60 protein-coding genes (2 of these 60 cut by a window edge) are annotated in these 57,671 nt (G+C 39.7%); 20 read left to right on the top strand and 40 right to left on the bottom strand.

Annotated features, from left to right (window positions below; genetic code table 11):
- Positions 1-160 carry the 3' portion of a hypothetical protein gene (locus ACWICE_RS14980; RefSeq protein ID WP_185213356.1) on the top strand. The gene continues 89 nt to the left of window position 1, outside the view, so the window shows 160 of its 249 coding nt (coding positions 90-249); its start codon lies off the left edge, out of view; its stop codon occupies positions 158-160.
- A gap of 73 nt (positions 161-233) precedes the next feature.
- Here the strand turns inward: ACWICE_RS14980 and ACWICE_RS14975 are convergent, their stop codons facing one another.
- Positions 234-2,390 (bottom strand): S9 family peptidase, encoded by a 2,157-nt coding sequence (locus ACWICE_RS14975; protein ID WP_454298678.1) that lies wholly within the window; start codon positions 2,388-2,390, stop codon positions 234-236.
- Between the two features lie 124 nt (positions 2,391-2,514).
- Here ACWICE_RS14975 and ACWICE_RS14970 point away from each other — a divergent pair, with 124 nt between their 5' ends.
- The 5 genes from ACWICE_RS14970 to ACWICE_RS14950 all read left to right on the top strand — a co-directional run bounded on the left by ACWICE_RS14970 (position 2,515) and on the right by ACWICE_RS14950 (position 7,706).
- Positions 2,515-4,140 (top strand): S8 family peptidase, encoded by a 1,626-nt coding sequence (locus ACWICE_RS14970; RefSeq protein WP_185213354.1) that lies wholly within the window; start codon positions 2,515-2,517, stop codon positions 4,138-4,140.
- A 64-nt stretch (positions 4,141-4,204) separates the two neighbouring features.
- A complete protein-coding gene (locus ACWICE_RS14965) occupies positions 4,205-4,396 on the top strand; it encodes a hypothetical protein (RefSeq protein WP_185213353.1) in 192 nt (63 codons plus the stop codon).
- 96 nt (positions 4,397-4,492) lie between these two features.
- Positions 4,493-5,155 carry an endonuclease III gene (nth, locus tag ACWICE_RS14960; RefSeq protein WP_185213352.1) on the top strand — a complete coding sequence of 221 codons (663 nt, stop codon included), beginning with the start codon at positions 4,493-4,495 and terminating at the stop codon, positions 5,153-5,155.
- A gap of 138 nt (positions 5,156-5,293) precedes the next feature.
- Positions 5,294-6,319, top strand: a complete 1,026-nt coding sequence (gene recA / locus ACWICE_RS14955) for a recombinase RecA (RefSeq protein WP_185213351.1) — start codon at positions 5,294-5,296, stop codon at positions 6,317-6,319.
- Between the two features lie 199 nt (positions 6,320-6,518).
- Positions 6,519-7,706 (top strand): metallophosphoesterase family protein, encoded by a 1,188-nt coding sequence (locus ACWICE_RS14950; RefSeq protein WP_454298677.1) that lies wholly within the window; start codon positions 6,519-6,521, stop codon positions 7,704-7,706.
- Between the two features lie 123 nt (positions 7,707-7,829).
- On the opposite strand, the gene ACWICE_RS14945 is transcribed toward ACWICE_RS14950, so the two are convergent.
- From ACWICE_RS14945 to pruA, 3 genes are all read right to left on the bottom strand, one after another.
- Positions 7,830-8,528 (bottom strand): ABC transporter ATP-binding protein, encoded by a 699-nt coding sequence (locus ACWICE_RS14945; protein ID WP_313261676.1) that lies wholly within the window; start codon positions 8,526-8,528, stop codon positions 7,830-7,832.
- Positions 8,529-8,552: 24 nt separating this feature from the next.
- Positions 8,553-10,031: a DUF5687 family protein gene (locus ACWICE_RS14940; protein ID WP_454298676.1), complete on the bottom strand. Its 1,479-nt coding sequence runs from the start codon at positions 10,029-10,031 to the stop codon at positions 8,553-8,555.
- 1,008 nt (positions 10,032-11,039) lie between these two features.
- Positions 11,040-12,677, bottom strand: coding sequence for an L-glutamate gamma-semialdehyde dehydrogenase (gene pruA / locus ACWICE_RS14935; RefSeq protein WP_185213346.1), 1,638 nt, complete (start codon positions 12,675-12,677; stop codon positions 11,040-11,042).
- Positions 12,678-13,812: 1,135 nt separating this feature from the next.
- Here pruA and ACWICE_RS14930 point away from each other — a divergent pair.
- On the top strand, positions 13,813-14,049 hold the full coding sequence (locus tag ACWICE_RS14930; RefSeq protein ID WP_454298675.1) for a hypothetical protein: 237 nt from the start codon (positions 13,813-13,815) through the stop codon (positions 14,047-14,049).
- A 281-nt stretch (positions 14,050-14,330) separates the two neighbouring features.
- Here the strand turns inward: ACWICE_RS14930 and ACWICE_RS14925 are convergent, their stop codons facing one another.
- From ACWICE_RS14925 to ACWICE_RS14910, 4 genes are all read right to left on the bottom strand, one after another.
- Complete coding sequence (locus ACWICE_RS14925; RefSeq protein WP_454298674.1) at positions 14,331-14,945, bottom strand: superoxide dismutase; 615 nt, start codon at positions 14,943-14,945, stop codon at positions 14,331-14,333.
- A 91-nt stretch (positions 14,946-15,036) separates the two neighbouring features.
- Positions 15,037-15,513 (bottom strand): nucleoside deaminase, encoded by a 477-nt coding sequence (locus tag ACWICE_RS14920; protein ID WP_185213344.1) that lies wholly within the window; start codon positions 15,511-15,513, stop codon positions 15,037-15,039.
- Positions 15,513-15,854: a tRNA-binding protein gene (locus tag ACWICE_RS14915; protein ID WP_454298673.1), complete on the bottom strand. Its 342-nt coding sequence runs from the start codon at positions 15,852-15,854 to the stop codon at positions 15,513-15,515. Before ACWICE_RS14915 ends, ACWICE_RS14920 begins: the two co-directional genes overlap by 1 nt.
- A gap of 8 nt (positions 15,855-15,862) precedes the next feature.
- Positions 15,863-16,078: a hypothetical protein gene (locus ACWICE_RS14910; RefSeq protein ID WP_185213342.1), complete on the bottom strand. Its 216-nt coding sequence runs from the start codon at positions 16,076-16,078 to the stop codon at positions 15,863-15,865.
- Between the two features lie 71 nt (positions 16,079-16,149).
- Between ACWICE_RS14910 and ACWICE_RS14905 the strand changes: the two genes are divergently transcribed.
- The 5 genes from ACWICE_RS14905 to ACWICE_RS14885 all read left to right on the top strand — a co-directional run bounded on the left by ACWICE_RS14905 (position 16,150) and on the right by ACWICE_RS14885 (position 24,315).
- Positions 16,150-16,728 carry a porin family protein gene (locus ACWICE_RS14905; RefSeq protein WP_185213341.1) on the top strand — a complete coding sequence of 193 codons (579 nt, stop codon included), beginning with the start codon at positions 16,150-16,152 and terminating at the stop codon, positions 16,726-16,728.
- Between the two features lie 163 nt (positions 16,729-16,891).
- Entirely contained in the window at positions 16,892-17,671 is a 780-nt protein-coding gene (locus ACWICE_RS14900) for a succinate dehydrogenase cytochrome b subunit (protein WP_185213340.1), read from the top strand.
- A 49-nt stretch (positions 17,672-17,720) separates the two neighbouring features.
- Positions 17,721-19,655 (top strand): fumarate reductase/succinate dehydrogenase flavoprotein subunit, encoded by a 1,935-nt coding sequence (locus ACWICE_RS14895; RefSeq protein ID WP_313261666.1) that lies wholly within the window; start codon positions 17,721-17,723, stop codon positions 19,653-19,655.
- A 46-nt stretch (positions 19,656-19,701) separates the two neighbouring features.
- Positions 19,702-20,478, top strand: coding sequence for a succinate dehydrogenase/fumarate reductase iron-sulfur subunit (locus ACWICE_RS14890; RefSeq protein ID WP_175486344.1), 777 nt, complete (start codon positions 19,702-19,704; stop codon positions 20,476-20,478).
- Positions 20,479-20,562: 84 nt separating this feature from the next.
- Positions 20,563-24,315, top strand: coding sequence for an ATP-binding protein (locus ACWICE_RS14885; protein ID WP_313261665.1), 3,753 nt, complete (start codon positions 20,563-20,565; stop codon positions 24,313-24,315).
- A 1,111-nt stretch (positions 24,316-25,426) separates the two neighbouring features.
- Here the strand turns inward: ACWICE_RS14885 and ACWICE_RS14880 are convergent.
- The 3 genes from ACWICE_RS14880 to ACWICE_RS14870 form a co-directional block, all read right to left on the bottom strand.
- Entirely contained in the window at positions 25,427-26,368 is a 942-nt protein-coding gene (locus ACWICE_RS14880; protein ID WP_254529608.1) for a hypothetical protein, read from the bottom strand.
- Positions 26,369-26,476: 108 nt separating this feature from the next.
- A complete protein-coding gene (gene gmd / locus ACWICE_RS14875) occupies positions 26,477-27,628 on the bottom strand; it encodes a GDP-mannose 4,6-dehydratase (RefSeq protein WP_185213335.1) in 1,152 nt (383 codons plus the stop codon).
- Positions 27,629-27,769: 141 nt separating this feature from the next.
- The gene (locus tag ACWICE_RS14870; protein WP_454298672.1) at positions 27,770-28,333 is read right to left on the bottom strand and encodes a lipocalin family protein; all 564 of its coding nucleotides are present in this window, start codon (positions 28,331-28,333) and stop codon (positions 27,770-27,772) included.
- A 27-nt stretch (positions 28,334-28,360) separates the two neighbouring features.
- Between ACWICE_RS14870 and ACWICE_RS14865 the strand changes: the two genes are divergently transcribed.
- From ACWICE_RS14865 to ACWICE_RS14845, 5 genes are all read left to right on the top strand, one after another.
- Positions 28,361-28,720, top strand: coding sequence for a hypothetical protein (locus ACWICE_RS14865; RefSeq protein WP_237219520.1), 360 nt, complete (start codon positions 28,361-28,363; stop codon positions 28,718-28,720).
- Positions 28,721-28,736: 16 nt separating this feature from the next.
- On the top strand, positions 28,737-29,654 hold the full coding sequence (locus tag ACWICE_RS14860) for a lysylphosphatidylglycerol synthase transmembrane domain-containing protein (RefSeq protein ID WP_185213333.1): 918 nt from the start codon (positions 28,737-28,739) through the stop codon (positions 29,652-29,654).
- 2 nt (positions 29,655-29,656) lie between these two features.
- The gene (locus tag ACWICE_RS14855; RefSeq protein WP_254529612.1) at positions 29,657-30,367 is read left to right on the top strand and encodes an SDR family NAD(P)-dependent oxidoreductase; all 711 of its coding nucleotides are present in this window, start codon (positions 29,657-29,659) and stop codon (positions 30,365-30,367) included.
- 234 nt (positions 30,368-30,601) lie between these two features.
- Positions 30,602-33,610 (top strand): SusC/RagA family TonB-linked outer membrane protein, encoded by a 3,009-nt coding sequence (locus ACWICE_RS14850; protein WP_454298671.1) that lies wholly within the window; start codon positions 30,602-30,604, stop codon positions 33,608-33,610.
- A gap of 18 nt (positions 33,611-33,628) precedes the next feature.
- Complete coding sequence (locus ACWICE_RS14845) at positions 33,629-35,008, top strand: RagB/SusD family nutrient uptake outer membrane protein (RefSeq protein ID WP_185213330.1); 1,380 nt, start codon at positions 33,629-33,631, stop codon at positions 35,006-35,008.
- A 59-nt stretch (positions 35,009-35,067) separates the two neighbouring features.
- Here ACWICE_RS14845 and ACWICE_RS14840 read toward each other — a convergent pair whose 3' ends face one another.
- From ACWICE_RS14840 to ACWICE_RS14825, 4 genes are read right to left on the bottom strand one after another with little or no spacing between them, the layout of a single operon-like run.
- Positions 35,068-36,432: an alpha/beta hydrolase family protein gene (locus ACWICE_RS14840; protein WP_454298670.1), complete on the bottom strand. Its 1,365-nt coding sequence runs from the start codon at positions 36,430-36,432 to the stop codon at positions 35,068-35,070.
- Between the two features lie 4 nt (positions 36,433-36,436).
- Positions 36,437-37,036 carry a hypothetical protein gene (locus ACWICE_RS14835; RefSeq protein ID WP_454298669.1) on the bottom strand — a complete coding sequence of 200 codons (600 nt, stop codon included), beginning with the start codon at positions 37,034-37,036 and terminating at the stop codon, positions 36,437-36,439.
- Positions 37,026-37,487 (bottom strand): hypothetical protein, encoded by a 462-nt coding sequence (locus ACWICE_RS14830; protein ID WP_185213327.1) that lies wholly within the window; start codon positions 37,485-37,487, stop codon positions 37,026-37,028. Before ACWICE_RS14830 ends, ACWICE_RS14835 begins: the two co-directional genes overlap by 11 nt.
- Before the next feature lie 4 nt (positions 37,488-37,491).
- Positions 37,492-37,755, bottom strand: a complete 264-nt coding sequence (locus ACWICE_RS14825) for a DUF2089 family protein (protein ID WP_185213326.1) — start codon at positions 37,753-37,755, stop codon at positions 37,492-37,494.
- Positions 37,756-37,890: 135 nt separating this feature from the next.
- Between ACWICE_RS14825 and ACWICE_RS14820 the strand changes: the two genes are divergently transcribed.
- Positions 37,891-38,637, top strand: a complete 747-nt coding sequence (locus ACWICE_RS14820) for a lysophospholipid acyltransferase family protein (RefSeq protein WP_185213325.1) — start codon at positions 37,891-37,893, stop codon at positions 38,635-38,637.
- A 2-nt stretch (positions 38,638-38,639) separates the two neighbouring features.
- Here the strand turns inward: ACWICE_RS14820 and ACWICE_RS14815 are convergent, their stop codons facing one another.
- Both ACWICE_RS14815 and ACWICE_RS14810 read right to left on the bottom strand, forming a co-directional pair.
- Positions 38,640-39,740, bottom strand: a complete 1,101-nt coding sequence (locus ACWICE_RS14815) for a glycosyltransferase family 2 protein (protein WP_185213324.1) — start codon at positions 39,738-39,740, stop codon at positions 38,640-38,642.
- A 16-nt stretch (positions 39,741-39,756) separates the two neighbouring features.
- Positions 39,757-40,731 (bottom strand): lysylphosphatidylglycerol synthase domain-containing protein, encoded by a 975-nt coding sequence (locus tag ACWICE_RS14810; RefSeq protein WP_185217657.1) that lies wholly within the window; start codon positions 40,729-40,731, stop codon positions 39,757-39,759.
- Between the two features lie 86 nt (positions 40,732-40,817).
- Between ACWICE_RS14810 and ruvC the strand changes: the two genes are divergently transcribed.
- A complete protein-coding gene (gene ruvC / locus ACWICE_RS14805) occupies positions 40,818-41,381 on the top strand; it encodes a crossover junction endodeoxyribonuclease RuvC (RefSeq protein ID WP_185213322.1) in 564 nt (187 codons plus the stop codon).
- Here ruvC and ACWICE_RS14800 read toward each other — a convergent pair.
- The gene (locus ACWICE_RS14800) at positions 41,378-42,421 is read right to left on the bottom strand and encodes a hypothetical protein (RefSeq protein WP_185217656.1); all 1,044 of its coding nucleotides are present in this window, start codon (positions 42,419-42,421) and stop codon (positions 41,378-41,380) included. The genes ruvC and ACWICE_RS14800 overlap by 4 nt on opposite strands.
- Before the next feature lie 378 nt (positions 42,422-42,799).
- On the opposite strand from ACWICE_RS14800, the gene ACWICE_RS14795 reads away from it, so the two are divergent.
- Positions 42,800-43,270 (top strand): Lrp/AsnC ligand binding domain-containing protein, encoded by a 471-nt coding sequence (locus ACWICE_RS14795; protein WP_185213320.1) that lies wholly within the window; start codon positions 42,800-42,802, stop codon positions 43,268-43,270.
- A gap of 88 nt (positions 43,271-43,358) precedes the next feature.
- On the opposite strand, the gene ACWICE_RS14790 is transcribed toward ACWICE_RS14795, so the two are convergent.
- The 22 genes from ACWICE_RS14790 to rplE form a co-directional block, all read right to left on the bottom strand.
- The gene (locus tag ACWICE_RS14790) at positions 43,359-44,423 is read right to left on the bottom strand and encodes a M20 family metallo-hydrolase (RefSeq protein ID WP_454298668.1); all 1,065 of its coding nucleotides are present in this window, start codon (positions 44,421-44,423) and stop codon (positions 43,359-43,361) included.
- The gene (gene proC / locus ACWICE_RS14785) at positions 44,416-45,216 is read right to left on the bottom strand and encodes a pyrroline-5-carboxylate reductase (RefSeq protein WP_454298667.1); all 801 of its coding nucleotides are present in this window, start codon (positions 45,214-45,216) and stop codon (positions 44,416-44,418) included. The genes ACWICE_RS14790 and proC overlap by 8 nt, the downstream gene beginning before the upstream one ends.
- Positions 45,217-45,227: 11 nt before the next feature.
- Positions 45,228-46,016: an acetylglutamate kinase gene (gene argB / locus ACWICE_RS14780; protein ID WP_185213317.1), complete on the bottom strand. Its 789-nt coding sequence runs from the start codon at positions 46,014-46,016 to the stop codon at positions 45,228-45,230.
- An 8-nt stretch (positions 46,017-46,024) separates the two neighbouring features.
- Positions 46,025-46,990, bottom strand: a complete 966-nt coding sequence (locus ACWICE_RS14775; protein ID WP_454298666.1) for an acetylornithine carbamoyltransferase — start codon at positions 46,988-46,990, stop codon at positions 46,025-46,027.
- Positions 46,991-47,008: 18 nt separating this feature from the next.
- On the bottom strand, positions 47,009-48,142 hold the full coding sequence (locus ACWICE_RS14770; protein ID WP_454298665.1) for an aspartate aminotransferase family protein: 1,134 nt from the start codon (positions 48,140-48,142) through the stop codon (positions 47,009-47,011).
- Positions 48,143-48,274: 132 nt separating this feature from the next.
- Positions 48,275-49,006 (bottom strand): 50S ribosomal protein L17, encoded by a 732-nt coding sequence (rplQ, locus tag ACWICE_RS14765; RefSeq protein WP_185213314.1) that lies wholly within the window; start codon positions 49,004-49,006, stop codon positions 48,275-48,277.
- A gap of 97 nt (positions 49,007-49,103) precedes the next feature.
- A complete protein-coding gene (locus tag ACWICE_RS14760; RefSeq protein ID WP_185213313.1) occupies positions 49,104-50,096 on the bottom strand; it encodes a DNA-directed RNA polymerase subunit alpha in 993 nt (330 codons plus the stop codon).
- Between the two features lie 77 nt (positions 50,097-50,173).
- Positions 50,174-50,782, bottom strand: coding sequence for a 30S ribosomal protein S4 (rpsD, locus tag ACWICE_RS14755; RefSeq protein WP_093100379.1), 609 nt, complete (start codon positions 50,780-50,782; stop codon positions 50,174-50,176).
- Positions 50,783-50,848: 66 nt separating this feature from the next.
- Entirely contained in the window at positions 50,849-51,238 is a 390-nt protein-coding gene (gene rpsK, locus ACWICE_RS14750; RefSeq protein ID WP_093100381.1) for a 30S ribosomal protein S11, read from the bottom strand.
- A gap of 10 nt (positions 51,239-51,248) precedes the next feature.
- Positions 51,249-51,626 carry a 30S ribosomal protein S13 gene (gene rpsM, locus ACWICE_RS14745; RefSeq protein ID WP_094257893.1) on the bottom strand — a complete coding sequence of 126 codons (378 nt, stop codon included), beginning with the start codon at positions 51,624-51,626 and terminating at the stop codon, positions 51,249-51,251.
- Positions 51,627-51,653: 27 nt separating this feature from the next.
- Entirely contained in the window at positions 51,654-51,770 is a 117-nt protein-coding gene (gene ykgO, locus ACWICE_RS14740; RefSeq protein ID WP_013665024.1) for a type B 50S ribosomal protein L36, read from the bottom strand.
- A 43-nt stretch (positions 51,771-51,813) separates the two neighbouring features.
- Positions 51,814-52,032 carry a translation initiation factor IF-1 gene (infA, locus tag ACWICE_RS14735; protein WP_021071231.1) on the bottom strand — a complete coding sequence of 73 codons (219 nt, stop codon included), beginning with the start codon at positions 52,030-52,032 and terminating at the stop codon, positions 51,814-51,816.
- A 73-nt stretch (positions 52,033-52,105) separates the two neighbouring features.
- Positions 52,106-52,888, bottom strand: coding sequence for a type I methionyl aminopeptidase (gene map / locus ACWICE_RS14730; RefSeq protein WP_185213312.1), 783 nt, complete (start codon positions 52,886-52,888; stop codon positions 52,106-52,108).
- Between the two features lie 6 nt (positions 52,889-52,894).
- The gene (gene secY, locus ACWICE_RS14725) at positions 52,895-54,241 is read right to left on the bottom strand and encodes a preprotein translocase subunit SecY (protein ID WP_093100387.1); all 1,347 of its coding nucleotides are present in this window, start codon (positions 54,239-54,241) and stop codon (positions 52,895-52,897) included.
- 6 nt (positions 54,242-54,247) lie between these two features.
- Positions 54,248-54,694: a 50S ribosomal protein L15 gene (rplO, locus tag ACWICE_RS14720; RefSeq protein WP_185213311.1), complete on the bottom strand. Its 447-nt coding sequence runs from the start codon at positions 54,692-54,694 to the stop codon at positions 54,248-54,250.
- Between the two features lie 110 nt (positions 54,695-54,804).
- The gene (gene rpmD / locus ACWICE_RS14715) at positions 54,805-54,984 is read right to left on the bottom strand and encodes a 50S ribosomal protein L30 (protein WP_093100390.1); all 180 of its coding nucleotides are present in this window, start codon (positions 54,982-54,984) and stop codon (positions 54,805-54,807) included.
- Between the two features lie 4 nt (positions 54,985-54,988).
- Positions 54,989-55,507 carry a 30S ribosomal protein S5 gene (rpsE, locus tag ACWICE_RS14710; protein WP_093100392.1) on the bottom strand — a complete coding sequence of 173 codons (519 nt, stop codon included), beginning with the start codon at positions 55,505-55,507 and terminating at the stop codon, positions 54,989-54,991.
- 12 nt (positions 55,508-55,519) lie between these two features.
- Positions 55,520-55,873 (bottom strand): 50S ribosomal protein L18, encoded by a 354-nt coding sequence (rplR, locus tag ACWICE_RS14705; protein WP_093100394.1) that lies wholly within the window; start codon positions 55,871-55,873, stop codon positions 55,520-55,522.
- A 5-nt stretch (positions 55,874-55,878) separates the two neighbouring features.
- Positions 55,879-56,433, bottom strand: a complete 555-nt coding sequence (rplF, locus tag ACWICE_RS14700; RefSeq protein ID WP_185213310.1) for a 50S ribosomal protein L6 — start codon at positions 56,431-56,433, stop codon at positions 55,879-55,881.
- 18 nt (positions 56,434-56,451) lie between these two features.
- On the bottom strand, positions 56,452-56,850 hold the full coding sequence (gene rpsH / locus ACWICE_RS14695) for a 30S ribosomal protein S8 (RefSeq protein ID WP_093100397.1): 399 nt from the start codon (positions 56,848-56,850) through the stop codon (positions 56,452-56,454).
- A 140-nt stretch (positions 56,851-56,990) separates the two neighbouring features.
- On the bottom strand, positions 56,991-57,260 hold the full coding sequence (gene rpsN, locus ACWICE_RS14690) for a 30S ribosomal protein S14 (protein ID WP_093100399.1): 270 nt from the start codon (positions 57,258-57,260) through the stop codon (positions 56,991-56,993).
- Positions 57,253-57,671, bottom strand: partial view of a 50S ribosomal protein L5 gene (gene rplE, locus ACWICE_RS14685; protein WP_185213309.1) — the 3' portion only. 151 nt of this gene lie beyond the right edge of the window; only the last 419 of its 570 coding nucleotides appear in the window; its start codon lies off the right edge, out of view — the gene reads right to left on this strand; it ends in the stop codon at positions 57,253-57,255. Before rplE ends, rpsN begins: the two co-directional genes overlap by 8 nt.

Genomic DNA, 57,671 nt, shown 5'->3' with positions numbered 1-57,671 from the left:
ATATATGTGGGGAGTAATAGTCGTAACTGTAGTTGCCATTTTTGGCCTGGTCGTTTCTCAACGTGCAAGCAAGATCGCAATGGAAAACTACAAGCAGCATCAAATCGATGCCCGCGAAATTGAAGCAGAAAACAAAGCCGATAGCTTAAATCACAAATAAGAAATTTTTTAAATCATACAATAAAGGGCAATAGAATCATCTATTGCCCTTTATTGTATCTGTATTTTCTCTTTTATTTGGTAATTCCCTCCAACTTAAATAGGAATGCATAACTCAATGCCACATCTTTTAAGTAATCAAACCTTCCCGATGCGCCACCATGTCCATAATCCATATCCGTTTTCAATAGGATGACATTGTTACCTTTCTTGGTTGCACGCAATTTCGCTACCCATTTTGCAGGCTCAAAATACTGCACCTGACTATCATGGAGCCCAGTGGTAACCAATAGGTTTGGATATTCTTTCGCTTCAATGTTTTCATATGGAGAATATGATTTCATATAATCGTATGCTTCTTTATTGTTGGGATTTCCCCATTCATCATATTCATTCGTCGTCAATGGAATGCTTTCATCCAACATGGTATTCACTACATCGACAAATGGAACCTGCGCAATCACTCCATTCCAGATTTCTGGCGACATATTGATCACGGCACCCATCAATAATCCGCCCGCACTTCCGCCTTGGGCATAAAGATGCTCCTTGGCAGTAAACTTCTGATCGATCAAATACTTGCCACAGTCAATAAAATCAGTGAACGTATTTTTCTTTTTCATCATTTTCCCATCCTCATACCACTGTCTTCCCATTTCCTCACCACCACGAATATGCGCTAATGCATAGATAAAACCTCGGTCCAAAAGAGACAATCTCGAAGAACTGAAGCTTGGATCCATGGAATTACCATAGGAACCGTATGCATACAACAACAATGGAGCAGTTCCATCTTTCTTGGTGCCCTTCTTATAGACGATAGAAATTGGAACTTCTGTACCATCTGTAGACTTGGCCATTACACGCTCCGTCACATAATTCTTCATTTCATAACCGCCAAGTACCTCTTGTTGCTTCATCAAGGTCTTTTCTTTGGTCTTCATATTATAGTCAAATGTAGACGATGGAGTGACCATGGAAGTATATCCATATCGTAATACTTCGGTATTGTATTCTGCGTTTGTGCTCGGATAAACCGTATAGGCAGCTTCACCATAATCAAGGTAATGCTGAGAATTATCCTTAAGGTTCCTGATGGCCAATTGCGTCAAGCCATTTTTCCTTTCAGATATGGCTACATAATCCGCAAACTCATCGATCCCCTGTACCAAGACATCCTTTCTGTGTGGGATATATTCCTTCCAGTTTTCTTTAGCCGTCTTATCCAATGGTGTTTCCATCACCTTAAAGTTCTGGGCATTATCATTGGTAACAATCAAAAATTTATCTGCCAATGGCGTCACATCATAGAGCACATCCTTCATTCTGGCTTGGAATACCTTGAACTCCGCATTGGGCTCATCAGCTTTAATGTACCTGGTCTCCGAACTTAATGTACCTCCTGAATAGATAAAGATGTATTGATCGTTCTTGGACTTACTTACCCCTATATAGTTGGTATTATCCTTTTCCTCATATACCACTGCATCCGATGCCGCATCAGTACCCAAGGCATGACGCTTTATTTTTTCACTCAATAAGGTCACAGGATTTTTGGAAGTATAGAAAATCGTTTTATTATCAGATGCCCAAACAGCAGCACCAGAAGTCCTGACAATTTTATCGGCTAAAAGTTCGCCTGTTTCCAGGTTCTTAAACTGAATGACGTACTCTCTCCTGGAAACCGTGTCTACCGAAAAGGCGAGCAATTTATTGTCCGGACTCACCGTAGCACCACCAATGGCATAATAGGCAAAGCCTTCAGCCATCTTATCCACATCCAACAATACTTCTTCTTTGGCATCTAGGCTGCCTTTCTTACGGCACAGCTTAAAGTATTGTTTCCCCTCTTCCGTTCTTTGATAGTAGTAATACCCGTTTCTCAAATATGGGACACTTTCATCGGTTTCTTTGATCCGACCCTTCATTTCTTTGAAAAGGATATCCTGAAAAGATTCCGTATCCTTCATCATGGCCTCTGTATATTTATTCTCCGCTTCCAGATAAGCCACAACCTTCGAAGAATCTGGTCCTTTTTTGAAATAATCAATCATCCAATAATAGGGGTCAGCGACCGTATCTCCATGGATTATTCTTTCATGGGCTATTTCTTCGGCAATAGGCGCCATTGCATCGGGCCAACTCACTGGCTCTTTCTGTATTTTGTTATCTGATGAACAGGATGATATCATGATTGACAATATTAAACCAATTACATATTTATCTTTCATACTATATAGTTAATAATGGTTAATGAATGCTTAAAAATAAGATAAAATTTTTGTGATTTTAGATTAATTAACAAAAGCATCTAGTTGAAAATATTAAATTTGTCGAATTATAATCTATAAAAATATGATAGGAACAAATAAATTTCTGTGCTATTTAGCTTTAGGAATTCTTCCAACCCTTGGATTTAGCCAAGATAAGACTGCCACTCCCCCAGCAAACTGGTATAATCTTGATTTTCAAAAAGACGGTGTCATGGGTATCAGTACTGAAAAAGCCCAAGAACTTTTAAAAGGCAAAAAAGCAACGCCTGTTGTTGTGGCTGTACTAGATGGTGGTGTGGATATTCAACACGAAGATTTAAAGGATGTATTATGGACCAATCCAAAGGAAATCCCTGGAAACGGTAAAGATGATGATGGCAATGGCTATATCGATGATGTACATGGATGGAACTTTATTGGCGGTAAAGATGGATTGAATGTTAATCAAGACAATTTAGAGGTAACCCGTCTGATCCGTATCTACGAACCTAAATACATTTCCGTATTACCAAGTACACCTCTTTCTGAAAAGGAAAGAAGAGAGTTCGTGGCCTACCAAAAAATGATCACAGACTATACTTCTAAAATGGAAGAAGCTTCATTCGGCAAGTTGAACTATGGCCGTCTTAAAAATGAAGTAGATGCTGTAGTGAAAAAAATCGGCAAAGCCCCTAAAGATATTACCAAAGCAGATTTGGACGCTTTCCAAGCAGAAGGTGATCAGCAAAAGATGGCCATTAGGATTGCAAAGAAAGAACTTGACAATGGTTCATTCGAGAAATTCTACACGGACATAGAGGATGCTGTAAAATACTTTACCGATCAGGTAGATTCCCATTTAAACAAAGAGTTTGATCCTAGACACGTGGTAGGCGACGACTACGAAGATGCTTCCCAACGCAATTATGGAAACCCAGATGTAAAAGGTCCAGATGCTGAACACGGAACTCACGTTGCCGGTATCATTGGTGCTAAACGCAATAACAATAAAGGCGTCAACGGTGTTGCGGATCATGTACAGATCATGGCTGTTCGCCTGGTTCCTAATGGTGATGAACGCGACAAAGATGTGGCCAATGGTATCCGCTATGCTGTAGATAATGGCGCAAAAGTAATTAACATGAGTTTCGGTAAAGGTTATGCATACAATAAAAAGGCAGTGGACGAAGCCATTAAATATGCTGAATCTAAAGATGTATTACTTGTTCATGCCGCTGGTAATGATGCTCAGGATAATGATATAGAGAAAAACTACCCAACCAAATATTTTACCGATAGTGTAGATGCCGTTGTTGGTGAAGCCAAGAACTGGATCACTGTTGGTGCAACAGGACTGAAACAGGACGCTGATCTATTAGCAAACTTCTCAAACTATGGTTACCGCAGCGTGGATGTTTTTGCACCTGGTGTTAAGATCAACTCGACTATCCCAGAGTCTAAATACAAAGAAAACCAAGGTACCAGTATGGCTGCCCCTGTTGTTGCAGGCTTAGCAGCAATGATCCGTGCATATTACCCTTCATTGACTGCCGAGCAAGTTAAAGAGGTCATCATGAAGAGCGTAACTAAGGTTGACCAAAAGGTTAAGATCAAAAAAGATGGCAATTCAAAACGCGTGTATTTGGATGAAATCAGTGTAAGCGGAGGTATTGTGAATGCTTATAACGCTATTGTAGAGGCTAATAAATTAGTTTCAGAAAAAAAGTAAAAAAATGTTAAATTTTTCACAATATTGCTAAGTATCTTGCGTTTAGATAGAAAACAAGATGCTTATGGTCGAAAACTCTACTAAAACAAAAGAAGTAAATTACGAAGGTCAACTTTCAGGTATCATTCAAGACGCTAATCTTGAATTATCATTCGAGGAAAAAATCAAAAGTTGCATACAACAGTTGTCTAAAGATCCAGAAGACAGAACTATAGAAAATATCCTCAACTATTCTAAGACCTTACGTAACTTATAATAACGAAGCCATTCTAAGAAAGAGTGGCTTCGTCATTTATACCCTATTCCCTCAACAAAGCTTAAATCTTCCCTAGAAATATTATTATCTTTGTTTATGCTGATAAAAGAACGTTACAAGGCTTTTGTTGAATATTTTTCTACCCACAATCCTGACGCACAGACAGAACTGAATTATGGCAATCCATTTGAATTGCTCATTGCGGTTATTCTTTCTGCTCAATGTACAGACAAAAGGATAAATCAGGTGACTCCTGCCCTATTTGAGCGATATCCCGATCCTGAATCCTTAGCGGCTAGCTCCCCTGATGAAGTGTTCACTTATATCAGATCGGTAAGCTATCCCAACAACAAAGCGAAACACTTGGTTGGTATGGCTCAAAAACTCCTCAGTGAATTCCACGGAGAAATTCCGGAGAAGGTCGAAGACTTGGTCAAACTTCCAGGTGTAGGCCGCAAAACTGCCAATGTCATTTCTTCTGTGGTATTCCATAACCCAGCCATGGCTGTAGATACACACGTGTTCCGGGTGGCTGATCGAATAGGATTGACCAATAAGGCAACAACGCCACTGGCTGCAGAAAAACAATTGGTCAAACATTTACCTAAAGATACCATAGCCATGGCACATCATTGGCTAATCTTACATGGTCGATATATATGCCTGGCAAGATCCCCTAAATGCGATATTTGCCCCATCTCCTATTTTTGCAGATATTTTGAACGGAATAAAAAAGCAAAATTAGTCCACAAAGATTAAAACATTCTTCAAAATCTAGCTTAAAACAACAGAAAACTAACATCTTGAACATATCAAAACAAAATAACTAACTTTTTTAGCATTTTATTTGTAGAATTCAATATTATAAATTATTTTTGACAACGTTATACTAAAAATATGAGCAACTCAGACAAACTAAAAGCCTTACAGCTTACATTAGATAAATTAGAAAAGAACTACGGAAAAGGTACCATCATGAAATTAGGTGATACAGCTGTTGAACCTATCGAGGCTATCTCTACAGGTTCCTTAGGCTTAGATATCGCTTTAGGTATTGGTGGTGTACCAAAAGGACGTATCATCGAGATCTATGGTCCTGAATCTTCTGGTAAGACTACTTTAGCCACTCATATTGTAGCAGAAGCACAGAAAAAAGGTGGTATCGCAGCAATCATTGATGCGGAACACGCTTTTGATAAATATTATGCCCAAAAGCTTGGGGTTGATATCGAGAACCTTTTAATCTCTCAACCAGACAATGGTGAGCAAGCATTAGAGATTGCAGATAACTTGATCCGTTCGGGAGCTATCGACGTTATCGTGATTGACTCCGTTGCAGCTTTGGTTCCTAAAGGCGAGATTGAAGGTGAAATGGGTGAATCCAAAATGGGTCTACAGGCACGTTTAATGTCTCAAGCTTTACGTAAGTTGACCGGTACCATTTCTAAAACCAACTGTTGTTGTATCTTCATCAACCAATTGCGCGAGAAAATCGGTGTAATGTTTGGTAACCCTGAAACGACTACTGGTGGTAATGCCCTGAAATTCTATGCTTCCGTACGTTTGGATATCCGTCGTACTTCACAGATCAAAGATTCTGATGAGGTATCTGGTAACCGCGTAAAAGTGAAGATCGTGAAAAATAAAGTTGCCCCTCCTTTCCGTATCGCTGAATTTGACATTATGTTTGGTGAAGGTATATCCAAAGTTGGTGAGATCATTGACTTAGGGGTGGAATACGGAATCGTCAAAAAATCTGGTTCATGGTTCAGCTATGGTGACACGAAATTGGGACAAGGTCGTGATGCAGTGAAAACCTTACTGTTAGACAATCCAGATTTAATGGATGAACTAGAACACAAAATCAGAGCTGAAGTAAGTGGTCAAGATCTTGATCAAGCCGCTATCAGGGAAGAAGATTAATTAGAATCATTTTTTACAAAACTCCTCTAGGTTTCAAATTAATAGGAGGACATATTGAAACAGCAACTCAAATGAGCTGCTGTTTTTTTATGGAGAAAAAATCCGCTATTGTAAAATTAGTCCTACATCATCATTTACCTATCCAATGCTAGGATGTTTTTTATAAATTTATAGAGACAAAATCTAACCTCAATCTAGCATGAACTTTAATAGAAGAAATTTCCTGAAAGGATTAGGATTAATTGGTTTAGGAGCCAGTACCCCTGCCTATGCAGAAAAACTGATCCCTAATCAGAACGAAGCCTTTTCGCTCGCCTGTCCACCCTACTTACAGAACCTGAATGCCGAGACTGTAACCATCTGTGCGATATTCAACAAACCATGCCTCGCTTGGGTTGAAGTCCTGGATGCCAATAACAAAACCGTCAAATCCATTTATCAGGTAGAGGACGGAATGCGAAACGCAAATACCGACCTTTTTAAATTCAAGGTAAACCATAAGAACGGTCAGTTGAAATACAAGGTGGTAGGAAAGGAAATCAGTAAATTCGAACCCTATAAAATTGAATATGCTGAAACCATTCAATCGGAACCTTTTGAGATTACTGTTCCTCTACCCAAACAGGATAGCATACAATGTTTGATCCTGAATGATATACATGAGGATAAAGAAAGCTATGCCTTCCTTTTTGATAAGAGTAAATTGGCAAAAAAGGATTTGGTATTCCTAAATGGCGACTCCTTCCATTATGTAAGCAACCAAACTGACCTGACCGAAAAACTATTGAAGCCTATTGGAAACAAATTTGCAAGTACCACCCCTTTCCTCATGATACGAGGTAACCATGAAACTAGAGGAAGCTTCGCCAGAGACTACAAAAAGTATTTTGATTACCCAGAAAACAAGTTTTACCAAGCATTTCGCATGGGGCCAATCTATTGGATTATTCTGGACAGTGGTGAGGATAAACCTGACGACCATGAAGTATATGCCGGCACCGTGGATTACGACAATTACCGACTGGAGCAAAAGGCATGGTTATCCAAGGTGCTGCAATCTAAGGAACGTAAGGAAGCGAAACATACCCTTGTCGTAACCCACATCCCCTTCCATCATTCGGATGATTGGCATGGAACCAAGCATAACTTTGAATGTTTCCACAGCATATTGAATGATAATAAGGTTGATGCCGTAATTTCAGGACATACACATAAATACAGTTTCCATCCACCCGATAATTCCCATAATTATTATGTGATAATTGGCGGTGGTCCAAAAGCAGGAAATAGAACCTATGTGGACATCACAGCCCAAGGTAAAGCCCTTCAGGTCTCCTTGAACCTTGATGATGGAAGCACCATCAATAGATTTTCAAAAAATGGATGAGCTCTTTTGAGCTAGCTATCAAATAAAAAATCCCAGATTGGAGAACAGCTAAAGGCCATCTCCAATCTGGGATTCTTACTTATTTTCAGTTAAGCCATAAAATGGGCTTAGCCATGAAGCTTTTTATTCAACAGCAAAGAATGAATTCAACTCTGCCAATGTTTCTTCCGTTTTGACACCATCCTTAACGATCAACCCCATACTCAAAGCAATGATCCGATCTGCGGTTTCAACAGTATGGGAAAGGTCATGACTGGAAATCAAAAGAGTTACATCCTTATTTTCCCTTATTTTAGCAATCAGCTTTTTCAACCTAAACTGTGTAGTTGGATCTAGGTTTGCAAAGGGTTCATCCAAAATAATCAATTCAGGATTTCCAATGAGTGTCCCGACGATACCAACCTTTTTTTGGTTTCCCTTAGAAAGGTCACGCACATAGACCTTCTTATTCAAAACTTCACCATTAAAAAACTCTGCATATTCAGCTAAAAGCTTATCTACATCACTTTTGTTCATTCCTCGTAACTCACCTAGAAAATAGAAATATTCCTCGGGTGTTAGGTATCCAATCAGGAAGCTATCATCAATAAAAGCCGTGGTAAATTTCTTCCAACCGTCTTGTCCATGGACTGGTATATCATTCAACAATATCTCGCCTGAATCAGGTTGGATCAGATCCAAAATCAAACTAAACAAAGTTGTTTTCCCAGCTCCATTGTTTCCAACCAACCCTATGCTCTCCCCTTTTCCAATATGTAAACTCGGGATATTCAAAACCCGAATTCCATTATAGCTTTTTATTATATCCTTTATCTCAATCATTTATTTTCAATTCAAAATCTACAATTAATTATTAACCTCCTTAAACCCAATCAATATCTTGTATTTATTCTCTTGATATTTCTTAGCGATCCTATTTAATATTTCATTCCGCAAAGCAACTCCAATTAAGCCAATGACAATGAGCGTAATATTAGCTATGTTGATTCCTCCCGCATAATAGGCAATTGCCCAAATGATAATTGGGGCAATCAATAATGGAATACCAACTAACCATTGAGCTGCACCTGTACCTTGATAGTTAAAGATATTTCCATTGTCCAGATCGATCCTTTTCTTGTTCATACTTCCGAAATAAAGGATAACAGGAACATTGACCCCTAAATTATAGACAGCACAAGCTATATTTACCCAAACAACCACCCATCCAAAGTAAAAGTATCCTGTACTCAACACGGTCATGATCGCAATGGAAATATACATCAGCATCGCTTTGGATTCCAAATATAATTTGATAGGCATATTTTGAGTCATAAGCATCGCATAGTAGGTACTATCCCAAGCTGGAACAAATTGGCCAAAATTGATCACAAATATTCCGGTAATAAAAACCCCAACAAAAACTAATGCGGTTGGGTTTCCCTCTCGCTGTGGGTAAAAGAACAAGCCATAAAACAAAAACACCAAACAACCAAAAATAACGGCCCTTGCTCTTTTTGACCTCCAGATCAACTTCATGTCCAGCTGAAGGAATGGAGCCAATTCTCCAAAACGATTCGTCCAGGAGAGATCATAATTTTTGACAACTGTCCTTTCTGTCTGTAGATAAGCATCCAAAAACATGTTCTCTTTCACATTAAAATACAACAGAAAATAACTCAAAATAGCCAAGACAACAGGAACCAAACATAATAGTGGATAAGTCAGGACAAGATCAAAAAATTGACCAAACAACCCTGAAACAGAAAATATACTGTAGTGATCCAAACAAAATATGACCACTAGAAGCGCCATTATGGGCAGCGTTTTCAAAAGACCATTTTTGAAATTTTGTTGAATGTAAAGATTCAGGTAGTTCACAACAAATTCAAAACCCACGACCGCAATGCACCATGAAAACAGTTGAAAATTCGTTAAATCAGTTACTCTTGCGGTAATGACCAGATAGGGAACAACAACAGCCAACAGCATCCAATTCCAAAACGAATTGGAGGATTTTAACAGGGTATAATTGACGATGTTACTCCGCGGTATATTCAGGATCAATAAAGGCTTGACATTTTGAATGGGCAACTTTTGCATCATCATCCGCATCAAAAAACTCAAAAAGACCCAATACAACAGAAATTTCCCCACAAAATGTATAGGTTCCTGATTTGGAAACAATTCAATGATCAAGAAATGCAAACTAACCCCAAAGGTCACTGCAGATCCCAAAAAATAAAGGCCAAGTAAGCCCAAAATTATTCTAACGGACAAACTTCTCCCCAGATCAGCCGACCTGAAAAAAGATCTCCATTCCAATAAAAACAATCTTTTAAACATATTCGCAGCTCTATTTGATGATCAGTTTAATAATGGTAACACCACCGTTAGTATTGCAGTGATTTTCTGTATCAAAATAAGAAAATTTAGGGAATGATAGAAAATTAATTGAAGTAGATTGGAGGGGTTCTGGAGATGGTTTGAACCAGGATGCCCTTCGAAGCTGCTCAGGGTACGGGATAAAGGATGGACCAAGATCAGGATATGAACCAAGATGCCAAGGATGAGAGGATCGACCAAGATTATGGCATGAACCCAGGATGCCAAGGATGAGAGGATCGACCAAGATTATGGCATGAACCAGGATTCATGGGATTGGAGGATGGACCAAGATCGTAACTCATGTCCACTTGAAGGGTTTCCAATTTTCGTAGGCGTACAGCTCGTCAGTCTTCGATTGACGATGACAGAACTTTTTGTTGGAGAACCGTACAGATTCTTCACTGATCATTCAAAATCGGATGTTTCCCAAAAGGGATTCAGAGCGCAGCGAAGAATCTGTTTTTTTATTTTTTTTCGGATTTGGTCATTCCGAAATCGTAAGATGAGGAAACTATTTTTTATTAAGCTCGCCCAATAAAGAGGATTTTTAGAAAAATATTTCACCCACGCTGTGGGTTCCTAAATTTACAAACATCAATCCTTCCGCAGGAAGTCCTTTAGCCCCTGGCTCATTTCCAATGGCGGAAAAAGGGAAAGAATGCCGTTGTCCTGTGCGATGGATGGTGCGAAAAGCCATCTTAAATGAGCCGAAGCCTTTTGGTCACTTTTGCGCTCCAAAAGTAATGAAGAGAATTGGTATCCCTGAGCTCCTTCGTCTGTTTGGTCACTTTTGCGCTCCAAAAGTAACGAAGAACCTGAAGTTTGTTTTCATTCTTAAATTAATGACATTGCCCGCTAGAGGTTGTATTTTGGAATGTAGCTTCGACAGTTATCGGAACCGAAGGGCAGCACAAAAAAAAGGAGCCACCTTTTCAGATTGCTCCCATGACTTATTTTAATAATATTCTATAATTCCTCAGATAAGAAAGGATAACGGTAATCCACATCTGGATTAAAGGTTTCCTTAATCGTTCTAGGAGATACCCAACGCAATAGGTTGATCATAGATCCTGCCTTGTCATTGGTACCTGAACCTCTTGCACCACCAAATGGCTGTTGTCCAACCACGGCACCTGTACATTTATCATTGATATAGAAGTTACCAGCTGCATTACGTAAATAATGAGTTGCTTCTTCAATTGCATAACGGTCTTGAGAGATGATAGAACCCGTCAATGCATAGATTGAAGTGGTATCAACCAATTTCAAGGTTTCAGCCCATTTCTTATCGTCATAAACATAAATTGTCAATACTGGACCGAACAATTCTTCTGACATCGTTTCGTAATCAGCTTTCTCAGCAACGATAACCGTTGGGTTAATGAAGTAACCTTTAGATTTATCGTATTCACCACCGATTACAACCTCTGCATCTTTAGACTCTTTGGCTCTATCGATATATTTTGTGATCTTATCGAAAGCCTTCTCATCAATAACCGCATTGATAAAGTTGCTGAAATCTTCCGTTCCACCAATTTTGAAGGTTTTGATGTCACGCTCCATTTTTTCTTTAAGCTCTTTCCAAAGAGATTTAGGAACGTAAGCACGTGATGCAGCTGAACATTTCTGTCCTTGGAATTCAAATGCGCCACGTACCAATGCTGTATTCAATACATCTAAATCAGCAGATGGGTGAGCTAAGATAAAGTCCTTACCACCAGTTTCACCTACGATACGTGGGTATGTTTTGTAAAGGTGGATATTTTCACCAATTGTTTTCCAGATATCTTGGAATACACCGGTTGAACCTGTAAAGTGTATACCAGCGAAATCAGGGTGTTTGAAGATCACATCACCAGCATCAGGTCCTGATACATAAACCAAGTTGATCACACCTGCAGGTACACCAGCTTCTCTGAAGATTTCCATCAACACATTCGCTGAATAAATCTGTGTGTTTGCTGGTTTCCAAACCACCACATTACCCATCATCGCAGCACTTGTAGGTAAATTACCTGCAATAGCAGTAAAGTTGAACGGAGTCAATGCAAACACGAATCCTTCAAGAGGACGTTGCTCTACTCTGTTCCATACATTTTTTGGGTTGATTGGAGGTTGTTGTTGGTAGATTTCGCTCATGTACTTCACGTTGAAGCGCAAGAAATCTGCAATCTCACATGCTGAATCAATTTCTGCTTGGTACGGGTTCTTAGACTGACCTAGCATGGTTGCAGCATTCAATTTATAGCGATATTTTGTAGAGATCAACTCTGCAGCTTTCAAGAAAATCGCAGCTCTTTGTTCCCATGGAAGATTTTCCCAATCGTTTTTAGCAGCTAAGGCAGCATCGATCGCTTCCTTGACATTCTCTTTAGTACCTTGATTAAAATAACCTAGCACATGTTTGTGATCATGTGGTGGTGTGATTTTTACTTTCTTACTGGTGCGAACTTCTTCGCCTCCAATGTACATCGGAATATCTATTTCTGTTGCTCTTGCAGCAGCAATAGCTTCTTTTAATAAACTTCTTTCTTTAGTCCCAGGAGCGTATGAGTAAACGGGCTCATTCGTTGGCGTAGGAACTGTAAAAAAACCTTTCAACATAATTAAAAATTATTTTTTTGATTCATAAAAATACTCAAAACCGGACGGACGATCCGTCCAAAAAATTCCAATAAGATCAATAGAACGATAAATTCCCCCCTCTAAGATTTCCATCAGAATTCTTCTTACGAAGATACTCAATTGAGAAACGGAATGAACAACATATCTGAACCGATAATAAACATATTTTGTCCATTTTTATTTACTTCTAATCAAAGATACAAAATAAATGTTTACTTAAATTAACCCATATAGGCATTAAAACACCCCAAACAGCATCATTTTAAGCATATTAGGACCATGAGGCAAAGATTTTATCCTAATGATAAACAACTTCGCTTTCATTAGCTGATTGATCTCTTCATTTGCTCGATTAACAATTATCTAATTCTTTTGTTCAGCTCGTTAAAAAATTTAACATAACTAGAACAAAATGGGTTTAAAAATAATAAATAGACAGTGTTAATATTTCATTTCCATAAAAACCATAAACTCTGGTTTCATTCGAGACATATTCGAGAATCATTCGAAGGACAATGCAGAATGCTCCGAATATTCGTGGATAATTAAATTAAACATTTTGCGATTTTTCGGAATGTGTCTCGAATGAGGTCAAGTCCTCCTCAGAATGAAAAATTTGGACTAAATTTATTCGGAGGTGATGACAGCTTGCTGGCAATGAAATATATTGGCTCTTTTATTTCTAAATATAGAACCCCGATGGGGTTCCATTATTTTAGCTGGCATGGCACGTTAGCCAGGAATTAATGCAAAAAGGATGTTCGATTAATCGAACATCCTTTTTGCGCAACCCCTATATTGTTCAGTACCATTTCTAAAAAAATTCTGCCCTTCTAGGGCAGTATGTCGTAAAAAAAATAAACTTTTCCGGTGTCAAAATGAGAAACGAAGGTTCTCGGATATTTACAGACATAATCAATTTCGGATGACATTGGCGTTCAGGTCCTTTACCTTCGCCCCCCTAGCTGTCGTCCTGACGAAGGAAGGATCTCGGAATTTTACAGACATATCAATTGCGGATGGCATTGGCGTACAGGTCCTCAATCTTCGCCCCCCCTAGCTGTCGTCCTGACGAAGGAAGGATCTCGGAATTTTACAGACATATCAATTGCGGATGGCATTGGCGTACAGGTCCTTTACCTTCGCCCCCCCTAGCTGTCGTCCTGACGAAGGAAGGATCTCGGAATTTTACAGACATATCAATTGCGGATGGCATTGGCGTACAGGTCCTCAATCTTCGATTGAGAATGACAAGGTCATGGGGGAGAAACGTACAGATTCTTCACTGATCGTTCAGAATCAAAATACGCTATTGAGGGATTCAGAGCGCAGCGAAGAATCTATTTTTTAATTAATTTTGAATCGTTGTCATCGTGAGCACAGCGAACGAACTGTTTTTTTAATGAAAATGGATTGAAAAACATTTCACCCACGCTGTGGGTTCACCATTACAACCATCCAGGTTCTACAAACATTTCACCCACGCTGTAGGTTCACCATTACAAATATCCAATTTCTATAAAGATGTCAGCGTCGCTGTGGGATTTGCTAGATTCAAGCTTTCATTGAGACCATAAAAAAAGCGGATATCTGCATTCAGATATCCGCTCTCTAAGAATAATCTATTATGGATTAACCTTTTTTAGCTTCCGCGTAACGTTTAGCTACGTCATCCCAATTTACTACGTTGAAGATTTCTTCTAGGTAGGCTGGGCGTTTATTCTGATATTTTAGGTAGTAAGCATGTTCCCATACATCGATACCAAAGATTGGAGTACCTTTTACTTCAGCAACATCCATCAAAGGGTTATCTTGATTAGGAGTAGATACTACAGCCAGTTTACCGTCTTGACCAACGATTAACCAAGACCATCCTGAACCGAATCTACCAGCACCTGCTTCTTGCAATTTCTTTTTCAATTCTGCGAATGAACCGAAAGTAGCATTAATATCATTTGCTAAATCTCCTGTAGGCTCACCACCTGCATTTGGGCCTAAAACCTTCCAGAAAAGATCATGGTTCCATACACCGCCTGCATTGTTTCTCACTGCTGCTGGGTACTTGCTCACATTCTTCAGGATTTCTTCCAAAGAAAGGTTTTCTGCATCGGTACCTTCAATAGCTTTGTTCAAGTTGTCTACATATGCTTGGTGGTGACGATCATGGTGAATGATCATTGTTTCTTTATCGATAGATGGTTCTAATGCGTCTGCTGGGTAAGGTAACGCCTCTAATTCAAATGCCATAACGTTTATATTTTATTTATTAATTATCAATACACGAATATAACAATTTAAGCGCGTTTTTGTTTCGTTTAGGCCCCAATTTGTGGATAACTCAACGTTTATTACGAAAAAAAGACATCATGAGTTCGGCACATTCCTTTTCCAGCACGCCCGACTGAATGATCGTCTTGGGATGGATGATTTTTTCATGGATACTGGAATAGCCTCTCTTTTCATCGCGGGCCCCGTAGACAATCTTGCTGATCTGGGTCCAATAGCTTGCACCGGCACACATTACGCAGGGCTCAACAGTCACATAAAGGGTGCAATCCTTCAGATACTTTCCTCCGAGAAAGTTCGCCGCTGCCGTAAAGGCCTGCATTTCTGCATGGGCTGTTACATCATTCAACCTTTCGGTCATATTATAGCCCTTGCCAATGATCTTTCCATTGGACACAATGATGGCACCAATCGGGATTTCATCTTCCTCAAAGGCTTTCTTGGCAAGCTTCAAGGCTTCCTGCATATACTGCTCATCAAGACTGGGGATACCTTGTTGAGGATTTTCTTCGAAATTGTACACCTTCATTACTTCAGCTTTGCACCGTTCGGAACCTTTCGTTCCACGGTTGTCAAAATAATATCTCCATTCTCATCCTCGAATCCCGTTACCAAGCACTCGGACATAAAATTGGCAATCTGTTTTTTAGGGAAATTCACGACTGCCACCACTTGTTTACCAATGAGCTCTTCCTTGGAATACTGTGCAGTGATTTGGGCGGAGGACTTGCGAGTCCCGATCTCCTCACCAAAATCTACCAGCAATTGGTAGGCTGGCCTTCGGGCTTTTGGGAAATCAGAAACTTCCAAAATTGTCCCTACCCGTAGGTCCACCTGTTCAAACTCTTCCCAACTGATCACCTTCTCCATATCCTTCCTTATAGTCTATTTGACTCCAGGTCGGTCAATTCTTTGGAAAGGGTAAACACGACATAGTCTACATTACGGTTCAATCTTTTGGCAAGACGTTTCAAAAGTTCTTCCTCTTGGCCTGGACTGTATTGCAAGTCTTCTTCGGAAAGAGTGTTATATTTTCTTTTCAGTTTTAGTTTTAATATGGGCCATTCTTCGGCACTGATCTTGAAATTATACATATTAATATGCGCTTATTGAATAAAAACTACTAATTTAGTGTTTGGAATTAGTAAATATATAAATTTTTGATATGAAAAAAATCTTACTTGGATTAGCTGCCTTATTCTTATGCGTTCAGGCAACGCAAGCACAATTATTACCGAGCTTAAAGTTGGGTATTAAGGGCGCAGTAAACTTTTCGAGCTTGAAATCGGATGGTTCATGGTTGAATTCAGATACAAAAGCTGGATTCCAAGCAGGTATTTGGGGACGTGTAGGTGTTGCAGGTTTCCACGTTCAGCCGGAGTTGTACTATACGCAGAAAAAAGCTGGATATGAAACTGAAGATGGAACAAACAGTGAAGCAACCTTCAAGAGTGTTGATTTACCCGTTCTTTTAGGTACTAGAATTGGCTTAGGTCCAATCGGCGTACGTATCCAGGCAGGTCCAGTATTTTCATTCGCACATGAGGGAGATATCAAATCGGTAGCCAATACAGATGCTTACAAAAAATCATCGACTGGAATCATCGGAGGTGTTGGTGCTGACATCAGCAAATTCACTGTTGACTTGAGATATGAACATGGCTTGAGTAATATGAGCAAAGATAATGCGCACAAGCAAAAGATCAGTATGTGGTCAATTGGAGTGGGTTACTCCTTCTTGTAAGCACTTAATAATAAAAAGTTTTTGGCCTGATTTGATAAAAATCGGGCCTTATTTTTTGGCGAAAATTAGAACCATTCTAAATTAGGTCTTTTTTATACATAAATCTCATTTATATGTCATCAAATAGATAGATTTGCGTACTTAAATTAAATTCATAGTAATAATGAGTAAATCAAAGCCAGTATTAACATCTTCACTAGGGAAGAAACTAATCATGAGCTTGACGGGATTGTTCTTATGTACTTTCTTGATAGTTCACTTGATCGGTAACTTACAACTATTTAAAGATGATGCGGGGTATGCGTTTAACAATTACGCTTATTTCATGACCCATTTTACCCCGATTAAAGTAGTATCATACCTACTTTATCTTTCTATCATTGTTCACGCGGTTTATGCTCTTATCCTAACTACAAAGAACAAAGCAGCACGTCCTATTGGTTACAACCAGTATGATGGAAACGCAAACAGCGCTTGGAATTCTCGTAACATGGGAATCTTGGGTACTGTTTTACTAATTTTCATTGTTACACACATGCAAAACTTCTGGTTTCAGTACAAATTTGGAACTACTCCTTACGTAGAGTACCGTACTGAAATCTCAACGGGCAACCAAGAGGTTTTACAGTTAGACGATATTCCTTCAGATTACATCGGGTATGTTCAATACGAAGACGCTGGATTTGAAGTAGTTAAATCTAAAGATTTATACAGACAAGTGGCCGTTACTTTCCAAAACCCTTTATTGGTTGGATTGTACCTTTTAGGAATGGCAGCATTAGCTTTCCACTTGATCCACGGTTTCCAATCTGCATTCCAAACGATTGGTTTCAACCACAGACGTTACAAAGGCATCATTAAAACAATCGGAATATGGGTATTCGGAATTATTATTCCAATCCTATTCGCGTCAATGCCATTGTATTTTTATTTTGTTAAATAGGTTATTTACAGATTACGCAATAGCAAGATCTTATAAATAAATAAAGGATATGTTAGATTCAAGAGTACCTTCAGGCCCTTTGGCCGAAAAATGGTCAAAACATAAATTTGAGATGAAGCTGGTCAACCCAGCCAACAAGCGTAAGTTTACCATTATCGTTGTTGGTACAGGTTTGGCAGGAGCATCTGCTGCCGCTGCATTAGCAGAATTAGGCTACAACGTTAAAACATTCTGTTATCAGGACTCTCCAAGACGTGCGCACTCTATTGCTGCGCAAGGGGGTATTAACGCTGCGAAAAACTATCAAAACGACGGTGACTCAGTTTACCGTCTATTCTACGATACGATCAAGGGTGGTGACTACCGCGCTCGTGAGGCAAACGTATACCGTTTGGCTGAAGTTTCGGTAAACATCATCGACCAATGTGTTGCTCAAGGTGTTCCTTTCGCACGTGAATATGGTGGTCTATTGGACAACCGTTCATTTGGTGGTGCACAGGTATCACGTACGTTCTACGCACGTGGTCAAACGGGACAACAATTATTGCTAGGTGCTTATTCAGCGCTTAACCGCCAGATTGAAGCTGGTAAAGTAAAATCCTACACTCGTCATGAAATGCTAGATTTAGTAAAGATCGATGGCGAAGCTAGAGGTATCATTACACGTGACCTTATCACCGGTGAGATCGAAGCTCACGAAGGTCATGCGGTATTATTATGTACTGGTGGATACGGAAACGTATTTTTCCTTTCTACAAATGCAATGGGCTGTAACGTAACGGCTGCATGGAGAGCGCACAAACGTGGTGCATTCTTTGCTAACCCTTGTTATACTCAGATCCACCCTACTTGTATCCCAGTTACCGGTGACCATCAATCCAAATTGACTTTGATGTCAGAGTCCTTGCGTAATGATGGCCGTGTATGGGTTCCAAAGACAATTGAATTGGCAGAGAAACTTCGTAAAGGAGAATTGAAGCCTAAAGATATCAAAGAAGACGATCGCGATTACTTCTTGGAAAGAAAATACCCTTCATTCGGTAACTTGGTACCTCGTGACGTGGCTTCACGTAACGCTAAGGAAATGGTTGACGAAGGACGTGGTGTTGGTAAAACTGGAGTAGCGGTATTCTTGGACTTCGCTGAAGCGATCCAACGTTTAGGAAAAGATGTAGTAGAAGCTAAGTATGGTAACTTATTCGACATGTATTACCAAATTACTGACGAAAACCCATACGAGCAACCAATGCGTATCTACCCTGCGGTTCACTATACCATGGGTGGTGTTTGGGTTGACTACAACTTGATGACAACGGTACCAGGTTTATACTGTTTAGGAGAGGCTAACTTCTCTGATCACGGTGCTAACCGTCTAGGTGCTTCTGCATTGATGCAAGGTCTTTCTGATGGTTACTTCGTAATCCCTTACACTGTAGGTGATTACTTAGCGAAAATCGGAAACTTCAAACCTGTTGACAAAAACAATCCTGCTTTCGAGCAAACCCGTAAAGAGGTTGAAGAAAAAATCAACAAGTTATTGGCCCTTAAGGGTAGCAAGACTGTTGATGATATCCACAAGAAATTAGGCCACATCATGTGGGAATACTGTGGAATGGCTCGTACAGCAGAAGGATTGGAAAAAGCAAAAGGCTTGATCCAAGATCTTCGCAAAGAGTTCTGGACTGATACGAAAGTATTGGGACAAAACGAAGAGTTGAACATGTCCCTAGAAAAAGCTGGCCGTGTTGCAGACTTTTTGGAATTAGGAGAATTAATGGTTGACGATGCTTTGAACAGAAATGAGTCTTGTGGTGGTCACTTTAGAGTGGAATCACAAACTGAAGAAGGAGAAGCAAAACGTAATGATGATGAATATGCATATGTTGCAGCTTGGCAATACAATGGTGATAACCAACCAGAGATCTTGCACAAGGAATCATTGGTATTCGAAAACGTTAAGTTAACACAAAGAAGTTATAAATAAGCCAAAGGGCTTCCTGTGAAGCCTTTTGCTACTCAAAAATATTATCATGAGTGCACATATGAATTTAACGCTAAAAGTTTGGCGTCAGAAAAACTCAAATGACAAAGGACAATTCGTGACTATCCAAGCTAAAGACATCGCTGATGATATGTCTTTCCTAGAAATGCTGGATGTGGTAAACGAAGACCTAACTCGTCAAGGGGAAGATCCTATCTATTTCGACCATGACTGTCGTGAAGGTATCTGTGGAATGTGCTCCTTAGTTATCAACGGACGTCCTCATGGACCTAAATACGGTATTACAACTTGCCAGCTGCATATGCGTTCTTTCCACGATGGCCAAACTATCGTAATTGAACCATGGAGAGCTGCAGCATTCCCTGTATTGAAAGATTTAGCTGTTGATAGAACATCATTTGACAGAATCCAACAAGCAGGTGGTTATATCAATATCAACACTGGTGGACCCCAGGATGCCAACAATATCTTGATCCCTAAGCGTATCGCTGATGAGGCTTTCGAATCGGCAACCTGTATCGGATGTGGAGCGTGTGTTGCTGCATGTAAAAATGCTTCAGCTATGCTATTCGTATCGGCTAAGATTTCACAATTCGCATTATTGCCGCAAGGTCAGACTGAACGCTATGAACGTGCTCAGGCAATGGTTGACCAAATGGACGCAGAAGGTTTCGGTAACTGTACAAATACTGGAGCTTGTGAAGCGGAATGTCCAAAAGGCATTAAATTAACAAACATCGCAAGAATGAACCGTGAGTATTTTACGGCGAAATTCTTCCGTCAAGAAGACGTTCACCAACACTAAGGTTGAATTTCTCTATAAAACTCCTCGTAAAATTATTTGCGAGGAGTTTTTTATTTATATTTACCCATTAGTAAAATCAGATAAATGGGTAATAAAATAAGAATCCTCTTACTAATCCTGACTGTATCTTTCCTCGCTACCGCCATCATGATCAACAAAATGGTAACCAAGGAAGATATGTTGGAATTGGATACCAGAACTCTTTCAAATAACATTCATCGATACGAAGACATTGTAGACGAGCTGTGGGCAGATTCTAATCTCATGAAAGCCTTCGTCAATGTTGAGGTCTACCCTACCCAAGTCCTAGATGTAGCCAAGAAATACGGCGACAAATACAAGATCTTCTTTTATATCTATAAGGACCATAAACCCATATTCTGGAGCAACAATATCTATGTTCCCCTTACGGATGGCGGCATCCAATCGGATGTGGTCTTTATACAGGAAGATAATCGATCCTTTATCCTCAAACGGAAGACATTAACCTCCAATACTTCTGTCCTCGCATTAATCCCTGTAAAGACCAATTTCTCGATTACCAATGAATATCTCGTCAATCATTTCTTCAATGAGCTCATTGCCACCAACAATCTGACCATTGCAGACTATACGGATACAGAGAACATAAAAAACATCTATAGCAAGACAGGGGCCTATTTATTCTCGGTTAAGCTAAATCAAGGGAAGCATGACAATATTTTTATGGATATCCAATTTATGTGTTGGGTATTCGCTTCGATCTGTTTCCTGATCTTGGTCAACAATATCTGTCTGATGATTGCAAAGAATGGCAGACCCTGGTTTTCACTTGCCTTCTTTACCTTTACTTTGATCCTGACCCGATATGTGGATCTAAACACAAACTGGCTGGCATCCTCATCAAGCATTGGACTCTTTGACCCTAAATATTACGCTTACAGTCCTCTCCTACCTAACCTCTGGGGTTTCTTTATGACCACCTTATTGGTAGGTTGGCTGGTTTTTTATTTCAGGGTTATCCAACCTTACCTTAGGATCCCATTGAAGAAACTGACTGGAAACCTAGCGACCATTACTGCCTTGCTTTCAATTTTGGGGATCTACCTGATCAGCAACTTACTGTTTTTCCATCTTTCTACCCTGATTACGAACAGTACCGCGGTAACATTGGACCTGACCAATTTACTTTCCTTTAACTCCTACAGCTGGTTGAACATCTTGATCATGTGCATCAACATGGTTATCCTGCTCTATTTCATAGATACGGTTGTCAATATCTTAAAGTCAATCCTACCGAATACAACATCCTTTCTGAACATTCAATTGATTGCTTTGGTTACAGCGATCATCTTGAATGCCATTTTTGTTGGCGACAATACCTTCTTTAACATCTTCTTGGCCGGCATCATCATGCTAAGGGCCTATAGTAAACTGAAGGTAAACCTGGCCATGTCCACTTTTATCCTTACCCTGGTTTTCCTAGCGTTCATGACCACCTCCGTCTACACCCGAAGCTTGGAGTCAAAGGTAGAAAGGGAAATGAAGGTGACGGTAAATCAGTTGGAGGCAGAGGACGACCTAAATGCCACTGCCCTGTTTGTGGATCTGGAAAGGAAGATAACAGCTGACGAAGGATTGCGACAATCTTTCGCCATCAGCTTGCCAAACACACAGATTGACATTATCAATGAATATATCAAGAACACCTATTTCAGTGGTTACCTTTCGAAATTTGAGTTCAACGGTTATTATTATTACAATGACCAGGCCCTAGGCAACTATGAGAACAATAAAATCGATGAATATCGAGAGAAGGTAATCAATAAGTCCACCAAGGTTCAACAGACCGAACATTTCTACCGTGTCCGTAGTGACTTGGGAACCCATGAATATTTCCTGCAATTTGATATACCAGTCGATACGACCGAAGACCGTGTGGTCCAAGTATTCATCAACCTCAAGAACAGGGCCTATGGCACGACGATGCCTTATCCAGAGATCCTTTCGGATAGCAAGGTGGAATTTATCAGGAACTACCAGAGCAATGCGACCTCCTTTGCACTATATCGTGATGGAGCATTGGTCACCCAAAATGGTTCATTCACCTACCCTAATAAGGATGATGCCTTTGGTGGGAAGGTACAGCAATACATAACAAGGGATGACTATAATGGCTACTTTAACCTGGTCTATAAACCGGATGCTAATACCACCCTTGTGGTCAGCACTCCGCAGCTAAGCTTATGGCAGTCTGTCGCGGTGTTCTCCTTCCTATTCCTATGCCTGTACATCTATTTCCTGATATTCGATGGTATCAAATATTTCTTTAGTACCATTACACAGAAATCATTCAATTTCCGAAGTATCAAATACCACTTCAAATTATTGATAAACCGTATCCAGTATAGTACGCGGATTCAGACCATGATCATTGGTGTCGTGATCTTTGCGATCGTAATCTCTGGATTTATTTCCTTTATCAGTATTTCGGGTCAATTGGAAAAATCGAAGGTGCAGCAACGTCTAGGTTATATCATGGATGTGGTAAAAAAGATTGAGAATAAGATCCAATCTTCCGATAACCTATCCGAGGCTGAAATACAGGACTTTGTAAAGAATTTCTCCGAAACCTCGGTCACTGACATCAACCTCTATAACAAAAACGGAAAGTTGATCTTTACCTCCCAACCCAAGATCTATGATATGGGATTGGTTTCACGGTTTATTAATCCGATCGCGTTCAATAACCTGAACGTTCTCAAAAAAACGGATTCCTTTATCAAGGAGAATGTTGTGACCTTTGAATACAATTCAAGTTATGCAACGATTAAAAACAATGAATACAACAATATCCTCTTCTTAAATATTCCATACTTTACATCCGTAGAGGAAGAAAATGAAAGCCAAAACTTATTGTTGAATACCCTCTTGAATATCTATACCATCATTATCCTAGGGTTAGGTTTCTTAACGGTCATGGTTGCCAACTCCATTACCAAACCACTGAGCTTGATCGGTAAAAAGCTTTCCCAAACGATATTCAGCAATAAACCAAACGAACCATTGTACTGGGAGCGTGATGATGAAATCGGCGCCTTGGTCAAGGAATACAATTTTATGATCGTGAAGCTGGAGGAAAATGCCAAACAGTTGATGAATGCTGAACGGGAATATGCTTGGCGCGAGATGGCTAAACAGATTGCCCATGAGATCAAGAATCCATTGACTCCAATGAAATTGGGGATCCAACAATTGACACGTAGTTATACGGAGGATGACCCGAGGTTTGAAGAACGGTTCTTTAGGATCTCAAATTCCTTTATTGAACAGATCAACAGCTTGAGCAAGATTGCTACTGAGTTTTCAAATTTTGCCAAGTTACCAGATACTAATTTAGCAAAGATTAACCTGATCGAGAAGATCAATAAATCTGCGAACGTCTACCATAACAACCATAATACGTACATTAAGATTATCAATAACACAGATGATGAGAATGTTTATGTATTGGGAGATAGGGATCAATTGCTGAGGACCTTCAATAACTTGATCAAAAACTCCATTGAAGCATCGATTGGAAGAAAAAAACATCTGATCAGCATCTTGATCGAGCATTTGGACCAAAAGAAAGTCAAGATTATCGTGAAAGATAATGGGATGGGCATTCCGGCCGATGTGATTCCAAAGATCTTCCAACCAAACTTTACAACGAAAAGCTCCGGGACAGGACTTGGATTGGCCTTTGTTAAGAAAACCGTCGAGTCCATGAATGGAGACATCTCCTTTGTGACTTTTGAAGGCATAGGAACGACTTTCACTATTATCCTGCCTCTTTATGAGGAAGAAGATAAATAAAGGTTTAAAAGCCAAGAAACGGCTGTTTTTGGAAAGGGCTATGGTTCGCTTCTGATGAGAGCTTTGGAAATAAAAGCTTTTGTTGGGATGAAGGCTTTTTCTACACCCTCTTTGTGTCACCTTGAAGGGTCTCGGAACTATTCATGCTTCATTTAAAATAGTTTCCTCATCTTACGATTTCGGATTGACTTCAATCCTTAAAAAAAATAATAAAATAGATTCTTCGTTTCACGCTGAACCCCTCTTTAGCGTATTTTGATTCTGACCGTTCAGTGAAGAATCTGTACGGATCTCCCCTTCATGACCTTGTAATTCTACATCGAAAAGGGAGGACCTGTACGCCAATGTAAATTATTGTAGATTGAAGAACCTTGCGCCAATGCAATGTGTTTTCAAATGGATTTTGCATGGTTCCGAGATTCTTCGTTCCTCAGAATGACCCCAAAAAGGGCTTAAAAATGGAAAAAATATTTCCCCCACACTGTGGGTTATCCGATTAACGATCAGAATCTCTACAAAGATTCCACCCCTTCCAGGGGTTCCCAATTTATACAAACATACATCCTTCCGAAGGAAGCACTTTAGCCACCGGCTCATTTCCAGTGGCGGAAAAATGGATAGAATGCCGTCGACTTGTGCGATGGGATTGGCCTTGGAATGCTTTCAGAAGATCATCCCATCAAAAGGGATGATCTTCTGAAAGATATTCCCGACAACAAGGCATTATATCCATGTGCGCTGGATTGTGCGAAAAGCCACCTTAAATGGGCCGAAGGTTTTTGGTTACTTTTGGGCTCCAAAAGTAACAATGAGATCGGTAATCCTTAAATGGGCCGAAGCGTTACTGATTCGAGTTGTTTTTGGTATCCGTGAGCTCCTACGTCGGTTTGGTTACTTTTGGGCTTCAAAAGTAACGAAGAATCTAAATTTCTTTTCCTAATTTAATGACATTGCCCTTCGGGGAACCTTCTCAATGTGACACCGGAAAGGGGAACCAATACAATCATTAAATCTTACGATTCACCAAGCCGCTCCATTGGCACTCATCCACACAAAACAAGAAAGGAGCTGAATATTCAGCTCCTTTCTTGTGTTTATATAATAACCTTTTTTATTTCAATACAACTGAGGAACGACCCATTATGGCATCATCCGCATAAAGCAATACCGTGTATGCTCCTTTTTGGAATTTGTGATTAGGATCAGACCACATAAATTGATATTCTTGACCGTTATTATTGAATTCAATGTTTTCTTTGAACGTATATTGTAATTTTTCACCATGCACTAAGAACAAATCCTCCGAGTTGGCAATTAGGTTACCTTTAGGGTTGATAATCCTAACATATACTTCCTTTTTCCCCATTGCCGCCAAAGGATTGTCCGCAACGGTAAAGTTGATCTGAAGTTTATCAATACGCTTAGCTTTATTTTCATTTTCTAAAGAGCCATTTCTTTTCTCTTCGATCCCGATGATATGTACATTGGATACTTTGATAGAAGAAGCTTTGGCAATTTTATCGGTAAGCGCATTTTTTTCCGTTACGAGCGTAGCAGCTTTTGCCTCGGAATCTTTGACTTGCTTATTGAGGTCTGAGTTCGTTTCTGCCAACAGCTGATTTTTGATCTTCAAGGCCGTGACATCATCCTTCATTTTTGAAACCTGATCTTTCAACAAAGAAACATCAGCTTTGGCAGCCTCTATCTGAGGGCCAGTGATTTCATTGTTTTCGAGTCCTTTTCGTAAATCTTCAATCTTTTGCCTAGCGGACTGTTCTGCTGCAACCAAAGCGGCAGTACTGGTAATACCTTCAGATTTGATATTATCAAGTTCGGCCTCAATACGGTCTATTTCAATCTGTAAATTTTCTTTCTGAAGAGTCACTGTGTACAGTTTTTCACCAGAAGATTTATATTTTACATAGAAATATATATTGGTGGCCAAAAGGGCTGCAATTGCAATCACGAAAAAGTAGATCTTAGAATTATCCCTTTTTACTACAGGGGCGACTTGCGCTTCTTTTGTATCTATCTTGTTAACGTCTGTTTTCATTTTCCATTATCTCCATTGAACTGTTAAGTGGGGAGACACAAAACAATTACAAAATGAATATTTAATATTTATTTAACTTTCGGAAGCAAATATTGTTCCAAGTTGCTGCTATTCAAAATAATTTAGGATATCAAAGCCCCCTTTTTTGAGATATTCCTCTCTTTGCATAAGTTTGAGGTCAGAGAGTACCATTTCATTCACCAACATTTCAAGGTCGTATTTGGGTTTCCAACCTAATTTGTTGTTTGCCTTACTCGGATCACCAATCAATAGATCGACCTCCGTAGGGCGGTAATAAGCAGGATCTACTTTTACAATAGTTTGACCTAGCTTAATTTTCTCAGGATCAAGACCTAGCTCCTTCAATCTTTCGTTATCACGATCAATAATAACGCCTTTCTCAGCTTCTGCTTTACCGGAGAATTCCACTTCAATCCCTAGCTCAGCAAAGGCCATCCTGACAAATTCACGTACCGTAGTCGTCACACCGGTAGCTATAACAAAGTCTTCAGCCTTATCCTGTTGCAAGATCAGCCACATGGCTTCAACATAATCTTTGGCATGTCCCCAATCACGTTGTGCAGAGAGATTGCCTAAGTAAAGTTTATCCTGAAGACCTAATGCAATTTTCGCAGCAGCACGAGTAATCTTTCTAGTCACGAAAGTTTCTCCCCGCACAGGGCTTTCATGATTAAAAAGGATACCATTGCAGGCATACATATTATATGCTTCGCGGTAGTTCACCGTAATCCAATAGCCATAAAGTTTTGCAACGGCATATGGACTTCTTGGATAAAATGGAGTGGTTTCACTTTGAGGAACAGCCTGAACTAGCCCATAAAGCTCCGATGTAGAAGCTTGATAGATACGGGTATGTTCTGTCAACCCCAACAAACGGACAGCCTCAAGGATCCTTAGCGTTCCAAGTCCATCGGCATTTGCAGTATATTCTGGGGTATCAAAGCTCACTTTCACATGGGATTGTGCAGCGAGGTTATAAATTTCAGTAGGTTTCGTTTCTTGAATGATCCGGATCAGGTTGGTTGAATCTGTAAGATCGCCATAATGCAGGACGAAATTACGTCCTAATTGGTGCGGATCTTGGTACAAATGGTCGATACGGTCGGTATTAAACAAAGAACTTCTTCTTTTCAATCCATGCACGACATAGCCTTTTTTTAATAAAAACTCTGCTAAATATGCTCCGTCCTGTCCGGTAATACCGGTAATGAGAGCAACTTTATTACTTTCTTGACTCATTCTGATTGTTATAACTTGACAAATATAGAGATTTCAGACAAACGATTGAGAAAAACCTTACCGAAACCTGATAAAATGGCTTGCATAAAAAAAGCCGTAGATTTCGCTACGGCTTACATTCAAAAAATTCTTTTTGTGGAATTATTCTCCGGCTCTACTAAATTTAAGAACCAAGTTTCCAGTTTTACCGTCATTCAATTCTACCGGCAAACGCATCTCCAAGGAGTTTTCATCAGCATAAGACAAATCCAAACGGTAACCACTTGTTACGTTAGAAGCTTTGTCTCCAGCATAGATTTTCTTGAATTGGAATGCAGGCTGACCACCTGTTTTACCGGGATTGAAGATAGACCAAACAATGGTACGTACAGTTCCACTAGCACATAGGTTTCCATCCGCATTAAAGGTGATGCTTCCTCTTTGGTTTCCGCCAGGAAGGTTCCATAGCGAACCGATGAAACAATCAACCGGGGCTTCATCAAACATATTTTTAACGGTATAGCTGCTTGGGATGTTTTCGCGGGTCACGGAATTCAATGTCCATGTTCCTTTCACTCCCGAACGCCATTGTGATGCCGATGGGCCTGTAGCAGAAACAGTTCCTGATTCAGTACCACCTGTAGCGCCTTTTCTTGGTGCTCCACAACTACCTAAAACCAACAAAGCTGTTAGTAAAGATAAAAACGAAATAATACGTTTATGCATATTACAAATTTTAAAATAGTATAATAAATGTATATTAGTAAACAAAAAACTCAATTTTCATTGATGAACAACACTTCCAAAAATCATACCATAAGCAAAATTGTAGCCAAGGCTATTCTTCGTTTGATGATGATTGTTTTAATTGTCGGAATTGTATTCGCTTTTAGCAAAGATGCTAAAATACTGGATAATATTTCTTTAAATTTCCCAAACAAATGGGCTATATTTGCCCCCATTTCCTTATTCATTATCTTTATCATTTTGATGTTCATGATGTTAAAGGAAAAATACAGACGGATTGATTTGAATTGGTTATTCAGCTTGTGTGGAGGATTTCTGCTGATTTACCTGATTTTATTCTATTCCCGCATTTACCCGATGCTATAATTACAGCAAAAATTAAATGGAAAAATCAAAGATTTGGGAAATCGCAAAAAACATCCTAAAGGTACTGATCACAGCGGGTGCTCTGTATTGGGTTTCTACAAAAATATCATTCAAGGACCTTACTGAGGTATTAAAAGACAGTAATCCCCTATACTTATTCTTTGCCCTGTTGGCATATATATGCTCCATTTTAGTAGCATCCTCACGGTTGAACTCTTTCTTTAAAGCGATTGGACTCAAATTGACCGAACGCTATAATTTTAGACTCTATCAATTAGGCCTGCTCTATAATTTCTTTCTACCTGGAGGAATTGGTGGAGATGGCTATAAGATCTTTTTCTTAAAGAAGAATTTCCAGATTTCTCGTCGGCAGGTATTGGGCGCAGTTTTTTTTGATAGGTTATCGGGTCTTTGGGCCTTAAGTATCATCACCGGTGCCCTGATTATCTTCATGCCAAGGTTAGCCATACCAAATGCTGTTACCATAGCAGTCCTTTTTATAGGAACTATCAGCTACCTGTATGTGCTCCGTCTATTCTTCAAGCAGTTCCTTAAGAATTTTATCACGACCCATTTTAAGGCCTTATGTGTTCAGGGTTTTCAAACCTTGACCGCAACCTTCATATTATTGGCCATGAACTTTGATGGCAAGTTCTCTCCCTACCTATTGATCTTTATGGTCTCTCAATTGGTGGCTATTGTACCTTCCATTGGGGGAGCGATCGGACTAAGGGAATCTGTCATATTCAGTTTGGCAACCTATCTTAAATTGGACCCACATATCGCGGTAACCATTAGTTTGATATTCTATATCATATCTTTATTGGTTGCCTCAAGTGGTATATACTATATATTCAGGCCACAACGATTGGGAGCAGATAAATTACCATCTGCAAAAGAAGTAGAGGAAGAAATAGATAAAGAAGAGGAATAATAATGGCAAATATCATCATAACAGGCGCTAGCAGTGGAATAGGATTTGAAGCCGTGCTAGATTTGACCGCGAATAAGGAAAATAAGGTAATCGCCCTGGCGAGATCAGCAGATAAATTGAGAAAATTACATGAGATTGCGTCCTCATTGAACCATGATGGCGGAACACTCTATCCGGCACAATTTGACATTGTGTTTGACAATTATCCTGAATCTTTGGTCCCATTTATCCAATCCAAGTTTGACAAGGTTGATATCCTGATCAATAATGCAGGGGCGCTGATCAATAAGCCATTTTTGGAAACAAGCATGGAAGATGTTGCCCAGATGTTCCAATCCAACCTATTGGGGCATATACAGATGATTAAGCATATCGTTCCGATGATGAAAGAAGGAGGCCATATTGTCAACATCAGTAGTATGGGTGGGTTTCAAGGGTCTGCAAAATTCCCTGGCTTATCAGCATATTCCGCAAGCAAAGGGGCTTTGGCCATCTTAACGGAATGTTTAGCGGAAGAGTTAAAGGATAAAAATATTAAAGTGAATTGCCTAGCCTTAGGTTCATCACAGACTGAAATGTTTGAAGCAGCTTTCCCAGGTGTTGAGGCGGGAACCTTAGCTTTTGAAATGGGAAGATATGTCGCTGAGTTTGCCCAAAACGGACATAAATATTATAATGGAAAGATCCTTCCTGTTGCAAATACGACCCCTTAAATAAAAAAATACAAGAAATTAAAACGGCTATCATGGTACATGATAGCCGTTTTTTATTGTTTAAACATCGAATTGCTAAAATTAACTCCTCGCTTATAAAAGCGCTAATATTAAAAATTTTGACTATCATTTATTTGATTATTAAATTTTTCTATATTTAATTTAATAATCAAAGCCTAAAGGAGTTAGAACAGCTCCTCAAGTGAACACTAATCACTAACTGAAACTTATTTTATGAAAAGAAAACTACTTTTTTTCTTATCGTTGTGCTTGATGCATTTCATTGCATTTGGACAAGACCAAACGATTACAGGAACAGTAACTGACGCTGTAACCAATCAGCCCATTTCTGGAGTTACCGTTCGTGCAGTTGGAAGCAACTCTGCAGCACAGACCGATGCTCAGGGACGCTATGAAATCGGTGTAAGTGCTTCTATCAAAGCCTTACATTACACTTTTGTTGGCTATAGCTCCCAACAGCTGAGCATCGACAACCGTAAAAACATCGATGTTCAATTGACACCTGCTGCTGCAGACCTGGAAGAGGTTGTGGTAGTGGGTTATGGTACTCAGATCAAAAAGGACATGACCGGATCAATCGCCAGTGTAAAAATGTCTGATTTGGAAGATGTACCTCTACAAACTGTTGAAAGTGCCCTGCAAGGTCGCGCACCTGGGGTATTTGTCAACTCAAGCTCTGGAAAATTAGGACAGGCCCTACAGATCCGTGTTCGAGGTATTTCCTCGATCTCAGCAGGTACTCAACCTCTGTATGTCATCGATGGAGTGCCAATTATTTCTTCTGCCATGGGTACTTATGATGAACCAGATAACCCATTGGCAGCCATCAGTCCTGATGACATTGAATCCTTGGATGTATTAAAGGATGCTGCTGCTACAGCAATCTATGGTGCCAGAGGTTCGAACGGTGTAGTGATCATCACGACCAAAAAGGGTAAAGCTGGAAGGACAAAATTTGAGTTAGGCTACTTTGGGGGTTTCAGCGATCCAACCAAAAAGGGTGAATTCCTGAATGGAACCCAGTATAAGGAATTATTGGGCACTGCCCTGAACAATGGCGGATACATCGGAACCGGTGAAGACCAATATCCTACTTTAGCTGAATTTTGGGAGGATTGGACCGGGTCGGATGATTGGGACAAAAACTACAACAGCAATTGGGTAGACGAAGGATTGAGAAGAGGTGGAATCCAACAATACAGCCTAAATGTATCTGGAGGGGATGAAAAAACAAGATTTATTGCTTCTGGAAGTTATAACGACAATAAAGGTGTTATTATCGGCAACCGCTTTGTAAGGACCTCCGGCCGTTTAGGTTTGGACCATTCGGCAAATTCCTGGCTAGATGTTGGCGGTACGATCAATATCAATAAAATTGACAACTACCGTGTTAGCAGTGACAATGCCTTTTCAAACCCTTTACAATTAAATGCCCTTCCCCCTATCCAAGCGATCAGGGACGAGAATGGAGTATTGAACAATTATACTGTTTATTATAACAACCTGATTGATCTTGAAAATGGCAAAAACCTTTCAAACACCTACCGTACATTCGCAACGGCTTATGCCAGTGCTAAGATTAGCCCTAACCTGATCTTCCGTTCGGAATATGGTATGGATTTCCAAAACCTGGAGGAAGAAATCTTTCTAGGATCAAGAACCCAAGATGGTGGTGATGTTGGAGGTTACGGCTGGAATTACCAAGCCCGCTCAATCAATTTCAATACCAACAATACCTTGAACTATAGCAAGACATTCAATGAAATCCATGATTTCAGCGCGATGTTAGGTATGGCTTATCAAGAAGGACAATTAAGATCCACCATGGCTGAAGGTAAAGGTTTTCCTTCAGACCAATTCACTAAGATCATCAGTGCAGCAATAAAATCAAACGCCAGTTCATCTGAGTCTAGGTTCTCATTCCTATCTTACCTAGCGAGAGCTAACTACAAATTCAAGAACCGCTATTTATTGGAAGCGACCTTACGTATTGATGGGTCTTCCAGATTCGGTAAAGAATCTAGATATGGTTCCTTCCCAGCGGCTTCAGTAGGTTGGGTGGTTTCTGAAGAGGACTTCTTAAAAGGCAACTCAACCCTATCATTCCTAAAACTGCGAGCAAGTTACGGTCGTACCGGTAATGCCGAGATTGATAACTTTGGACCAAGGACACTGTACACCGGTGCTAACTATGCCGGTGTTCCGGGAACTGTTCCATTGAGATTAGGCGATGAAAAACTGACTTGGGAAAACACAACTTCAAGCAACTTCGGTGTTGACTTTGGTTTCTTCAACGATAGATTATCTGGAACCATCGATGCTTATTTCAAGAAAACAACCGACCTATTATTGGATGTGCCTATTGAATCTACCAATGGATTCACGACCATCCTTCAGAACGTAGGTGATATGCAGAACCGCGGTATGGAATTCGCATTGAATTCTAAAAACTTTGTTGGCGAATTTAAATGGAGCACTTCATTCAATATCTCCTTCAATAAAAACAAAATCTTAAAGTTGGTTGATGGGCAGCCTATCTATCCAGGAGGTCGCTATTTGGGTAGAATTGAAGAAGGTATGCCTTATGGTTTCTTTTACGGTAAGGCCTATGCTGGTGTAGATACTGAAAATGGTGATGCTTTATATTATTTGGACGCAAGTCAAACGACAACAACCAACGAATACTCGGAAGCTGCTGATCAATGGATTGGCGACCCTAATCCTAAGTTCTTTGGTGGTTTCGGAAACAACTTCTCCTATAGGAGCTTCGATCTAGCCATCCAGACGCAATTTGTTTATGGCAATGATATCTACAATGCTGCAGGAGGTTTCCAATCAACCAATGGTGATTACTTCGATAACCAGACTTTAGATCAAATGGACTATTGGAAGAAACCTGGCGATGTGACCATGATTCCGCAACCTCGTTTTGATGAAGGAAATGGAACAAGACCTTCTTCTCGCTATATTCAAGATGGCTCCTACTTCCGTGTTAAAAATGTTGTCCTTGGTTATAACTTACCTTCTAGTATTGCCAACAAAGCTTATATGCAATCGGCTCGCATCTATGTTTCTGCTACAAACTTGTTGACTTTCACTAAATACAACGGTTATGACCCAGAGATCAACACGACCTTTGCCGGCAGGTATCAGCTAGGTACTGATTTTTATACAGCACCGCAGCCTAGAACGATCACATTTGGAGTTAACATTGGTTTTTAATCTTCTAAGCGAACTATCATGAACATCATAAAATATATTACAATTCCTGCTGTGGCAGTTGCACTGACCTTGGGATCATGCGGAAAAAAACTGGAGATTGAGCCTGTCGACGATATTTCGGCTGAAAAGGCACTTTCTACCCCTGCAGATGTAAACAATGCCCTCACCGGTGCTTATACCATTATTGCAGAAGGCGCATTATATGGAACGAACCTGGTTATGGTTCCGGATCTATTTGCCAGCCCTGGTTATTTAAACTGGACTGGATCCTTTTCAACTTATCGAGACATCTCGAATCAGAATATTATTGCAACCAATGAGGATGTTACCCGTACCTGGACCAATGCTTATCAGGCGATCAATGCCGCCAATACAGTCCTAGAAGCACTTCCTATCATCACTGATGAAGATATGAAGGCCCAAATTGAAGGTAAAGCTTATTTCATTCGTGGTATTATGTTCTTTGAACTTGTGCGTCTCTATGGCTTACCATATGAAGCAGGTGGAGCTAATTCAACCCCTGGTGTACCTATTCCCCTGAAAGCGGTTACTAAGTTTGAAGACCTGATCAAAGGGATTACGAGAAGCACAGTGACAGAGTCCTATGCACAGGCGGAAAAAGATCTATTGGCCTCCATCGCCAAATTAGCAGATTACCCTTCTGACCTAGCAGCCTCACAAGGGATGTTGGCACGTCTATATTTACAACAAGGCAAATATGACAAAGCTAGGGACCTAGCCAATGATATCATCGAAAGTGGAGAGTATGAGCTATCTCCGACTTTGGAAGCTCCTTTCCGTACGCCAAATTCTTCTGAAGGCGTATTTGAGATTCAACAGAACGAACAAAGTAATGCTGGTTCTTCTAATGATGGATTAGCAACATTCTACTCTAGCTATTTGAACAATACAGGTGGAAAAGTTGGTCGTGGTGATTTGAGCATCTTGAATTCCTATTACAACACTTTTGATCCTACCGATAAACGCAGAACACAGATGATCTATGATGGCACTGGCGCCAAATCGGGTTGGTTTACCAAAAAATGGTACAATTATTTTGACAACATCCCAGTGGTTCGATTGACCGATTTGTATCTGATGCGCGCTGAATGTAACTTCAGATTGAGCACTGCCATCGGAGCCGATCCATTAGATGACATCAATGTACTACGTGAAAGGGCTGGACTCGAAGATCTAGAAGATCTGACCTTGGACGCTATCTTATTGGAACGTAGTAAGGAATTGGCCTTTGAGGGTCACAGATTGCACGACCTGAAGAGAACAAAAAAGAATATTGGTTCTCTTCCGTACAATTCTCCGAAAATGGTATTCCCTATTCCATATAGAGAAATCTCAGTGAACCCTGCATTGGTACAGAATCCAGGTTATTCACAATAAAAGATTATATAAAAATAGCGGTCTAAATTAGACCGCTATTTTTATTAAATACCTATACTTTATAAAGCTTTAATCCAAGCTGTAATGTCCTTTAACACTTCTGGACTAATTGTTTCTTCAATTTCAGCATATTCACCTACAGCCCCAGTTTTAGCATTCTGGAACAAATGGTTTAAGTTTGGGTAGACCTTTGAAAGGTCTTTTTTGTTTTTTGGAAGATTGTCCGTTAGGCTTTCTATATTTTCAGCAGCGGGCACTTGGACATCCTTGCCCCCAAACGCTGCGAATGTAGGGATCTTGATCTTTTTGATAAATGGCACGGGATCTATCTTGATGAAATGACGGAACCATGGAGTCACCAAAGCAGCTAGCTGATCAGCACTTTCCATATTTTGGCTACCGCTTACTGAACGCATATTATTACGTATGGCGTCAAATGCCTTGTCGCCAGGAAGGTCGGAGGCCATAATCTCATAATTCTTCTTGATTATTGCACGTTCTGCTGCAGAAATATCCTTTCCTTGTGATTTCATGATTGCTGCATTCTGGAGAATCATCAGAGAGTCCATCCTTATCGTTGGACCAGCCAAGGTCACAATAAAATTCAACCCACTAGCTTGTTGCCCTGCGAGGATCGTGGCTATCAATCCGCCTTCACTATGGCCTATTATCCCAACTTTCATTGGATCTACTTGGGCTTGCTTGCGCAAGAAACTCAAAGCTGCAAGTGCATCTTTTCCAAAATCACCCGTAGTAGACTTCGCAAAATCGCCTTGGGATTTCCCTACTCCTCTATCATCATAACGAAGAACCACAATATTGTTCTTAGTCAGGTAATCCGCCAATACCTTAAATGGCTCATGGCCCATTAAAGTTTCATTCCGATCCTGAGGACCGCTTCCAGAAACCAATATCACTGCTGGATATTTACCTGGTTCTTTGGGCTTGGTTATCGTTCCAGCAAGAGTTACCTTGTCTATTTTATTTTCAAATGTTACATCTACGGTATCATAAGAATATGGAGGATTTACGCGTTGGCTTCGTTTAAAAGTACCAGCTTCACTGGCTTGCTCAGCAGTAAGTTTGTTAAGGACTAATTCGGTCTTTAGCCCCCCTTGTTGAAACTTGCCATCGATACTCTTGCGGTCAGTGCTGATCTTTCCAGCATATTTTACGCCCATACTTTTCAGCTCCACAAATATCGAATCACCTTCGGCAAGAATGCTTGTCAAAGGAAATCTATTAGTGCTCTGTTTAGGACTCTGCATTGTCCCTTCCCAAGCTCCATTGTATTTAAATTCAAAGATTAATGGCAATTCCATCCCTGAAACCTGCAAAGCTCCCTTCCAGTTTCCTTCAAAGGATTGTGAAAATCCCATGGAACATGAACAAAACAGGACCAGTGCCAAAAAATAATTCTTCATATACTTAAAAATAAGGGTTTAATACATTCAAAATAACGTCCAAAACCAAAGTCAACAACACAATCGCTATAGTATGGAACAGTTTATTACTGTTGATGGCAATTTTCATACCTCTAACGAGTAAATGAAAAAAATAATAAATGGAAAAAATACTGAAGATTCCCGCCAAGGTGATGATCCCCAAATTAATAGGTGAAATATTTAGCTTATCAATATTACCTTTTTCAATTTCACCTTTAAGACCATCCATGATTCCCATAATAAAAGGATTCAATAGAAAAAGGGCAATAACAACCAATACGCATTGCGCAATGAGCACTGAAATCAACACATCCAATAGTCTGGTCTTGGAATAATTGAACCTTGCATAGGCATACATTAAGGCAGTTAATGCCCCAGAATTGATCAGACCATAGATTAAATATTTCCAAAATGGCCTTGGATCAATAAAATGTAATTGAATAATCCCGTTGTTAATAAAATGGAAGAAAAACCCTAATATACTCAGCAGCAGAAAACCTAAACTACCAAAAATCAATAATTTACGACTAGTTACATCCTCAAATGGATTTAACATGATATTGACAAAATCTCTAGAACTCATCTTTGTAAGGTTTATATTGGTTTATTATTTTTTGGATCTCTTCAGGTTTTTGGGTCCCAATCATTAACTGGCTTCCGTCTTTCATGATCAATTGCAATCCTTGATCTCCTTTGGCAGAATAGGCTTTTCCCCACTTCCCTATTCTGTAACCCCAGCCTCCAAAATCCGCAAATGTATAGGTCCTAATATACGCAGAAGCAATGTCAGACCATGGAATAAATTTATTCCAGATAAAAGGGATGAAAACGATACGGATTCCTTCGGAATCATAGGTAGTCTTTAATTTAATCAGTAATAAGAACAGCAACACGATTACTGACAGCAGAAAGCCACTGGTTTTGAATACATCCATATAATAGGGACTGATGGCAAAAACTTGGGCAGCTATAACCGCTAAAATGATTAAGAGCAACCAAGTGGTCAGCATATTTTGATTTTCTTTGAATTTCATGATTTTACTGAAGGTTTTTAACTTTATCTATCAATTCATCAAGCTTATTCCTAACGGTTGGATAGCTCTTTCCTAATTTATTGGCCATTTCCTTGAGACTTCCAGAGTTTAATAGAAACTCAATAATGAAGTCCTGTTCCTCAGGTTCCAAACGCATCAATAAAGGAAAATTAAATCTTCCAGCCACCTCTGTTTCGCAGTTGCTACAGTGCAATTTTACCACAGACATTTCATTATCGCATGCCGGACATTGAATAGGAAACTTCATATATTATAGATTTACTTAAATAAAGTTAAACAAATATTTAATAATATTTAAACTGTGTTTAACATTTACAATTTAAGAATTGAAGAAAGGGATAAAATATACTAATTCGTATATTTGCTCAATTTTAGTTTACAGATGAGAAAGTTATTAGGATTTATCCTTACTCCGATATTTTATATTTGTTTTGCATTATCATTATTGATATTCCATCCCATTCAATGGTTATGCTTGAAACTAGGGGGCTATGCCGCCCATAAGAAAAGTGTTGATATCCTAAATGGCTTTCTGGTAGCATGTAACTATACCCTATTCAACAGGACACAGTTTATCGACAATAAAAACATTCCAGTTGGTAAACCCATTATCTTCATTGCCAATCACCAAAGTACCTACGATATCCCACCTTTGATTTACTTTTTGAGAAGATTTCATGGTAAGTTCATCTCTAAGATTGAATTGATGACCGCCAATATTCCAAGTATCTCTTTTAACCTAAAACATGGGGGAGCGGCCAATATTGACCGAAAAGATCCTAAACAGTCAATTGCAGAGATCTTGACCCTAGCCAATAACATGAAAAAGAATAATTGGTCTGCATTTATTTTTCCTGAAGGGACAAGGACTAAAACCGGAAAGATGAAGTCCTTCTCTGTAGGTGGAATTGCGACTTTGATGAAGAAAAACCCAGAAGCACTCGTTGTTCCAATTGCAATTAATGGATCCTATAAAATGGTAGAATGGGGAGCATTTCCACTTAGGCCTTTCACCCACATGTCTTGGGAGGTTTTGGATCCCATTGATACCACGGGATTAAATCCAGAGGAGATTGTGAAGAAAGCCGAAGATTTGATCCGCGCCAAGGTGAAGGAAGAAAATCTGTAGAACTATTTGACGGTTCTGCCTTTCCAATCGTACTTACCTATATTTCCCACCACGCCGATATAGACAAAATAGAGCGAATGGACTACAGTTAGCAATGGTAGGTTCCAAAGCAGCTCCTTTCGGTTCACGAAGCTAAGGATGGGATAAAGAAAAGCCAGTTCCACCAACATCTTCATCATCAGGGAGGTTAATACCAGTTCACTAGCATCGTAAATACCAAACAACAGAAAGATCAAGCTCAGCAAAAAAGAAAGATTGAAGAGCCAGATACACACGCCCAATACAACTACCTTCTTGTCCTTATATTTGGTACTTTTTGAAGCCCAACGCTTTCTTTGGCTTAAGAATGATTTTAGGTTTTCTTTGGCATCGGTGTAAACTATTGCTTCTCTAGATTTACAGAAACCGATCCTGTCGGCATGTTTTTCCGCAACCTTATGCAGTAATAGCTCATCGTCGCCAGAAGCCAATTCATCAATACCATTAAATCCACCCATCTCAAAGAACAATGTCTTTCTATAAGCAAGGTTGGCACCATTACAGGTCGTTGGATTTCCGTTGCCTATTCCCGCTGCCCCTAAACCAATAAGGTAAAGGAATTCCAAGGTCTGCAAGCGTTCGAAATAAGATTGTTCCTGATCGTAACATACTGGAGAGGAAACCATCAGTTTATCTTGGCTTTCCATATATTGAACTATGCTCAATATCCATTTGGAGCCCATTCTACAGTCTGCATCGGTAGTAATGATTATATCACCAGAAGAAGCGTGAATAGCCTTGTTTATGGCAAACTTCTTATAAGAATTGAGTTTATTTCCTTCATTTAGGGTGATTAGCTTTACCCCACGGTCCGCATAACGGGTGACGATCTCTCCTGTCCTATCCGTAGAATGGTCATCAACCACGATCACTTCCAGTAAATCTTTAGGGTATTCCTGACTGACAATACAATCCAACGTATTGCCAATGTTTGACTCTTCGTTCCGGGCAGCGATAATTACTGTCACTTTTGAAAGGGGCATAATGGATGTTAGATGAAACATTGGCAGTTTCATCCAGCCATTTCGCATATAAAGGACCAATACCACATAGATAATGGTCATAATAAATAGGAAAAAACTAAGATTTATTATCACTGATATAATTCACGTTAAATACAAAAAACGACCCTATGATTGCCGGAAAAATGAGGTTAACAAACCAAACACATGAAACAATGGCCATCACTGCAATTTCTTGGGTCGTAATATACGCATACAAATTGCTGGCTACAAAACTACGAACACTAAAGTCAAAAATATCTAAGGAAGGAACGGCAGATTGAATAAAAAACATAATAAAGATCATTAATACCATTGAAACGAGCGGCAGCTCTGGTAATATGACCAACATCAAAATTATATATTGCGAAGTAAAAATGGCAAAGCGAAAAGCAGACAGCAGGAGCACATAGGCCAATTCTTTAACGGTAAAATCTTCCAGGACCGAGAAGAACGGCTTGATCTTCCGCAAAAACTTTACTTTCCCTACCAGATAATCCACCCAAGAGACATTGAAATACAAGATCAAAAAGGCCAATGCATAGATTATGGCTATTAACCAAACCCCAAAATCCACTGAGGCAGGAGTTTCCAAAAAGGTCGTCACGAACCAAGCGATGCTCAAAGAACCAAAAACCGAAGTCAAAACCAATTGAGCAAATAATCCTACTCCCATCGCAACAGCGCCAGTAGCCCTGTTCTCGGGTTTCAACAACATCACCCGCCCACCGTATTCACCAATCCGATTTGGAGTGAATATTGCCCAGGTAAGTCCACAAAAAACTGATTTAATAGCCTTCCAAAGCCCTAACTTCTCTATCCTTCGACTTAGATATTGCCACTTTTTAACTTCAAGAAACCAATTGAAAAACATTAAGAGCACAACGACCAGCAATACCAATCGGATCGTAAGAGGGTCGATCTGATGGATAAGGTGTTCAAACTCCTTCAAGTTCTTTTGATTATTCACCTTGCTGACAACAAACCACATCGCCAACGCAACAATGGCTACTTTAATCAATAGATTGAGATATTTTCGCTGTGTCTTCGTCAATTTTGTCTAAGAAAGCACAATTTTAATAATTTTTTAATTAATAACCGTTTTTAGAAAGCAATGTTTAGAAAATCGTATTATTGCATATGCAAAAAGAACCGGCTAAAGAGAGGATTATTTTGGGAATTGACCCTGGAACGGTAGTTCTGGGTTATGGAATATTGAAGGAGGTGAATAAAAAAATATCCTTGATCACGCTTGGTGTCATAAAAATGGGGCATCTGGATGACCATGGCCTCAAGCTCCAACGCATCTTCAAAAAGACTAGCGCATTGATCGCAGAATACAAACCAGACTGTGTAGCTTTAGAGGCACCCTTCTACGGAAAGAACATCCAAGTCATGCTAAAGCTGGGTCGTGCCCAAGGAGTAGCGATGGCAGCTGCCCTGAACGCCGATATCCCAATCTTTGAATATTCCCCCCGAAAAATAAAACAATCCGTTACAGGCAGCGGAAATGCGAGTAAGGAACAAGTGGCGGCCATGTTACAGACGCTACTTAGCTTCAAGGAAACTCCAGAGTTCCTGGATGCTACCGATGGCCTTGCTGTTGCGGTATGTCATGCCTTTCAACAAAATCAATCCACCGGTGGAAAAAACTATTCGGGTTGGGAAGCTTTCGTAAAGGATAACCAAAAACGAATCCGCTAAAGCTGGACCTGCCGTATGACATTCTTGACGTTGAGTTCAATAATATCGGTCATACTCTTGCATTTGAAGTAATTTTCATTCTCATAGTACCTTGCATAGCCTTCTTTCAGTTTCTCAATATTCTCTTTTGTTGAGAGTTGCTGTGTACTGGAGGCATCACGGAGGTCCTTGATACGATGCCTTTCGCTTCGAACCCGATGTACAATGGAAGATCTTTCTTCTTGCTGATACTGCAGGACCGTCTTCTCATTCAAATGGTCCATGGACAATTTGACATAAGGTAAGTTTTCCTTGAAGAATTGCGGAAGATACACCTTGATGTTCCCTTCATAGAATTGCTGGTCAAAATCAATAGCACGAATCCTAAATTGGAAATCATCAAAATCCGGAGTGATCTGCATCACGAAATTATAAGCCCGCATGTCCCCTAACATTGAGATCACACAACGTTCATTAAACTTGACAAACTCCTTCGCTATTCTCGTCTGGTTGTAATCCGGAGCGTCCATCTTGGTCTTGGCAAATGTATCCCCAGGAATCCCCACAATATGTTCTTCCACCAAGGTATCGCGATCATAGAGATAATTGACTTGGTTTGGAGATACAATCTCTTCCAGCTCCAATCCATAGATCCTGGATGCATCCGCTTGCTTGATATAGAAATAATCATAGACATCATTCAGTCTATTGACAATTTTGATTCGGAAGGGATGGGTATTACCAAAAGCACAGAATTCAATCTTTTCGATGACTTTATGCTGCACAATCCTGGTATTACCGGAAGCCTTCAATTGCGCATATACGATCTTGAGCTGGTCATATAGGGTATCTTGTATATGGGGCGGATATAAAGGGATTTCCCACAACGTATCATTGCCAAACTTGTCCAGGGAAGGAATCGTTTCTTGGAAATTCAAAAGATCGGAATAGGTCATGGGCAATTTACCATCCCGCTGATAAGCTTTTAGATATTTCAACAAACCCGTACCCACTGGAAAAATTGGCTTTTTCCTCGAAATCTTTACATCATCTTCTTTCATAACAAGCATTTGTGACTGAAACTAAAGTACGAAAAATAGTTGTTGTATACATCAATGAAAAAATGCTAAAAAAAATGACGTAATTTTATCATTCGAACATTAATATAACAATAATTGTTATTATTTTTGAAAAAATCAGAAAATTGAAAAATTTATTTGAAAGGCTTATAAATGGAAGAAGCTCCCCGGGCGAGGAGCTTCAACGCTAACCAATTATAAACCTATGTTATTTTGAGGGAAGTAATTACAAACTTTAGTGTTTTTTACCTCGTTTGTTATGACAAATTTAATTTTTTCAATAATTAAATAGAAATTTATTTGATTTTTTTAGATATTTTTAAAAACCTTATTACAAATTAACACACAAATACCATTTTTATGGAAAAAAACTATTCAAATTACGATTTAGACAACCTAGATGTTCAAATTTTATCCATTTTAATGGAAGATGCCTCAATTCCATATACAGAAATCGCTAAAAAACTAATAGTTTCTGGCGGAACCATCCATGTTCGCATGAAAAAAATGGAAGAATTGGGAATAATCAGAGGTTCTAACTTAATTATCAACCCTCAAAAGGTTGGATTTGACATTACTGCCTTCTTAGGAATCTATTTAGAGAAGGGTTCTCAGTATTCGGATGCTGTTGAACAGTTGAAACAAGTGAAAGAAGTGGTGGAATTACATTACTGTACTGGTCAATATAGTATGTTTGCAAAGATCATCTGTAAGGACACATCACATTTACGCAAAGTTTTGAATGAAGACATCCAAGGATTGAAAGGAATTCAACGTACAGAGACCATTATTTCCTTAGAAGAGAGCATCAAAAGACAAATCACCTTATAAGAACTGTATAAAAAGGAGATTTTTATCTTAGAACTACCATCTAGAGATAAAAAAAGCGGGCCTTGGCCCGCTTTTTTTATTGAATTTCTTATAATATCCCTTTCAGAAGGTCGATATAGTACCGAACCCCATCATTTATTTCTTGCAAATAGATAAATTCATCCGCAGTATGTGACCTCGCCGAATCTCCAGGTCCCGTTTTGACGGACGGAATATTCAATATGGCCTGATCACTCATCGTCGGACTGCCATATAATTCTTTCCCCAAAGATTTCCCGGATTGAACAATTGGATGTTCAATTGAAATCGAAGAAGGATTCAGGCGCGTAGAACGTGGCTCTACCGAAGATTTCACATGTTGTCTGATCATTTCCAAGACCTCCAGGTTACTGTACACATCGGTAGTCCTTACATCCACCACAAATTTACAGCTAGCCGGCACCACATTATGTTGTGACCCTGCTTCTATCATGGTGACACTCATCTTTACCGGCCCTAAAAACTCCGACTGTTTTGGAAATTGATAATTCTGGAACCAATTGATGTCTTCAATCGCATTATAAATCGCGTTTTCACCCTCTTCCCGTGCGGCATGACCAGATTTACCCGCCGCTTCACAGTCCAAAACCATCAATCCTTTTTCCGTCACTGCCAAATTCAACAGGGTGGGTTCACCAATAATGGCAAACTCACAAGGTTTGATGTGTTTATACGCTTCTTCTAAGCCTCCTTTACCAGAAACCTCCTCTTCAGAGGAAGCTACCAAACAAAGGTTAAACGGCAAATCATCACGGTCATAAAAATAACGGAATGCAGCAATCAAGGAAACCAAACACCCACCGGCATCATTGCTCCCTAAGCCGTACAGCTTACCATCCTCAACGATAGCCTTAAATGGATCTTTGCTATAGCCAGGGTTGGGTTTAACGGTATCATGATGCGAATTCAACAGGACATAAGGTTTTGAAGGATCTTCAAAACGGTTATAGGCGACCACATTGTTCCCTATCCTTTCAGTAGCTATGCCATGCTGCTGAAAATACTCCACAAGCAATTGAGCAGTCTGATCCTCTTCCCTACTGAATGACTGAGTTTCAATCAATCCTTTCAAGAGTGAGGTACTGTCTTCAATCAGTTGGGCAATATCAATCATTATATAGGCCTCCAGCTTTTTTAGCAGACAATTTTATTCCTTTAATGAAAGCAGAACTGAAACCGTTGTGTTCCATTTCGTTCAATCCTGCAATGGTACAGCCTTTTGGAGAAGTTACCTTATCGATTTCACTTTCCGGATGGCTCTCCATCTGCAGCAACAGGTCGGCAGCACCTTTGGCCGTTTGAATGGCCATTTTTAAGGCGTCGTGAGCATGGAAACCGATCTCAACACCACCTTGTGAAGCTGCCCTGATACTTCTCAGGAAAAATGCGATTCCGCAAGCACATAGTGCCGTCGCGGAAGTCATTAAGTCCTCATTGATGACCACCACAGATCCTACCGATTCAAAGATCACCGATACATCCTGGATTTTGTCCTCAGGAGCACTGTCAGTGGCAATACATGTCATGGACTGCCCTATCGCAATAGCCGTATTCGGCATTGCACGGATAACAACCTTATCTTGGCCCAATACATCCTTGATATCCTGGCAAGTTACACCAGATACCACCGATATAATGGTCTGAGCGGGAGTCAGTAAAGGAGCCAATTCATCCATCACCTTTCTGATCTGCTGGGGGAGAATGGCCAATACAATAAATTCAGACCCTTGAATCGCTTCAGGGTTTGAATCGCTCACCGTAAAACCTTCTTCCTGTTCCACAGCCAAGGACGCCAGATTGCGCCTGGTGATGGTAATCTCATTAGCTTTGCAATATTTAGATTTCACCAGCCCTTTGGCCAATGACAACCCTATATTCCCGCCTCCAATAATTGTTATCTTATTCATTATATTTAAGTTTAGGCAATCAAGCAGGTTCCAAACTTCCGTTGCTGGAAGAGGTGCAAGTTATTGGCATGTCCGATATAGACATTACTGACACCCTTGGAAATCGCTTCAAATGCATTGTATAGTTTAGGGATCATTCCATCATGAATGGTCTTGCTATCTTTCAATCGTTCAAAATCAACCGAACGAATGGTCTCAATAACCGATTGCTCATCATTAACATCCAACAATACACCATTTTTATCGAAACAATAGATCAATGAAACTTCATATAGTTTGGATAGCGCAACAGCCAAGGAAGATGCAATGGTATCGGCATTGGTATTCAATAATTGTCCATTACCGTTGTGGGTAATAGCGGAAAAGACAGGAATAAACTCCGCCTCCAATAGTTTTTTGATAGCCAATGAATCAATCGAATCAGCAAGGATATCGCCTACAAACCCATAATCGATTTCCTTAACCGGTCTTTTTACCGCTTTGATCACATTCGCATCTGCTCCGCACAATCCTATGGCATTGCAATTGTATTTCTGCAGGGAAGCAACCAAGTTTTTATTGGTAAGGCCAGCGTAGACCATGGTCACGACATCAAGCATGGCAGCATCCGTAATACGTCTACCTTCCACCATCTTGGCTTCAATGCCCATATCTGAAGCCATACGCGTGGCGATCTTTCCACCTCCATGCACCAGGATCTTTCGACCTGGCAATGCAGAAAATTTCTCTAAAAATTCCTCTAATTGCTCCGGGTTGTCAATGACATTCCCACCTATCTTGATAATATTTAATACCGACATCCTATATTTTAACCCTTCAAATCTTCCAACATTCTTTTCAATACTACCTGCGCAGCCCATACCCTATTGCTGGCTTCCTTGATCACCAATGAATTTGGACCATCCAATATCTCAGAAGATAGCTCCAAGTCCCTACGCACTGGCAAACAATGCATCACTTTTGCATCATTGGTCAATTTCAATTTCTCATTGTCCAAAAGCCAATTCTCATTGACCGGATAAACCTCTCCATACTCCTTAAATGACGACCAGTTCTTCACATAAACAAAGTCTGCTCCTTCCAAGGCCTCATCCAGGTTCGTCGAGATATTGGCACCAGGAGTAAAGTCCTCGGAAAGTTCATAGCCTGCAGGATGAGCAATGGTAAAATCTACCAAACCTTCTTCCTGAGCACGGCACATCCATTCTGAAAAAGAATTGGGAACAGCTTGAGGTAATGCCTTCACATGCGGTGCCCAAGCCAATACAACCTTTGGTTTATCTGTATTTTTATATTCCGTAATCGTGATCAAATCTGTCAAACTTTGCAATGGATGCCTCGTTGCACTTTCCAAGGAAACTACCGGAACGCCGCAATATTTGATAAATTTATTGAATAGGTCTTCCGAATAATCCGCTTCCTTATCTTTCAATGTAGGAAATGACCGCAGACCAAGAATATCACAATACTCTCCCATTACAGCCGCAGCTTCACGGATATGTTCCACTGTTGTTCCATTCATGATCACGCCATCGCGCGTTTCCAATGCCCAGCCATCCTTATCCATGTTCATCACCATGACGTTCATGCCAAGGTTCATCCCTGCCTTTTGCGTACTCAAGCGTGTTCTCAAACTTGGATTAAGAAATACCAAACCCAGCATTTTATGCTTCCCCAGGGTTTCATTGGAATAAGGGCTAGCCTTAATTTCTAAAGCCTCTGTAACGATGTCTTTCAGATTATCTACGTCTGCTACGGAAAAAAACTTCTTCATTTAATCTATTTTGATTTTTTATGCCTTTAATCTCTCTTCAAAAGCAGTTAAAAATTGATCAGCAATCTTATTGGTAATATTTAGTGCAGGCAACAGACGAATCACATTAGGTTTCGCCTCACCCGTAAAAATCTTGTTTTTTGACAACAAATCCTTCTTCACATGGGCCAATTCAGTTGGTAGTTCAATCCCAATCATTAAGCCTCTACCTCTCACTTCCAATACCTGATCAAACTTCTTAAGTTCTTCGATCAGATAACTGCCTACTTTTGCTGCATTTTCCATCAGGTTATCTTGCTTGATGATATCCAATACAGAAACAGCTGCTGCACATGCCAAATGGTTACCACCGAAGGTCGTACCTAACATGCCATATGAAGCCTTGAATTTTGGAGATATAGCAATCCCTCCGATTGGAAACCCATTGCCCATTCCTTTAGCCATCGAATAGATATCTGCATCTATTCCGGCATAGTCATGCGAGAAGAAGGTTCCAGTCCTTCCATATCCACATTGAACAGAATCCGCGATAAATACGGATCCATATTGGTCACACAGACTGCGGATCAGTTTCAAGAAAGGCACCGAAGCTTCACGGATACCTCCTACCCCTTGGATTCCTTCAATGATTACGGCAGCTATTTCTTCGCCATTTTCCTTGAAGGCCTTTTCAAGTGCCTCTTCATCATTGAAAGGAAGGAATATTACATTATCAGTTTCATTTACAGGAGCAACGATAGCTGGATTATCTGTAGCAGCTACGGCTAAAGACGTACGTCCATGGAAGGATTTTGAAAAGGCGATTACCTTTTTTCGTCCGGTATGAAATGATGCTAATTTCAAGGCATTTTCATTGGCCTCAGCACCAGAATTACAAAGAAACAAGGTATAGTCGGTCTTACCCGAAACTTCACCTAATTGTTTCGCTAATTGTTGTTGAATAGGGATCATGATTGAATTGGAATAGAATCCAATTTTATTCAACTGATCCGTGATACTTTTCACATAATGTGGATGGGTATGGCCAATGGAGATAACAGCATGACCTCCATATAGATCCAAATATTCAGTTCCTTGTTCATCCCAAACAGTAGAGCCTTGCGCTTTTACGATGTTGATAGGGTTAACAGGATAAACGTTAAATAGTTCCATGAAATGAAATAAATATGCTAAAGTTTAGTTTTTCAAATGTACAAATAATTAAATAGCTGAACTTACTATAAAAGCGTATAAAATAAAAAAGTCCTCTTGGATAAGAGGACTTTTCTATGATTCGTTTAAAGATTATTCATCAACTTTTTTTCCGCCGTCTAATTCGGCTTTAAGTTTTTCTAATTCTTCAAATTTTCCATCTGCAGCTAATTGTGCTTGTTCAGCCCAAGTAGTTGGATCTGCAGTGTTAAAGTTAGAACCAGCTTCAGTTAAGATTTCTTTAACTTTCTCAGCATCAGTTTTAGCTAATTCAGCGTAAGTTGCAATACCAGCAGCTGCTAATACTTCTGCAATCTTAGGACCGATACCTTCAACAATGGTTAAATCATCGCCAGCTTTAGTAGCTTTTGCCTCTTTTGATTCAGTTGTTGGAGTAGCTTTCTTTTTAGCAGAACCACGACGTCGAGTAGATTTTTTCTCAGTTTGAACAGTTTTACCGTAGATTTCGTTGTAATCAACTAATTCGATAAATGCCATTTCTGCGTTGTCACCCAAACGGTTCTCTAATTTAATGATACGAGTGTAACCTCCTGGACGTGATGCCACTTTTTCTGAAATCTCGCGGAACAAGATAGAAACTGCATCTTTGTCTTTCAAGTAAGCGAATACCGTACGACGTGAGTGTGTAGTGTCGTTTTTAGATTTTGTAATCAAAGGCTCCACATAAGTACGTAACGCTTTTGCTTTTGCTAAAGTCGTAGTAATACGTTTGTGTTTGATCAATGAAGTCGCCATGTTAGCTAACATCGCCTTACGGTGACTGTCAGTGCGGCCTAAGTGATTTACTTTTTTTCCGTGTCTCATTTTAGTTTTGATTTTGTGCGTACCGTTCTTTTTCTATGGACTGTAGTCCATATACTCCGGAGGAATTACGCAGCAGGTCGCTTATATTATTTAATTATTATTCTTCGTCCAATTTGTATTTAGACAGGTTCATACCAAATGATAAACCTTTTGATTTAACTAACTCTTGAATTTCGCTCAATGATTTTTTACCAAAGTTGCGGAATTTCAACATATCAGCTACATCATATGTAACCAATTCAGCTAAAGTGCGGATATCAGCAGCTTTCAAACAGTTCAATGCACGAACTGAAAGGTCTAAGTCTACTAATTCTGTTTTCAAGATCTTACGCATGTGTAAGATTTCCTCGTCAACTACTTTAGTTTCTTCTTTAGTTTGTGACTCTAACAACATGTTTTCGTCAGAGAACAACATAAAGTGTTGGATCAAGATTTTAGCTGCTTCTTTCAAAGCATCTTCTGGATGAATAGAACCATCAGTAGAGATATCTAACAACAATTTCTCGTAGTCAGTCTTTTGCTCTACACGGTAGTTCTCAATGGTATATTTTACATTCTTAATTGGAGTGTAGATTGAGTCAATCGCAATTACTCCAACAGGACCATCAACCACTTTATTTTCCTCTGCATTAACGTATCCGCGGCCTTTTGCAACTGACAATTCAACTTCTACAGTTACTGAACTATCCATGTTACAGATGACCAAATCAGGATTCAATACAGTAAAATTATTGGAAAACTTCGTAATATCACCAGCTGTAAATTGATCTTGACCATTGATAACCACAAAGATCTTCTCGTTATCGCCTTGCTCACCTGATTTCTGGAAACGTACTTGTTTCAAGTTCAAGATGATCTCTGTAACGTCTTCTACTACGCCTTTAATCGTAGAGAATTCGTGCGACACGCCTGAAAATCTTACCGACGTAATTGCATATCCTTCTAAAGAGGACAATAAAATACGGCGTAAAGCATTACCAATAGTAACTCCAAAACCTGGCTCTAGTGGACGAAATTCAAAGGTACCATCAAAATCAGTTGATTTCTGCATGATAACTTTATCCGGTCTTTGAAATGCTAAAATTGCCATTTATGTTCTTTTAAGTTTATTTACTATTTATGAAAACAACAACATGCATCTATGACAATGCATGTTGTTATTAATTATTATTTAGAGTATAACTCTACAATTAAGTTCTCTTTAATGTTTTCTGGAATATCAGCTCTTTCAGGGAAATTAACGAATGTTCCTGTAAGTTTGTCTGCATCCCAATCCAACCAGCTGAATTTGTTGATTTTTCTTCCAGCTACTGAGTTTACGATTGCCTCTAATGATTGAGAACGCTCGCGAACTGCAATAACATCACCTGGACGGATACTGTATGATGGAATGTTAACTACTTGACCGTTAACAGTAATGTGCTTGTGCGAAACTAATTGACGAGCAGATGAACGTGTAGGAGCGATGCCTAAACGGTAAACGATGTTATCTAAACGTGCTTCTAATAATTTCAAGAAGTTCTCACCTGTAACACCTTGTTTTGCTGCTGCCTTAGCAAATAGGTTAGCGAATTGACGCTCTAATACACCGTAAGTGTATTTTGCTTTTTGCTTTTCTAACAACTGAATTGCGTATTCAGATTGTTTTCCTCTTCTTTTTGATGGTCCGTGCTGACCTGGAGGATAATTCTTTTTTTCTAATGCCTTATCTGGGCCGAAAATTGGCTCTCTAAATTTACGAGCTATTTTGGACTTAGGTCCTGTATATCTTGCCATTTCTTATTCTGTTTGAAGTATCAATCAGCCTATAGCTGACGAATCTTATCTTAAACAAATCTGTTATTAAACTCTTCTGCGTTTTGGAGGACGACAACCGTTGTGAGGAAGTGGAGTAATATCCTTGATCGTGGTTACGTCGATACCAATACCTTGCAATGAACGGATAGCTGACTCACGTCCAGCGCCCGGACCTTTTACGAAAACTTCAACTTTACGCAATCCTAAATCATGTGCAACTTTACCACAGTCTGATGCAGCTTGTGATGCAGCGTATGGAGTGTTCTTTTTAGAACCTTTAAAGCCCATTTTACCAGCTGATGACCATGAAATTGTTTGACCTTGATTGTTAGTCAAAGTTACGATGATGTTGTTAAAAGTAGCGTTGATATGAGCTTGTCCTACAGGCTCGATAACTACGATACGTTTTTTAGTAACTTTTTTACTTTTAGCCATTTCTTACTTATTATTTAGTAGCTTTTTTCTTGTTTGCAACTGTCTTACGTTTACCTTTTCTGGTACGAGAGTTATTCTTAGTACGTTGTCCACGAACTGGAAGGTGTTTACGGTGGCGTAATCCACGGTAACAACCAATATCCATTAAACGTTTAATGTTCAACTGAACCTCTGAACGTAAAGCGCCTTCTACCTTAATCTCATCATTGATGATTGTACGGATAGCTGCTAATTGATCATCATTCCATTCTTGAACCTTTACATCTTGACTGATGCCTGCTTTCTCTAGGATATAAGCAGCAGTAGAACGACCAATACCGAAAATATAGGTAAGGCCAATGATGCCTCTTTTGTTTTTAGGTAAATCTATACCTGAGATCCTTGCCATATAATATTTTAAGCGATTATGTTAAAATTAACCCTGACGTTGTTTGAACTTAGGGTTCTTTTTATTGATTACAAATACTTTTCCTTTACGACGGATAATCTTACAATCCGCACTACGTTTTTTTATTGATGCTCTAACTTTCATTACAGTAAATTTTTAAAAGCTATTTTATTGAAGAAACTTACGTTTACTTATAGCGGTATGTAATTCTTCCTTTTGTTAAGTCGTATGGTGACATCTCTAACTTCACTTTGTCACCTGGTAATATTTTAATATAATGCATGCGCATTTTCCCAGAGATATGTGCAATGATTTCATGCCCATTCTCTAATTCTACGCGAAACATCGCGTTAGAAAGCGCTTCTTTGATTATGCCGTCTTGCTCAATCGAGGCTTGTTTAGCCATATAATCTATTATTTTAAATGATGATATACCCGCAAACAGGAGTGCAAAGATAAATAAAATAATTGAATACCAACTACTTTTTATTTAAAACTTTCTCTATCGCGTCAAAATTCAAAAGCACGTCCGGACTACCTTTTCTGATCGCCACCATCTGTTCAAAGTGTGCAGAAAGCTTTCCATCAACTGTACTCACTGTCCAACCATCATCCCAGAACTTGACCCCCGCCTTACCGGCATTGATCATCGGTTCGATACAGATTACCAATCCTTCTTCCAACTTCGGACCTGAACCACGTTTCCCGTAATTCGGAACCTCAGGTTTTTCGTGCAAATGAAAACCAACTCCATGACCTACCAATTCACGAACAATCCCATAGCGATATGGTGTTACATATTCCTGAACGGCAGCTGAAATATCGCCGACACGTTTCCCTGCGATTGCTTGATCGATCCCCGCTTGCAACGAACCTTTTGTTACTTCTAACAATTGTTTCGCCTCCTCAGAAATCTCTCCTACAGCAAAAGTATAAGCAGAATCACTGATAAAACCATTCAAATTCACCCCTCCGTCAACCGTTACGATATCCCCATCTTTCAGAACATAGTCACTCGGAAATCCGTGCACGACCTGGTCGTTCACAGAAATACACAATGAATAAGGAAAGCCTTGATAGTTCAAGAAAGCTGGAGTCCCTTTATGATCTTTAATAAAATCAAAGGCAAACTTATCTAGGGATAAGGTCGTGATGCCCGGTTTTACTAATCCTGCAATTTCAGCAAGTAACTGCGAGAGTACATTTGCTGACTCTCGCACTTGCTCAATTTCATCTGCTGTTTTATAATATACTTTAGACATTCAAAATTATAATGCGGATTGATCATAGCCTTCAACTGTAGTCGCAGTGCTTCTACCTTTGACGCGGCCTGTTTTCATCAACCCATCATAATGACGCATTAACAAATGACTCTCAATTTGCTGAATCGTATCCAGTACAACACCTACTAAGATCAATAGGGATGTACCACCATAGAAATGCGCAAATTGATTGTTTACTCCAAATAATGTTGCAATTGCCGGCAAGATCGCAATGATCGCCACAAATACAGCACCAGGGAAGGTAATATGTGATATTACGTTGTCGATAAACAAGTTGGTCTCATAACCTGGCTTAATGCCCGGAATAAAACCACCGTTCTTCTTCATGTCCTCAGACATCTGCTGTGGGTTCACCATAATCGCTGTATAGAAGAAGGTAAATGCAATGATCAACAAGGCAAATACCACATTATACGTTACGGATGTATAGTTACTCAACGAGTTCAGGAAATCTGACTGGACGTTCGGGAAGAACTGGGTCAACGACATCGGTAAAAACATAATCGCCTGAGCGAAAATGATTGGCATTACACCCGCCGCATTTACCTTTAAAGGAATGTATTGACGCACACCACCAATCTGTTTGTTACCAACGATTTTCTTCGCGTATTGTACAGGGATCTTACGAACACCTTGTACAACCAAGATCGTGAAGATCACGACGAAAAACAGAGCGACAAACTCCAATAACAATGGAATAGGACCACCACCACTCGGGCTCATTCTGGATGCCCACTCTGCAGTAATACCTGCAGGAAGCTGAGCAATAATACCAGCCATAATGATTAATGAAATACCATTACCAATTCCTTTATCGGTAATCTTTTCACCTAGCCACATCACAAACAATGTACCCGCTGTCAAAACAACTGCTGATAGAATGGAGAACATTGGATCCGCAATAGTCTTAGCTTCTGGTCCGATTTGAGTCTTCACATAGGCTACGGCTTGAACCAACGTAATCGCTACGGTAAGGTAACGAGTGATGTTGTTCATTTTCTTACGGCCAGATTCACCTTCTTTCTGCATCTTTTGAAAAGCAGGAACAGCAATCCCCAATAGCTGAACTACGATAGATGCCGAGATATAAGGCATTACACCAAGAGCAAAGATCGCCGCACGGGAGAAGGATCCCCCAGCAAACATATTGATCAAGTTCATGATGTCATTACCACCTTCTCTGTTTACTACCAACGCTTCTGGATTGACACCTGGTAAAACCACGTGACAACCAACGCGGTATATTAAAAGAAATAGTAACGTATTAAGAATACGGTTACGTAATTCTTCTATCTTCCATATATTGGTTAAGGTTGTGATTAGTTTCTTCATGTATTATTACAATTTAACGATAGAACCACCTGCTGCTTCGATAGCTTTTTGTGCTGAAGCTGAAAATGCATGGGCCTTTACTTCTACTTTTGCGCTGAACTCGCCACGACCTAAGATTTTAATCAAGTCATTTTTTGAAACTAATCCGTGCTCTTTCAAAGTATCGAAATCTACAGTGGTTAAGCTGTATTTCTCAACGATAGCTTGTAAAACATCTAAGTTAACACCTACATATTCTACACGGTTGATGTTCTTAAAACCAAATTTAGGTACACGACGTTGAAGAGGCATTTGACCACCTTCGAAACCGATCTTCGTAGAGTTACCTGAACGGGAACCTGCTCCTTTGTGACCACGTGTTGATGTACCACCACGGCCAGATCCTTGTCCACGACCAATACGTTTTTTAGTTTTAATTGAACCAGCTGCTGGTTTTAGATTACTTAAGTTCATTTTTAATCAAATTGTGCTACGCCTTCGCTCTCACTAAACAGGCCTTAGCATTCCATAAATTTATTAACAAAGAATGGAAAGGAAGTGAGTATCCTTTCCATCTATTCTTATTAAATGGACTCTACAGCCACTAGGTGGTTCACTTTACGAACCATACCAATGATTGCTGCTGTAGCTTCAACTTCTACCGAATGGTTGATCTTTTTCAAACCTAATGCTTCGATAGTTTTCTTTTGGCGCTCGCTTCTGTCGATAACGCTCTTTATCTGGGTGATTTTAATTTTTGCCATGATATTAACCGTTAAATACTTTGTTTAAATCGACACCACGTGTTTGCGCTACTGTATATGCGTCACGCATATTAGCTAATGCATCGATCGTTGCTTTTACCACGTTGTGTGGGTTTGAAGAACCTAATGATTTTGCTAATACGTCTGTAATGCCTGCAGACTCCAATACCGCACGCATAGCACCACCTGCCAATACTCCGGTACCACTTACAGCTGGTTTGATCAAAACTGAACCACCTGAATATTTACCGTATTGCTCGTGAGGTACTGTACCTTTGATAATAGGAACCTTTACTAAGTTTTTCTTTGCATCATCGATACCTTTAGTGATAGCTTCAGTAACCTCTTTAGCTTTTCCTAATCCGTATCCTACGATACCGTTCTCATCTCCAACTACAACAATAGCTGAGAAACTGAAGGTACGACCACCTTTGGTCACCTTGGCTACGCGCTGGATGCTTACTAAGCGATCTTTTAATTCGATTTCGCTTGATTTTACTCTTTTAATATTGCTTAATGCCATTTTCTTCTTTAATTAAAAGTCTAAACCGCCTTCGCGAGCACCTTCAGCCAATGATTTGATACGGCCATGGTATAAGTACCCATTACGGTCAAAAACTACTTTGCTAATTCCTGCTGCAACCGCTTTCTCAGCAACTAATTTACCTACTTCTTTCGATTGATCTACTTTGTTTCCTGATCCAGCAAACTCTTTTGACAAAGTGGATGCTGAAGCAATTGTTTTACCAGTTGTATCGTCGATGATCTGTGCGTAGATGCCTTTGTTACTTCTAAAAACCGTCAAACGAGGACGTTCAGTTGATCCAGCCAGGTGTTTTCTAATTCCTTTTTTGATTCGCTCTCTGCGAGTTGATTTAATTCCTGCCATGGTTATTATTTTTTAGCTGATTTACCTGCTTTTCTTCTCAATACTTCACCTGCAAACTTGATACCTTTACCTTTGTATGGCTCTGGCTTACGGAAGCTACGGATTTTCGCCGCTACTTGACCGATCAATTGTTTGTCGATAGATTCCAAAGTGATAGTTGGGTTCTTACCCTTATCAGCAGTTGTTGTTACTTTAATTTCCTGTGGCAATACGAATACAATCTGGTGAGAGAAACCTAAAGTTAACTCTAGCGTATTACCTGTGTTTGCTGCACGGTAACCAACACCAACTAGTTCTTGGGTAGTTTTGTATCCCTCGGTTACACCTACAACCATATTGCTCAATAGGGCGCGGTATAATCCATGTAATGCTTTGTGCTTCTTTTGTTCTGTTGAACGTGACACTACGATATTACCATCTTCTTCTTTAACGGTAATGTCGCGGTCTACTTGTTGTGTTAATTCACCTTTAGGGCCTTTAACAGTTACCAGATTCTTATCTGATACTGTAACCGTTACACCAGAAGGTATAGCGATAGGCGCTTTTCCAATTCTTGACATTCTGTGCTTTTTCCTAGATTAATAAATGTAACATAAAACCTCTCCACCAACGTTTTGTACGGCAGCTTCTTTGTCTGACATTACTCCTTTCGAAGTAGACAAAATCGCAATTCCTAAACCGTTTAATACACGAGGGATGCTGTCAACACTTGCATACTTTCTTAAACCAGGTTTACTCACACGTGTCAATGTGCGAATAGCCGGTACTTTGCTAATTGGATGGTATTTCAAGGCAATCTTGATGGAACCTTGAGGACCTTCTTCAATAAATTTGTAGTTAGCAATGTAACCTTTGTCGAAAAGAACTTTTGTGATTTCTTTTTTAAGGTTCGATGCAGGAATTTCAACAACCCTGTGGTTGGCCTTGATGGCATTCCTTACTCGGGTAAGGTAATCCGCTATTGGATCTGTATTCATTATGTATAAAATTGTGATAATGGTTTCCATGACTAACCGAAGCCACAGACCTTTTATCGGTTAAAATATTGCATTGCAAAAAAAACCCGATAAACCACAGTTCGTGGTTTATCCGGGCAAAAGTAATTATATTTTTTTGATTACCAAGAAGCTTTTTTCACTCCCGGGATTTTTCCGTCTAAGGCCATCTCACGGAATGTTACACGGGAGATACCGAATTGACGCATATATCCTTTTGGACGTCCAGTTAATTTACAACGGTTGTGCAATCTTACTGGTGACGCATTCTTTGGTAATTTATCTAAAGCTGCATAATCACCTGCTGCTTTTAAAGCCGCACGTTTCTCTGCAAATTTTGCTACTAATTTCTGACGCTTTACTTCGCGTGCTTTTAATCCTTCTTTAGCCATTGTTATTCGTGTTTTGGTTTTTGAATGGTAAACCGAATTGTTTCAATAATTCTAAAGCTTCGATATCGTTCTTAGCTGAAGTTACGAAAGTGATATCCATACCTTGGATCTTGTTGATCTTGTCAATGTTGATCTCAGGGAAGATGATCTGCTCAGTAATACCCAAATTGTAGTTACCATGTCCATCAAATCCTTTATCGTTGATTCCACGGAAGTCACGGATACGTGGTAAAGAAACCGCGATTAAACGATCTAAGAATTCGTACATATTGTTGTCACGTAAAGTTACGCGAGCACCAATTGGCATACCTTTACGCAATTTGAAGTTCGAGATATCTTTCTTGGATTTCGTAGGAACTGCTTGCTGACCAGTGATCGTCGTCAATTCTGTGATAGAGTTGTCGATCAATT

This window comes from Sphingobacterium sp. NPDC055346 (assembly GCF_053645235.1).
This window is presented reverse-complemented; position numbering and strand designations above follow the sequence as displayed.

What these genes read in the sequence shown, in the direction of transcription:
- ACWICE_RS14975 (WP_454298678.1), bottom strand. Translation starts at nt 2,390, where the DNA reads ATGAAAGATAAATATGTAATTGGTTTAATATTGTCAATCATGATATCA.
- ACWICE_RS14970 (WP_185213354.1), top strand. Translation starts at nt 2,515, where the DNA reads ATGATAGGAACAAATAAATTTCTGTGCTATTTAGCTTTAGGAATTCTT.
- ACWICE_RS14965 (WP_185213353.1), top strand. Translation starts at nt 4,205, where the DNA reads ATGGTCGAAAACTCTACTAAAACAAAAGAAGTAAATTACGAAGGTCAA.
- nth (WP_185213352.1), top strand. Translation starts at nt 4,493, where the DNA reads ATGCTGATAAAAGAACGTTACAAGGCTTTTGTTGAATATTTTTCTACC.
- recA (WP_185213351.1), top strand. Translation starts at nt 5,294, where the DNA reads ATGAGCAACTCAGACAAACTAAAAGCCTTACAGCTTACATTAGATAAA.
- ACWICE_RS14950 (WP_454298677.1), top strand. Translation starts at nt 6,519, where the DNA reads ATGAACTTTAATAGAAGAAATTTCCTGAAAGGATTAGGATTAATTGGT.
- ACWICE_RS14945 (WP_313261676.1), bottom strand. Translation starts at nt 8,528, where the DNA reads ATGATTGAGATAAAGGATATAATAAAAAGCTATAATGGAATTCGGGTT.
- ACWICE_RS14940 (WP_454298676.1), bottom strand. Translation starts at nt 10,031, where the DNA reads ATGTTTAAAAGATTGTTTTTATTGGAATGGAGATCTTTTTTCAGGTCG.
- pruA (WP_185213346.1), bottom strand. Translation starts at nt 12,677, where the DNA reads ATGTTGAAAGGTTTTTTTACAGTTCCTACGCCAACGAATGAGCCCGTT.
- ACWICE_RS14930 (WP_454298675.1), top strand. Translation starts at nt 13,813, where the DNA reads ATGGCATTGGCGTACAGGTCCTTTACCTTCGCCCCCCCTAGCTGTCGT.
- ACWICE_RS14925 (WP_454298674.1), bottom strand. Translation starts at nt 14,945, where the DNA reads ATGGCATTTGAATTAGAGGCGTTACCTTACCCAGCAGACGCATTAGAA.
- ACWICE_RS14920 (WP_185213344.1), bottom strand. Translation starts at nt 15,513, where the DNA reads ATGAAGGTGTACAATTTCGAAGAAAATCCTCAACAAGGTATCCCCAGT.
- ACWICE_RS14915 (WP_454298673.1), bottom strand. Translation starts at nt 15,854, where the DNA reads ATGGAGAAGGTGATCAGTTGGGAAGAGTTTGAACAGGTGGACCTACGG.
- ACWICE_RS14910 (WP_185213342.1), bottom strand. Translation starts at nt 16,078, where the DNA reads ATGTATAATTTCAAGATCAGTGCCGAAGAATGGCCCATATTAAAACTA.
- ACWICE_RS14905 (WP_185213341.1), top strand. Translation starts at nt 16,150, where the DNA reads ATGAAAAAAATCTTACTTGGATTAGCTGCCTTATTCTTATGCGTTCAG.
- ACWICE_RS14900 (WP_185213340.1), top strand. Translation starts at nt 16,892, where the DNA reads ATGAGTAAATCAAAGCCAGTATTAACATCTTCACTAGGGAAGAAACTA.
- ACWICE_RS14895 (WP_313261666.1), top strand. Translation starts at nt 17,721, where the DNA reads ATGTTAGATTCAAGAGTACCTTCAGGCCCTTTGGCCGAAAAATGGTCA.
- ACWICE_RS14890 (WP_175486344.1), top strand. Translation starts at nt 19,702, where the DNA reads ATGAGTGCACATATGAATTTAACGCTAAAAGTTTGGCGTCAGAAAAAC.
- ACWICE_RS14885 (WP_313261665.1), top strand. Translation starts at nt 20,563, where the DNA reads ATGGGTAATAAAATAAGAATCCTCTTACTAATCCTGACTGTATCTTTC.
- ACWICE_RS14880 (WP_254529608.1), bottom strand. Translation starts at nt 26,368, where the DNA reads ATGAAAACAGACGTTAACAAGATAGATACAAAAGAAGCGCAAGTCGCC.
- gmd (WP_185213335.1), bottom strand. Translation starts at nt 27,628, where the DNA reads ATGAGTCAAGAAAGTAATAAAGTTGCTCTCATTACCGGTATTACCGGA.
- ACWICE_RS14870 (WP_454298672.1), bottom strand. Translation starts at nt 28,333, where the DNA reads ATGCATAAACGTATTATTTCGTTTTTATCTTTACTAACAGCTTTGTTG.
- ACWICE_RS14865 (WP_237219520.1), top strand. Translation starts at nt 28,361, where the DNA reads ATGTATATTAGTAAACAAAAAACTCAATTTTCATTGATGAACAACACT.
- ACWICE_RS14860 (WP_185213333.1), top strand. Translation starts at nt 28,737, where the DNA reads ATGGAAAAATCAAAGATTTGGGAAATCGCAAAAAACATCCTAAAGGTA.
- ACWICE_RS14855 (WP_254529612.1), top strand. Translation starts at nt 29,657, where the DNA reads ATGGCAAATATCATCATAACAGGCGCTAGCAGTGGAATAGGATTTGAA.
- ACWICE_RS14850 (WP_454298671.1), top strand. Translation starts at nt 30,602, where the DNA reads ATGAAAAGAAAACTACTTTTTTTCTTATCGTTGTGCTTGATGCATTTC.
- ACWICE_RS14845 (WP_185213330.1), top strand. Translation starts at nt 33,629, where the DNA reads ATGAACATCATAAAATATATTACAATTCCTGCTGTGGCAGTTGCACTG.
- ACWICE_RS14840 (WP_454298670.1), bottom strand. Translation starts at nt 36,432, where the DNA reads ATGAAGAATTATTTTTTGGCACTGGTCCTGTTTTGTTCATGTTCCATG.
- ACWICE_RS14835 (WP_454298669.1), bottom strand. Translation starts at nt 37,036, where the DNA reads ATGAGTTCTAGAGATTTTGTCAATATCATGTTAAATCCATTTGAGGAT.
- ACWICE_RS14830 (WP_185213327.1), bottom strand. Translation starts at nt 37,487, where the DNA reads ATGAAATTCAAAGAAAATCAAAATATGCTGACCACTTGGTTGCTCTTA.
- ACWICE_RS14825 (WP_185213326.1), bottom strand. Translation starts at nt 37,755, where the DNA reads ATGAAGTTTCCTATTCAATGTCCGGCATGCGATAATGAAATGTCTGTG.
- ACWICE_RS14820 (WP_185213325.1), top strand. Translation starts at nt 37,891, where the DNA reads ATGAGAAAGTTATTAGGATTTATCCTTACTCCGATATTTTATATTTGT.
- ACWICE_RS14815 (WP_185213324.1), bottom strand. Translation starts at nt 39,740, where the DNA reads ATGACCATTATCTATGTGGTATTGGTCCTTTATATGCGAAATGGCTGG.
- ruvC (WP_185213322.1), top strand. Translation starts at nt 40,818, where the DNA reads ATGCAAAAAGAACCGGCTAAAGAGAGGATTATTTTGGGAATTGACCCT.
- ACWICE_RS14800 (WP_185217656.1), bottom strand. Translation starts at nt 42,421, where the DNA reads ATGAAAGAAGATGATGTAAAGATTTCGAGGAAAAAGCCAATTTTTCCA.
- ACWICE_RS14795 (WP_185213320.1), top strand. Translation starts at nt 42,800, where the DNA reads ATGGAAAAAAACTATTCAAATTACGATTTAGACAACCTAGATGTTCAA.
- ACWICE_RS14790 (WP_454298668.1), bottom strand. Translation starts at nt 44,423, where the DNA reads ATGATTGATATTGCCCAACTGATTGAAGACAGTACCTCACTCTTGAAA.
- proC (WP_454298667.1), bottom strand. Translation starts at nt 45,216, where the DNA reads ATGAATAAGATAACAATTATTGGAGGCGGGAATATAGGGTTGTCATTG.
- argB (WP_185213317.1), bottom strand. Translation starts at nt 46,016, where the DNA reads ATGTCGGTATTAAATATTATCAAGATAGGTGGGAATGTCATTGACAAC.
- ACWICE_RS14775 (WP_454298666.1), bottom strand. Translation starts at nt 46,990, where the DNA reads ATGAAGAAGTTTTTTTCCGTAGCAGACGTAGATAATCTGAAAGACATC.
- ACWICE_RS14770 (WP_454298665.1), bottom strand. Translation starts at nt 48,142, where the DNA reads ATGGAACTATTTAACGTTTATCCTGTTAACCCTATCAACATCGTAAAA.
- rplQ (WP_185213314.1), bottom strand. Translation starts at nt 49,006, where the DNA reads ATGAGACACGGAAAAAAAGTAAATCACTTAGGCCGCACTGACAGTCAC.
- ACWICE_RS14760 (WP_185213313.1), bottom strand. Translation starts at nt 50,096, where the DNA reads ATGGCAATTTTAGCATTTCAAAGACCGGATAAAGTTATCATGCAGAAA.
- rpsD (WP_093100379.1), bottom strand. Translation starts at nt 50,782, where the DNA reads ATGGCAAGATATACAGGACCTAAGTCCAAAATAGCTCGTAAATTTAGA.
- rpsK (WP_093100381.1), bottom strand. Translation starts at nt 51,238, where the DNA reads ATGGCTAAAAGTAAAAAAGTTACTAAAAAACGTATCGTAGTTATCGAG.
- rpsM (WP_094257893.1), bottom strand. Translation starts at nt 51,626, where the DNA reads ATGGCAAGGATCTCAGGTATAGATTTACCTAAAAACAAAAGAGGCATC.
- ykgO (WP_013665024.1), bottom strand. Translation starts at nt 51,770, where the DNA reads ATGAAAGTTAGAGCATCAATAAAAAAACGTAGTGCGGATTGTAAGATT.
- infA (WP_021071231.1), bottom strand. Translation starts at nt 52,032, where the DNA reads ATGGCTAAACAAGCCTCGATTGAGCAAGACGGCATAATCAAAGAAGCG.
- map (WP_185213312.1), bottom strand. Translation starts at nt 52,888, where the DNA reads ATGTCTAAAGTATATTATAAAACAGCAGATGAAATTGAGCAAGTGCGA.
- secY (WP_093100387.1), bottom strand. Translation starts at nt 54,241, where the DNA reads ATGAAGAAACTAATCACAACCTTAACCAATATATGGAAGATAGAAGAA.
- rplO (WP_185213311.1), bottom strand. Translation starts at nt 54,694, where the DNA reads ATGAACTTAAGTAATCTAAAACCAGCAGCTGGTTCAATTAAAACTAAA.
- rpmD (WP_093100390.1), bottom strand. Translation starts at nt 54,984, where the DNA reads ATGGCAAAAATTAAAATCACCCAGATAAAGAGCGTTATCGACAGAAGC.
- rpsE (WP_093100392.1), bottom strand. Translation starts at nt 55,507, where the DNA reads ATGGCATTAAGCAATATTAAAAGAGTAAAATCAAGCGAAATCGAATTA.
- rplR (WP_093100394.1), bottom strand. Translation starts at nt 55,873, where the DNA reads ATGGCAGGAATTAAATCAACTCGCAGAGAGCGAATCAAAAAAGGAATT.
- rplF (WP_185213310.1), bottom strand. Translation starts at nt 56,433, where the DNA reads ATGTCAAGAATTGGAAAAGCGCCTATCGCTATACCTTCTGGTGTAACG.
- rpsH (WP_093100397.1), bottom strand. Translation starts at nt 56,850, where the DNA reads ATGAATACAGATCCAATAGCGGATTACCTTACCCGAGTAAGGAATGCC.
- rpsN (WP_093100399.1), bottom strand. Translation starts at nt 57,260, where the DNA reads ATGGCTAAAGAAGGATTAAAAGCACGCGAAGTAAAGCGTCAGAAATTA.